59 protein-coding genes and 1 pseudogene (2 of these 60 cut by a window edge) are annotated in these 55,451 nt (G+C 70.8%); 33 read left to right on the forward strand and 27 right to left on the reverse strand.

What is annotated here, in order from left to right:
• Positions 1-756, reverse strand: the 5' portion of a protein-coding gene (locus tag KIK09_RS35945; RefSeq protein ID WP_214323904.1) for an ABC transporter substrate-binding protein. Its footprint begins 525 nt before the window's first position; 756 of the gene's 1,281 nt are visible here — the first part of the coding sequence; the start codon lies at positions 754-756; its stop codon lies off the left edge, out of view.
• Positions 757-1,053: 297 nt separating this feature from the next.
• A complete protein-coding gene (locus KIK09_RS35950) occupies positions 1,054-1,662 on the reverse strand; it encodes a TetR/AcrR family transcriptional regulator (RefSeq protein ID WP_214323905.1) in 609 nt (202 codons plus the stop codon).
• A gap of 43 nt (positions 1,663-1,705) precedes the next feature.
• Between KIK09_RS35950 and KIK09_RS35955 the strand changes: the two genes are divergently transcribed.
• From KIK09_RS35955 to KIK09_RS35970, 4 genes are all read left to right on the forward strand, one after another.
• Positions 1,706-3,667, forward strand: a complete 1,962-nt coding sequence (locus tag KIK09_RS35955) for a HelD family protein (protein ID WP_214323906.1) — start codon at positions 1,706-1,708, stop codon at positions 3,665-3,667.
• A gap of 85 nt (positions 3,668-3,752) precedes the next feature.
• A complete protein-coding gene (locus KIK09_RS35960) occupies positions 3,753-4,349 on the forward strand; it encodes an NUDIX hydrolase (protein ID WP_214323907.1) in 597 nt (198 codons plus the stop codon).
• 249 nt (positions 4,350-4,598) lie between these two features.
• Positions 4,599-5,261, forward strand: coding sequence for a lysophospholipid acyltransferase family protein (locus tag KIK09_RS35965; protein ID WP_372455729.1), 663 nt, complete (start codon positions 4,599-4,601; stop codon positions 5,259-5,261).
• 73 nt (positions 5,262-5,334) lie between these two features.
• Positions 5,335-6,909, forward strand: a complete 1,575-nt coding sequence (locus KIK09_RS35970; RefSeq protein WP_308164502.1) for a penicillin-binding transpeptidase domain-containing protein — start codon at positions 5,335-5,337, stop codon at positions 6,907-6,909.
• A 73-nt stretch (positions 6,910-6,982) separates the two neighbouring features.
• Here the strand turns inward: KIK09_RS35970 and KIK09_RS35975 are convergent, their stop codons facing one another.
• The gene (locus KIK09_RS35975) at positions 6,983-7,261 is read right to left on the reverse strand and encodes a DUF3040 domain-containing protein (RefSeq protein WP_214323910.1); all 279 of its coding nucleotides are present in this window, start codon (positions 7,259-7,261) and stop codon (positions 6,983-6,985) included.
• Between the two features lie 132 nt (positions 7,262-7,393).
• On the opposite strand from KIK09_RS35975, the gene KIK09_RS35980 reads away from it, so the two are divergent.
• Positions 7,394-8,431 (forward strand): Rv2578c family radical SAM protein, encoded by a 1,038-nt coding sequence (locus tag KIK09_RS35980; protein WP_214323911.1) that lies wholly within the window; start codon positions 7,394-7,396, stop codon positions 8,429-8,431.
• An 18-nt stretch (positions 8,432-8,449) separates the two neighbouring features.
• Here the strand turns inward: KIK09_RS35980 and KIK09_RS35985 are convergent, their stop codons facing one another.
• Entirely contained in the window at positions 8,450-8,677 is a 228-nt protein-coding gene (locus KIK09_RS35985; protein ID WP_214323912.1) for a hypothetical protein, read from the reverse strand.
• Between the two features lie 56 nt (positions 8,678-8,733).
• Here KIK09_RS35985 and KIK09_RS35990 point away from each other — a divergent pair, with 56 nt between their 5' ends.
• Together KIK09_RS35990 and KIK09_RS35995 are read left to right on the forward strand one after the other, a co-directional pair.
• Positions 8,734-9,528, forward strand: a complete 795-nt coding sequence (locus KIK09_RS35990; protein WP_214323913.1) for a patatin-like phospholipase family protein — start codon at positions 8,734-8,736, stop codon at positions 9,526-9,528.
• A gap of 137 nt (positions 9,529-9,665) precedes the next feature.
• Positions 9,666-11,468: pseudogene (locus KIK09_RS35995) on the forward strand (GTP-binding protein); the annotation flags it as partial.
• On the opposite strand, the gene KIK09_RS36000 reads toward KIK09_RS35995, so the two are convergent.
• Positions 11,468-11,893 (reverse strand): nuclear transport factor 2 family protein, encoded by a 426-nt coding sequence (locus tag KIK09_RS36000; protein WP_214323915.1) that lies wholly within the window; start codon positions 11,891-11,893, stop codon positions 11,468-11,470. The pseudogene KIK09_RS35995 and the gene KIK09_RS36000 sit on opposite strands and share 1 nt — an antisense overlap.
• 130 nt (positions 11,894-12,023) lie before the next feature.
• Here KIK09_RS36000 and KIK09_RS36005 point away from each other — a divergent pair, with 130 nt between their 5' ends.
• The 3 genes from KIK09_RS36005 to KIK09_RS36015 all read left to right on the forward strand — a co-directional run bounded on the left by KIK09_RS36005 (position 12,024) and on the right by KIK09_RS36015 (position 16,814).
• Entirely contained in the window at positions 12,024-12,179 is a 156-nt protein-coding gene (locus tag KIK09_RS36005; protein WP_214323916.1) for a hypothetical protein, read from the forward strand.
• Positions 12,180-12,274: 95 nt separating this feature from the next.
• Positions 12,275-15,364 (forward strand): S41 family peptidase, encoded by a 3,090-nt coding sequence (locus tag KIK09_RS36010; RefSeq protein WP_214323917.1) that lies wholly within the window; start codon positions 12,275-12,277, stop codon positions 15,362-15,364.
• Between the two features lie 172 nt (positions 15,365-15,536).
• A complete protein-coding gene (locus tag KIK09_RS36015; protein WP_308164503.1) occupies positions 15,537-16,814 on the forward strand; it encodes a glycosyltransferase family 4 protein in 1,278 nt (425 codons plus the stop codon).
• A gap of 5 nt (positions 16,815-16,819) precedes the next feature.
• Here KIK09_RS36015 and KIK09_RS36020 read toward each other — a convergent pair whose 3' ends face one another.
• From KIK09_RS36020 to KIK09_RS36030, 3 genes are all read right to left on the reverse strand, one after another.
• On the reverse strand, positions 16,820-17,740 hold the full coding sequence (locus tag KIK09_RS36020) for a S1C family serine protease (protein WP_214323919.1): 921 nt from the start codon (positions 17,738-17,740) through the stop codon (positions 16,820-16,822).
• A gap of 64 nt (positions 17,741-17,804) precedes the next feature.
• Positions 17,805-18,161, reverse strand: a complete 357-nt coding sequence (gene crcB, locus KIK09_RS36025) for a fluoride efflux transporter CrcB (protein WP_214323920.1) — start codon at positions 18,159-18,161, stop codon at positions 17,805-17,807.
• Positions 18,158-18,616: a fluoride efflux transporter FluC gene (locus KIK09_RS36030; protein WP_214323921.1), complete on the reverse strand. Its 459-nt coding sequence runs from the start codon at positions 18,614-18,616 to the stop codon at positions 18,158-18,160. The genes crcB and KIK09_RS36030 overlap by 4 nt, the downstream gene beginning before the upstream one ends.
• A 172-nt stretch (positions 18,617-18,788) precedes the next feature.
• Between KIK09_RS36030 and KIK09_RS36035 the strand changes: the two genes are divergently transcribed.
• Positions 18,789-19,502 (forward strand): HNH endonuclease family protein, encoded by a 714-nt coding sequence (locus tag KIK09_RS36035; RefSeq protein ID WP_214323922.1) that lies wholly within the window; start codon positions 18,789-18,791, stop codon positions 19,500-19,502.
• Here KIK09_RS36035 and KIK09_RS36040 read toward each other — a convergent pair.
• Positions 19,499-20,335: a GDSL-type esterase/lipase family protein gene (locus KIK09_RS36040; protein WP_214323923.1), complete on the reverse strand. Its 837-nt coding sequence runs from the start codon at positions 20,333-20,335 to the stop codon at positions 19,499-19,501. The two genes, KIK09_RS36035 and KIK09_RS36040, sit on opposite strands and share 4 nt — an antisense overlap.
• Before the next feature lie 157 nt (positions 20,336-20,492).
• Between KIK09_RS36040 and KIK09_RS36045 the strand changes: the two genes are divergently transcribed.
• The gene (locus KIK09_RS36045) at positions 20,493-21,722 is read left to right on the forward strand and encodes an isochorismate synthase (RefSeq protein WP_214323924.1); all 1,230 of its coding nucleotides are present in this window, start codon (positions 20,493-20,495) and stop codon (positions 21,720-21,722) included.
• A 177-nt stretch (positions 21,723-21,899) separates the two neighbouring features.
• Here KIK09_RS36045 and KIK09_RS36050 read toward each other — a convergent pair whose 3' ends face one another.
• The gene (locus KIK09_RS36050; protein ID WP_214323925.1) at positions 21,900-22,511 is read right to left on the reverse strand and encodes an IMPACT family protein; all 612 of its coding nucleotides are present in this window, start codon (positions 22,509-22,511) and stop codon (positions 21,900-21,902) included.
• Positions 22,512-22,802: 291 nt separating this feature from the next.
• On the opposite strand from KIK09_RS36050, the gene KIK09_RS36055 reads away from it, so the two are divergent.
• Both KIK09_RS36055 and KIK09_RS36060 read left to right on the forward strand, forming a co-directional pair.
• Positions 22,803-23,195, forward strand: a complete 393-nt coding sequence (locus tag KIK09_RS36055) for a hypothetical protein (protein ID WP_214323926.1) — start codon at positions 22,803-22,805, stop codon at positions 23,193-23,195.
• Positions 23,196-23,213: 18 nt separating this feature from the next.
• Positions 23,214-23,969: an SDR family NAD(P)-dependent oxidoreductase gene (locus tag KIK09_RS36060; RefSeq protein WP_308164505.1), complete on the forward strand. Its 756-nt coding sequence runs from the start codon at positions 23,214-23,216 to the stop codon at positions 23,967-23,969.
• Positions 23,970-24,462: 493 nt separating this feature from the next.
• Here the strand turns inward: KIK09_RS36060 and KIK09_RS36065 are convergent, their stop codons facing one another.
• The gene (locus KIK09_RS36065) at positions 24,463-25,053 is read right to left on the reverse strand and encodes a dihydrofolate reductase family protein (protein ID WP_214323927.1); all 591 of its coding nucleotides are present in this window, start codon (positions 25,051-25,053) and stop codon (positions 24,463-24,465) included.
• 188 nt (positions 25,054-25,241) lie between these two features.
• Positions 25,242-25,541, reverse strand: coding sequence for a hypothetical protein (locus tag KIK09_RS36070; protein WP_214323928.1), 300 nt, complete (start codon positions 25,539-25,541; stop codon positions 25,242-25,244).
• Between the two features lie 178 nt (positions 25,542-25,719).
• Here KIK09_RS36070 and KIK09_RS36075 point away from each other — a divergent pair, with 178 nt between their 5' ends.
• On the forward strand, positions 25,720-26,769 hold the full coding sequence (locus KIK09_RS36075) for a sigma-70 family RNA polymerase sigma factor (protein WP_214323929.1): 1,050 nt from the start codon (positions 25,720-25,722) through the stop codon (positions 26,767-26,769).
• 221 nt (positions 26,770-26,990) lie between these two features.
• Here KIK09_RS36075 and KIK09_RS36080 read toward each other — a convergent pair whose 3' ends face one another.
• Both KIK09_RS36080 and KIK09_RS36085 read right to left on the reverse strand, forming a co-directional pair.
• Positions 26,991-27,437: an ABC transporter ATP-binding protein gene (locus KIK09_RS36080; protein ID WP_214323930.1), complete on the reverse strand. Its 447-nt coding sequence runs from the start codon at positions 27,435-27,437 to the stop codon at positions 26,991-26,993.
• Between the two features lie 188 nt (positions 27,438-27,625).
• Positions 27,626-28,096 (reverse strand): pyridoxamine 5'-phosphate oxidase family protein, encoded by a 471-nt coding sequence (locus KIK09_RS36085; protein ID WP_214323931.1) that lies wholly within the window; start codon positions 28,094-28,096, stop codon positions 27,626-27,628.
• 84 nt (positions 28,097-28,180) lie between these two features.
• Between KIK09_RS36085 and KIK09_RS36090 the strand changes: the two genes are divergently transcribed.
• Positions 28,181-29,047 (forward strand): SCO6745 family protein, encoded by an 867-nt coding sequence (locus KIK09_RS36090; protein WP_308164506.1) that lies wholly within the window; start codon positions 28,181-28,183, stop codon positions 29,045-29,047.
• On the opposite strand, the gene KIK09_RS36095 is transcribed toward KIK09_RS36090, so the two are convergent.
• The 4 genes from KIK09_RS36095 to KIK09_RS36110 are packed head-to-tail and all read right to left on the reverse strand — an operon-like array spanning position 29,044 to position 31,610.
• Entirely contained in the window at positions 29,044-29,256 is a 213-nt protein-coding gene (locus tag KIK09_RS36095) for a hypothetical protein (protein ID WP_214323932.1), read from the reverse strand. The genes KIK09_RS36090 and KIK09_RS36095 overlap by 4 nt on opposite strands.
• Positions 29,257-29,259: 3 nt before the next feature.
• Positions 29,260-30,000, reverse strand: coding sequence for an alpha/beta fold hydrolase (locus KIK09_RS36100; protein ID WP_214323933.1), 741 nt, complete (start codon positions 29,998-30,000; stop codon positions 29,260-29,262).
• The gene (locus tag KIK09_RS36105) at positions 29,997-30,611 is read right to left on the reverse strand and encodes a LysE family translocator (protein ID WP_214323934.1); all 615 of its coding nucleotides are present in this window, start codon (positions 30,609-30,611) and stop codon (positions 29,997-29,999) included. The genes KIK09_RS36100 and KIK09_RS36105 overlap by 4 nt, the downstream gene beginning before the upstream one ends.
• A 30-nt stretch (positions 30,612-30,641) precedes the next feature.
• Positions 30,642-31,610 carry a helix-turn-helix transcriptional regulator gene (locus KIK09_RS36110; protein WP_214323935.1) on the reverse strand — a complete coding sequence of 323 codons (969 nt, stop codon included), beginning with the start codon at positions 31,608-31,610 and terminating at the stop codon, positions 30,642-30,644.
• 44 nt (positions 31,611-31,654) lie between these two features.
• On the opposite strand from KIK09_RS36110, the gene KIK09_RS36115 reads away from it, so the two are divergent.
• Both KIK09_RS36115 and KIK09_RS36120 read left to right on the forward strand, forming a co-directional pair.
• Entirely contained in the window at positions 31,655-32,404 is a 750-nt protein-coding gene (locus KIK09_RS36115) for a DeoR/GlpR family DNA-binding transcription regulator (protein WP_250574285.1), read from the forward strand.
• Positions 32,401-33,549, forward strand: a complete 1,149-nt coding sequence (locus tag KIK09_RS36120) for an MFS transporter (protein WP_214323936.1) — start codon at positions 32,401-32,403, stop codon at positions 33,547-33,549. Before KIK09_RS36115 ends, KIK09_RS36120 begins: the two co-directional genes overlap by 4 nt.
• Here KIK09_RS36120 and KIK09_RS36125 read toward each other — a convergent pair whose 3' ends face one another.
• From KIK09_RS36125 to KIK09_RS36135, 3 genes are all read right to left on the reverse strand, one after another.
• Positions 33,550-34,311 (reverse strand): TSUP family transporter, encoded by a 762-nt coding sequence (locus tag KIK09_RS36125; protein ID WP_214323937.1) that lies wholly within the window; start codon positions 34,309-34,311, stop codon positions 33,550-33,552.
• A 533-nt stretch (positions 34,312-34,844) separates the two neighbouring features.
• Positions 34,845-35,462 (reverse strand): ATP-dependent Clp protease proteolytic subunit, encoded by a 618-nt coding sequence (locus KIK09_RS36130; protein WP_214323938.1) that lies wholly within the window; start codon positions 35,460-35,462, stop codon positions 34,845-34,847.
• A gap of 1 nt (position 35,463) precedes the next feature.
• The gene (locus KIK09_RS36135; protein ID WP_214323939.1) at positions 35,464-36,027 is read right to left on the reverse strand and encodes a ClpP family protease; all 564 of its coding nucleotides are present in this window, start codon (positions 36,025-36,027) and stop codon (positions 35,464-35,466) included.
• A gap of 146 nt (positions 36,028-36,173) precedes the next feature.
• Here KIK09_RS36135 and KIK09_RS36140 point away from each other — a divergent pair, with 146 nt between their 5' ends.
• Together KIK09_RS36140 and KIK09_RS36145 are read left to right on the forward strand one after the other, a co-directional pair.
• Entirely contained in the window at positions 36,174-37,364 is a 1,191-nt protein-coding gene (locus tag KIK09_RS36140; RefSeq protein WP_308164507.1) for a sensor histidine kinase, read from the forward strand.
• The gene (locus tag KIK09_RS36145) at positions 37,361-37,999 is read left to right on the forward strand and encodes a response regulator (protein WP_214323940.1); all 639 of its coding nucleotides are present in this window, start codon (positions 37,361-37,363) and stop codon (positions 37,997-37,999) included. Before KIK09_RS36140 ends, KIK09_RS36145 begins: the two co-directional genes overlap by 4 nt.
• A 50-nt stretch (positions 38,000-38,049) precedes the next feature.
• Here the strand turns inward: KIK09_RS36145 and KIK09_RS36150 are convergent, their stop codons facing one another.
• Positions 38,050-38,880 (reverse strand): DUF2268 domain-containing putative Zn-dependent protease, encoded by an 831-nt coding sequence (locus KIK09_RS36150; RefSeq protein ID WP_250574286.1) that lies wholly within the window; start codon positions 38,878-38,880, stop codon positions 38,050-38,052.
• 73 nt (positions 38,881-38,953) lie between these two features.
• Positions 38,954-39,715 (reverse strand): hypothetical protein, encoded by a 762-nt coding sequence (locus tag KIK09_RS36155; protein ID WP_214323942.1) that lies wholly within the window; start codon positions 39,713-39,715, stop codon positions 38,954-38,956.
• Between the two features lie 68 nt (positions 39,716-39,783).
• Between KIK09_RS36155 and KIK09_RS36160 the strand changes: the two genes are divergently transcribed.
• The 7 genes from KIK09_RS36160 to KIK09_RS36190 all read left to right on the forward strand — a co-directional run bounded on the left by KIK09_RS36160 (position 39,784) and on the right by KIK09_RS36190 (position 46,326).
• Entirely contained in the window at positions 39,784-40,782 is a 999-nt protein-coding gene (locus KIK09_RS36160; RefSeq protein WP_214323943.1) for an AAA family ATPase, read from the forward strand.
• A gap of 231 nt (positions 40,783-41,013) precedes the next feature.
• Positions 41,014-41,949 carry a DUF58 domain-containing protein gene (locus KIK09_RS36165; RefSeq protein ID WP_214323944.1) on the forward strand — a complete coding sequence of 312 codons (936 nt, stop codon included), beginning with the start codon at positions 41,014-41,016 and terminating at the stop codon, positions 41,947-41,949.
• A gap of 40 nt (positions 41,950-41,989) precedes the next feature.
• Entirely contained in the window at positions 41,990-42,937 is a 948-nt protein-coding gene (locus tag KIK09_RS36170) for a VWA domain-containing protein (protein ID WP_214323945.1), read from the forward strand.
• 12 nt (positions 42,938-42,949) lie between these two features.
• Positions 42,950-43,555 (forward strand): class I SAM-dependent methyltransferase, encoded by a 606-nt coding sequence (locus tag KIK09_RS36175; protein ID WP_214323946.1) that lies wholly within the window; start codon positions 42,950-42,952, stop codon positions 43,553-43,555.
• On the forward strand, positions 43,552-44,097 hold the full coding sequence (locus tag KIK09_RS36180; RefSeq protein ID WP_214323947.1) for a TrmH family RNA methyltransferase: 546 nt from the start codon (positions 43,552-43,554) through the stop codon (positions 44,095-44,097). The genes KIK09_RS36175 and KIK09_RS36180 overlap by 4 nt, the downstream gene beginning before the upstream one ends.
• Positions 44,098-44,118: 21 nt before the next feature.
• Complete coding sequence (locus KIK09_RS36185; RefSeq protein ID WP_214323948.1) at positions 44,119-44,904, forward strand: glycerophosphodiester phosphodiesterase family protein; 786 nt, start codon at positions 44,119-44,121, stop codon at positions 44,902-44,904.
• Positions 44,905-44,913: 9 nt separating this feature from the next.
• Complete coding sequence (locus KIK09_RS36190; protein WP_214323949.1) at positions 44,914-46,326, forward strand: MFS transporter; 1,413 nt, start codon at positions 44,914-44,916, stop codon at positions 46,324-46,326.
• A gap of 146 nt (positions 46,327-46,472) precedes the next feature.
• Here KIK09_RS36190 and KIK09_RS36195 read toward each other — a convergent pair whose 3' ends face one another.
• The gene (locus tag KIK09_RS36195) at positions 46,473-46,979 is read right to left on the reverse strand and encodes a winged helix-turn-helix transcriptional regulator (RefSeq protein WP_214323950.1); all 507 of its coding nucleotides are present in this window, start codon (positions 46,977-46,979) and stop codon (positions 46,473-46,475) included.
• 34 nt (positions 46,980-47,013) lie between these two features.
• Between KIK09_RS36195 and KIK09_RS36200 the strand changes: the two genes are divergently transcribed.
• The 3 genes from KIK09_RS36200 to KIK09_RS36210 all read left to right on the forward strand — a co-directional run bounded on the left by KIK09_RS36200 (position 47,014) and on the right by KIK09_RS36210 (position 48,755).
• Entirely contained in the window at positions 47,014-47,520 is a 507-nt protein-coding gene (locus KIK09_RS36200) for a nuclear transport factor 2 family protein (RefSeq protein WP_214323951.1), read from the forward strand.
• Between the two features lie 177 nt (positions 47,521-47,697).
• Positions 47,698-48,288, forward strand: coding sequence for a hypothetical protein (locus tag KIK09_RS36205; RefSeq protein WP_214323952.1), 591 nt, complete (start codon positions 47,698-47,700; stop codon positions 48,286-48,288).
• A 122-nt stretch (positions 48,289-48,410) separates the two neighbouring features.
• Positions 48,411-48,755, forward strand: coding sequence for an RNA polymerase-binding protein RbpA (locus tag KIK09_RS36210; RefSeq protein WP_214323953.1), 345 nt, complete (start codon positions 48,411-48,413; stop codon positions 48,753-48,755).
• Between the two features lie 56 nt (positions 48,756-48,811).
• Here KIK09_RS36210 and KIK09_RS36215 read toward each other — a convergent pair whose 3' ends face one another.
• On the reverse strand, positions 48,812-50,302 hold the full coding sequence (locus tag KIK09_RS36215; RefSeq protein ID WP_214323954.1) for a flavin monoamine oxidase family protein: 1,491 nt from the start codon (positions 50,300-50,302) through the stop codon (positions 48,812-48,814).
• Between the two features lie 84 nt (positions 50,303-50,386).
• Here KIK09_RS36215 and KIK09_RS36220 point away from each other — a divergent pair, with 84 nt between their 5' ends.
• The 3 genes from KIK09_RS36220 to KIK09_RS60230 all read left to right on the forward strand — a co-directional run bounded on the left by KIK09_RS36220 (position 50,387) and on the right by KIK09_RS60230 (position 53,327).
• Positions 50,387-51,385, forward strand: coding sequence for a LacI family DNA-binding transcriptional regulator (locus tag KIK09_RS36220; protein WP_214323955.1), 999 nt, complete (start codon positions 50,387-50,389; stop codon positions 51,383-51,385).
• 108 nt (positions 51,386-51,493) lie between these two features.
• A complete protein-coding gene (locus KIK09_RS58245) occupies positions 51,494-51,775 on the forward strand; it encodes a glycosyl hydrolase-related protein (RefSeq protein ID WP_214323956.1) in 282 nt (93 codons plus the stop codon).
• A 181-nt stretch (positions 51,776-51,956) separates the two neighbouring features.
• Positions 51,957-53,327 (forward strand): sensor histidine kinase, encoded by a 1,371-nt coding sequence (locus KIK09_RS60230; RefSeq protein ID WP_214323957.1) that lies wholly within the window; start codon positions 51,957-51,959, stop codon positions 53,325-53,327.
• Positions 53,328-53,336: 9 nt separating this feature from the next.
• Here KIK09_RS60230 and KIK09_RS36235 read toward each other — a convergent pair whose 3' ends face one another.
• Positions 53,337-54,914, reverse strand: a complete 1,578-nt coding sequence (locus KIK09_RS36235; protein WP_214323958.1) for a Na+/H+ antiporter — start codon at positions 54,912-54,914, stop codon at positions 53,337-53,339.
• An 85-nt stretch (positions 54,915-54,999) separates the two neighbouring features.
• Positions 55,000-55,451 carry the end of a DUF5996 family protein gene (locus tag KIK09_RS36240; RefSeq protein ID WP_214323959.1) on the reverse strand. The gene runs 469 nt beyond the window's last position, so only the last 452 of its 921 coding nucleotides appear in the window; its start codon lies beyond the right edge, outside the window — the gene reads right to left on this strand; it ends in the stop codon at positions 55,000-55,002.

Here is a 55,451-nt window from a genome sequence, read left to right on the forward strand (position 1 = left end):
GGCGTAGCTGGTGCTGGGGGCGGCCTTGTTCTTGATCAGGTCGGCCCAGGTGGTGAGCGCCTTGACGCCGGCGGGGCTGTTGAAGGCGGTGGCGGTGCCGTCGGCGGTCAGGAACGAGCCGCCCTCGGCGTAGAGCATGGGCTCCCAGGCGAAGGAGATCCACTCGGACTCGCCGAGCGGGACGTAGAAGCCGTACTTGTTCTTGGCCGGGTCCGACAGCTTCTTGGCGTAGTCGGCCAGCTCGGTCCAGGTCTTGGGCGGGTTCTGCAGGCCGGCGTCGGCGAAGGCCTTCTTGTTGTAGAACAGCACGATGTCGCCGACGCCCGCCAGGGCGATGCCCAGCTGGTGGCCCTTGTAGAACAGCGAGTCCTTGATGCCCGGGTACAGGGCGTTGGTCTCGGCGGTGAGCTTGCCGTCCAGCGGGACGAGTTTGCCGCTCTGGGCGATCACGGGCAGGTCGGAGGGGTTCTGGGTGAGCAGGACGGTCGGCTGGGTGCCGTTCTTGACGGCGGCGATGACCTTGGGCAGGTACTGGTCGGAGCTGGCGATGTACTGGCCCTTGGCGTGCATGCCGGGGTGGGCCTTGTCGAAGGCGGCGTCGATCTCGGCGATCTGGTCGGGCTGCCAGCCGCTGGTCCAGTAGGTGAACGTGCCGCCCTGGGCGCCGCCGGTGCCGCTCGATCCGCCGCAGGCTGCGGCGGTGAGGACGAGGCCGAGCGTGGCGGCGGCTCCTGCGACCTTGTTCCTGATCATCATCCGGTTTCGTCTCCTTGCGGCGAAGCGGGCTCGGCTGGGAGCCATGATAACCAAGTTAATGAATCGGTAATGCGGGGATGATGTGGTGATCTGCTGCACACCAGGTAAGTGATCTTTCCCGTTCAAGTCAACAGCTGAAGAGATGTACGGCGAGGCCGCCGCCCCCGGCCGCCCGCCGCACTCCGGCTGAGGACCCGCGACCGGCGCTCGCGGCGAGTTGGTGACGGTCGCCCGCCGCCACGGCGCCTCGACCCGCGGGCACCGCGGTCCCGCCAGGCCTGCCGTACCGGAGGCAGGTCAGGGAAGGCGCAGCAGGGCGAAGGCGCGGTCGGCCTCCGCGCTCGCCTCGGCGGTGACCTGGGCCAGGGGGCGCCCGGCGGCCAGGGCCTGATGGTTGCGCCGGGCCAGGACCCGCAGGGTGGCCTGGACGTGGGCGGCGAGCAGTTCGGCGGCGAGCCGGTCGGGCGCGGCGGGCATCACCCCGGCCAGCGCGTCGGCCAGGGCACGCTCGGCCTCGGCCATGTAGTGGTGCAACCGGGCGGCCAGGCTCGGGGTGTCGAACACCATCCGGTGGAAGGCCATCACCTCGGGGGTGTCGTTCAGCCCGGTGACCGGGTCGTTGCGCCGCAGCCCCTGCTGGAAGTGGGCGTGCAGCGCCTGGATCGGGTCGCCCCCTGCGGCGGCCACGACGCGGGCCGACTCGTCCTGGTGGTCGGCGATGCGGTGCAGGACCAGGTCCTCCTTGGTGGGGAAGTACTTGAACAGCGTCGGCTTGGACACCCCGGCGGCCGCGGCGATCTCGGTGACGGGCACCTGGTCGAAGCCTCGCTCCAGGAAGAGCGCGATGGCCGCGGCGGAGATGGCGTCATGCTGTCGGCGGCGCTGCTGCTCGCGTAGTCCGGTCATGCCCACAATGTTAACCTGGTCAAAGTCTTAACCGAGTTAACACATGGGGGACTGGATGCTGGAGGAGGAGCGCGCCTACGTCGAGGTGTGCCGGGCGGGCCTGCGCCGGATGCTGCGGGGCGCCCGCGACAACGTGATCATCGGCGAGACCGTGGCAGGCGACCGCTACAGCGCCGAACGGCTCGGCCGCCACCTCAAGAGCCTGGCCAAGCAGCTCGGCGAGGAGCCCGACGGGCCGCCCTTCTTCGGCCGGCTGGACTTCACGCCCGCCTCCGAGCACCACGGCCGCGCCTACCACATCGGGCGGCGCCACATCCCCGGCGAGCACGGCGGCCCGCCCGTGGTCATCGACTGGCGGGCGCCGGTGTCGCGGGCCTTCTACCGGGCCAGCGCGCGCGAGCCGATGGGCGTGGCGGTGCGCCGCCGCTTCGGCTGGTCGCACCTGTCGCTGACCGGGTTCGAGGACGAGCGGCTCGGGCAGGGCGAGCAGCGCGACAGCGAGATCCTGGCCGCCGAGATCGAACGGCCGCGGGTGGGCCCGATGCGCGACATCGTGGCCACCATCCAGCCCGAGCAGGACGAGCTGGTGCGCGCCGGGCTGGAGGCGACGATCTGCGTGCAGGGCGCGCCGGGCACCGGCAAGACCGCGGTGGGCCTGCACCGGGCCGCCTACCTGCTGTATGCGCACCGGCAGCGGCTGGAGCGGCGCGGCGTGCTCATCCTGGGGCCCAACCCGACGTTCCTGCGCTACATCGAGCAGGTGCTGCCGGCCCTGGGCGAGGTCGACGTCGAGCAGACCACCCTGGAGCGGCTGCTGGGCGCCACGGAAGTCGGGGCCGCCGACACGGCCGAGGCCGCGGCGGTCAAGCACGACGCCCGCATGGCCGAGGTGCTGCGCCGGGCGCTGTTCGGCCGCATCGGCAAGCCGGTCGAGCCGCTGGCGGTGCCCGACGGCTCCTACCGGTGGCGGGTGGAGGAGGACGAGCTGCGCCGCATCGTCGACGACACCCGGCGCGAGGGCCTGCCGTACGGGGTGGGGCGCGAGCGCGTGCGGGCCCGGGTCGTGGAGCGGGTGCGCAGGCAGGCCGAGCTGCGCGGGCAGAGCACGGGCGCCACCTGGGTCAAGCGGATCGGCAGGGGCGTGACCCCGTTCCTGGATGCCGTCTGGCCCGCGGCCCGGCCGGAGCAGGTGCTGGCCGAGGTGCTGTCGGGCCCGGCCGACGACGGGATCCTGGACGCGGCCGAGCGGCAGGCCATCACCTGGGCCAGGCCGCCGCGCACGGCCGCCGGCGCCCGATGGTCGGCCGCGGACCTGGTACTGCTCGACGAGCTGGCCGGGCTCATCGACCGGCCGCGCGGCTACGGCCACGTCATCGTCGACGAGGCGCAGGACCTGTCGCCGATGCAGTGCCGGGCCATCGCCCGCCGCAGCGAGCACGCCTCGCTGACGGTGCTGGGCGACCTGGCGCAGGCCACCACGCCGTGGGCGGCGCGCGACTGGCGCGAGCAGCTGGCCGCGCTCGGCAAACCCGGCGGGCGGGTGGTGGCGCTGACCACCGGGTTCCGGGTGCCCGGCGCGGTGGTGGACCTGGCCAACCGGCTGCTGGCCAGGCTGGAGGTCGACGTGCCGCCGACCCGCTCGTACCGCTCCGACGGGCTGCTGCGCCTGACCCCCGCCGCCGACCTGGACGCCGCGGTGGTCGCCGCGGCGTCGCAGGCGCTGGCCTTCGAGGGGTCGATCGGGGTGATCGCCGCCGACGACAGGGTGGAGCCGCTGACGGAGGCGCTCTGGGACGCGGGGCTCGAGCTGGGCGAACGCCTGGCCGTGGTCGGCGCGTCCGCGGTCAAGGGGCTGGAGTACGACCACGTGATCGTGGCCGAGCCCGCCGCGATCACCGGCGCCGGGCCGCGCGGCCTCAACCGGCTGTATGTGGCGCTGACGCGGGCGGTGTCGCGGCTGGAGGTCGTGCACGCCCTGCCGCTGCCGGCCGAACTGACCAGGTGAGGCCGCCCCAGGTCCTTGATCGTTGATACCGTGGCCTCGGCCGCCCGGCCAGGGTCCGCCTTCCCCCTCATGAGATCCTGGCCGGGTGCTTCCCCCACCCGAGCGGCTGCGCGAGGTCGTCACCGCCAACCTGGCCGCCTTCCCCGTGCGGCGGGCACCGGTATCCGACGGGCTGCGCCGTGCCGCGGTCACCGTGTGCGTGCTGGAGGATCCGCACGGCCTGCCGTACACGATCCTCATCAAGCGCGCCCCGCGCGGCCGCAACGCCGGGCAGTGGGCGCTGCCGGGCGGGCGGCTGGACGACGGCGAGGAGCCGGTGCAGGCGGCGCTGCGCGAGCTGGCCGAGGAGACCTCGGTGCGCGACGTGCGGGTGGCGGGGCTGCTGGACGACTTCGTGACCGACTCGGGGTTCGTCATCACCCCGGTGGTGGCCTTCGGCGGGGCGCAGCGGCCGGTGGCCGATCCGCGCGAGGTGGCCTCGGTGCACGCGGTGACCCTGGAGCGCTTCCTGGCGCCGGGGGTGCCGCGCTGGCGCGGCGGGCTGCTGCAGATGCCGCTGGGCCCCGGCATCGTGGTGCACGCGCCGACCGGCGCGATTTTGTGGCAGTTCGCCGAAGTGGCGCTGCGAGGCCGTGAGCTGCGCGTTCTCGACGTGGAGCAGCCCCGGTGGACCAGAACGTGACGCAATCTTGGGCCGGGATGGAATACGTGCCGGTGGATGTCCGTTAGAGTCAAGTGGCCGATGTGGTTTGTGTCCCCCGGGCCGCAAATTACCGCCTTCACGGAATACCGTTCGGCTGGAGCCGTGTTGTGCCTCTCGCCGAGGAGGCGACCGCCACATCGGCCTTAAAGGCTTCTCAGGCGCCCCGCCGTCAGGCGGGGCGCCTGCTCTATGGTGGGGTGCGCCCGTCCGAGGAACGTCCAGGAGAGCCTGTTGCTATACCAAGTGGTCAAGTCCGTCGCCACGCCGCTGGCCCACGCGATGTGCCGCCCGCACATCTCCGGCGCGGCGCACGTGCCCAGGCGGGGCGGGGCGATCCTGGCCGCCAACCACCTGTCGGTGATCGACTCCTTCCTGCTGCCGGCGCTGCTGCCGCGCCACGTCACCTTCACCGCCAAGAACGAGTACTTCTCCGGCAACCCGCTCTCCCAGTTCTTCATGCGCCTGGGCGGCAGCCTGCCCATCGACCGCGACAGCGCCCACGCCGCGCAGGCCATGCTGGACGCCGCCGCCGACCTGCTGGAGCGCGGCGAGCTGTTCGGCATCCACCCCGAGGGCACCCGCTCGCCCGACGGCCGCCTGTACCGCGGCAAGATCGGCGTGGCGTGGCTTGCGCTCAAGACCGGCGCACCGGTGCTGCCGGTGGCCCTCAGCGGCACCGAGAAAGTCCTGCCGCTCGGGGCGAAGGTTCCGCGACCCGCCCGGGTGGGCATCACCATCGGCAAGCCGATGACCTTCGACGGCGACCACGCCAGCGCCCGCGACCGGCGCCGCGTCACCGACGAGATCATGGCCGCCATCCAGGAGCTGTCCGGTCAGGAGTACGTGCCCGCCTACGCCGCGAGCGTCAAAGCGTCGGGCGGTATGACCTGATCTGTCGCTAAGCTCGGGGATCCGTCAACGTTCAGGGGGCTGACCAGTGGCGCGAGGCCGCACCATCGCGATCGTGTCCGGCGCCGTCGTGCTGGTGGTGGGGGCCGCCGCCGGCGGCGCCTACTACGTGCTGCACACCCGCGGCACGCCCGCCGAGACCGCCGCCCGCTTCGCCGCGGCCTGGCAGGCGGGCAACGACACCGCCATGACCGCCGAACTGACCCGCCCCCAGCCGCTTGCCGCCTACGACCAGATGCGCACCGCGCTGGCCGTGCAGACCACCACGGTCGCCCTCGGCAAGGTCACCGAGGGCGACGGTACGGCCAGCGTCCCGTACACCGCCACGCTGCGCCTGCGCAACCTCGGCGAGTGGAGCTACCAGGGCGCCATCGACCTGAAGGTGGCCGACCGCACCTGGAAGGTCGACTGGAGCCCCAAGACCCTCTACCCCGGCATGACGGCCGGGCAGAGCTTCACGCTGAAGACCCGCTGGCCGGCGCGTGCCGGCATCACCGACGCCGGCGGCACCCGCATCGACGACGGCACCGCGGGCGGCTCGGTCCAGCAGCTGGTCGGCTTCCTGGACAAGGCCACCAAGAAGGACGTGGCCAAGCTCGGCCCCTCCTACAAGGTGGGCCAGGCCGTCGGCCGCGGCGGGCTGCAGGAGACCTTCCAGCAGCGCCTGGCCGGCACCCCCACCACCGACATCCAGCTGGCCGGCAAGACGCTGCACACCATCGAGGGCCACGACGGCAAGGACGTGCGCACCACCCTCGACCCGCGCGCCCAGGCCGCCGCCGTGGCCGCGGTCAAGGACATGAAGAAGCCCACCTCGATGGTGGCCATCAAGCCCGAAACCGGCGAGATCCTGGCCGTGGTCAACAACCAGGGCGGCTTCAACCGCGCGCTGGACGGCCGCTACCCGCCCGGCTCGACCTTCAAGGCCGTCACCGCGCTCGGCCTGCTCGGCGCCGGCCTGTCCCCCACCGACAAGGTCACCTGCCCCCAGTACGCCACCGTCGGCGGGCTGAAGATCCAGAACTCCGAGAAGGAGGAGTTCGGGTCGCTGACCTTCTCCGACTCCTTCGCCTACTCCTGCAACACCACCTTCGCCCCGCTGGCCGAGCAGAAGCTGGGCGCCGCCAAGCTGCTGGCCGCCGCCGAGCAGGTGGGCTTCAACCAGCCGCTCAACATCGGCGTGCCGGCCACCAAGCCCAGCTTCCCCAAGGCCACCTCCGACTCCGAACTGGCCGCCGAGGCCTTCGGGCAGGGCCGCATCACCGCCAGCCCGCTGACCATGGCCTCGGTCGCGGCCGCGATCGCCTCCGGCACCTGGCGCCCGCCCACGCTGGTGCCCGACCTGAAGCAGAAGGCCGAGCCGCGCGAGCTGCCCGCCGAGGCCGTCGGCGAGCTGCACTCGATGATGTCGGCGGTGGTCACCAAGGGCACCGCCAAGTCGGCCGGGCTGCCGTCGGGCACGCGCGGCAAGACGGGCACCGCCGAGTTCGGCACCGGCGACAAGCTCGACACGCACGCCTGGTTCATGGGGTTCAAGGGGGACGTGGCCTTCGCCGTGGTGGTCGAGGCCGGGGGTACCGGGGGTAAGGTGGCGGCTCCGGTGGCGGCCGCGTTCCTTCGGGGCTTGTAGGCGGGACACGCCGATTTTGGGCGGCATGCCGTACTTGACCCTTTTATTTCGGACAGTTTTGTACGGCGGGCTTTTACAGGGAAGCGGCCAGGGCCAGGGCCGCGGCCTCGTGACGCAACACCATGATCAGGAGTGTGGCGACCAGCGTGGCGATCAGCAGCCAGCTGATCAGGATGATGATCGTCGAACGGCGCGGCCGGCGATGCTTGCGCGGCTCGCCCTGGGCCTTCGCCTCGCTGCGCCGGGCACGGTCGTTGAACGACTCGAGCCGCGCGACCAGGCGAGGGTCCTCGTCGACGAGGTGCTGCTCGATCTGCGCGAGCATCCGCTCCTCGTCCTGCGACCAGGCCATAGTGCACCTCCGGAACGCAAGCTCTGTGCGGACTTTCTGCCCAACCCTGAAGATCATTAGCCCCCACCTGGGCAGGTAATTGCAAGCTCTTTCCTGTTGCGATCAACCTCGAAAACTTGTTCTAATCATGGGATGCGCTGGGACAACCTGCGGCTGACCGATTCCGTCGAGGCCGAACCCCTCGCGCCGCTGTTCGCCCGCGGCGCGATCACCCGCACCTTCGACACGCCGGAGTTCCGCGGGATGACCTTCTACGAGATCCAGGCCCGCTCCATCATCAACCGCGTCCCACCCGCCAGCCGAGTCCCCTTCACCCACACCATCAACCCCTACAGAGGCTGCGGGCACCGCTGTACCTATTGTTTTGCCCGGAAAACGCACGAATATCTGGATCTGGATGCCGGGGCGGACTTCGATTCGAAGATCGTGGTGAAGGTGAACGCGGGTGAGCTGGCGCGGCGGGAGCTGGGGGCGGCGCGGTGGCGGGGGCAGGCCATCGCGATGGGGACGAACGTCGACTGCTACCAGCGGGCCGAGGGGCGGTACCGGCTGATGCGGGGCATTCTGGAGGCGCTGCGGGATGCGGCCAACCCGTTCTCCATCCTGACCAAGGGGACGCTGATCCTGCGGGACCTGGATCTGCTGACCGAGGCGGCGCAGGTCACCACGGTGGGGGCGAACCTGTCGGTGGGGTTCGTGGACGCGGACGTGTGGCGGTCCGTCGAGGCCGGCACGCCGCATCCGCTGCGGCGGCTGGAGACGTGCGCCACGCTCAACGACCACGGGATCGGGTGCGGCGTGCTGATGGCGCCGATCCTGCCGTACCTGACCGACTCGCCCGCCCAGTTGGAGCGCACCGTCAAGGAGATCGCCGCGGCCGGGGCCACCCACCTGGCGCCCATCGTGCTGCACCTGCGGCCCGGCGCGCGCGAGTGGTATCTGGGCTGGCTGTCGCGCGAGCACCCGCGCCTGGTGCCGCGCTATCTCGAGCTGTACGGCAGAGGCGCCTACGCACCCCAGGCCTACCGCCGGCGCATCACCGCCCAGGTCAAAGCCCTGGCCACCCGCCACGGCATCGGCCGCGCCACCCCCTCCCGAGCCCGCCGCCTGCCCACCCGCCCAACAGCCCCCGCGCCCGAGCAGCTGCCGCTCGACCTGGGCCTCGGTTGAGCCGCCCGCCGTACCCGGCTAGAACGGCGGCGCGAATCGGCGGTCGGTGAAGTGGTCGTAGATCGCGCGTAACCAGGGCCGCCGGACCTCCGGTAGCCGGTCGGGGTCGACGGCGTAGGTTCCGGGTTCCATGAGCACGCCGAGGAGATCATGGCCGTAGCGCCCGTGGGCATGGACGGGAAGCACGACCCGCGACAGCGGCACGGTCAGCACGGCCCCACACCCGGCACACGCGAACACGGTCATGCGCCCTCATTATCCGGTTGATCTCAACCGTGGTTGAGGTAGCAGACTGACGTGTCATGAATGCACTGGTTCTTGGGCCTGGCGGGGTCGTCGGGACGGCCTGGCTGGCCGGGCTCGCGGTCGGACTGCGGCGGCACGGGGTCGATCTGGGCGGCGCCGATCTGATCGTCGGTACCTCGGCGGGGGCCATCGTGGGGGCGTTGCTGGCCACGGGAAGTGATCTCGAGCGCCTGGGCGTCTCTCGCCGCCCGGACACTTCGGCCACCGAGGGAGCCGGGGAAAATGACCCGGCGGCGATGGGGCGGGTGTTCGCGCTGCTCGGCGAGGAGGGGGTGGAGCCTGCCGAACGGCTGCGGCGGGTGGGGCGGCTGGCGGTCGAGGCGGCGGCCGCGCCCGAGGAGGTCCATCTGGGCAGGATGTCCGCGCTGGTGCCCGCCGCGGAGTGGCCGGATCGCCTGGTCATCACCGCGGTGGACGTCGAGTCCGGGCAGCCAGTGGCCTGGGACGCCGGCAGCGGCGTCCCCCTGCAGGCGGCGGTGGCCGCCAGCACCGCCATGCCCGGCGCCTTCCCGCCGATCACGATCGGCGGGCGACGCTACATGGACGGCGCTCTGGGCGGCGGCAGCAACGCGCACCTCGCCGGGGATGCCGGCCCGCTGTTGCTGATCGAGCCTCTGGCCCACCTGTTCCGGCAGCCGCCGCCCGCCGGTGCCGTCACCGTGGCCCCGGACGAGCAGACGATCGCCGTCTTCGGCGCCGATCTCCACAACCGTGCCGCCTGGCTGCCGTCCTACCAGGCGGGCCTGCGTCAGGCCGCGCCCGCCATCGTGCGCGGCTGGCCGGGAAATTAGGTCGACCGGGGCCGGGGCGGGATGGCAGGATGAGCGGGTTCAGGTGGTCGATCTTGTGAAGGAGCTCGCGATGCGGCGGGGCCTCGAGGTATCCCAGCGCCCCATTGGCACGCGAGTCCCCGAAGGCCCGACCACGCATGCAAGCTTCACTGAACATCGGCATCCTGGCGCACGTAGACGCGGGTAAGACCAGCCTGACCGAGCGGCTGCTGTTCCAGACCGGCGCGATCGACCGGCTCGGCAGCGTCGACCGCGGCGACACCCAGACCGACACCGGCGACATCGAGCGGCGGCGCGGCATCACCATCCGTACGGCGGTGGCCGCGTTCACCGTCGGCGACCTGCACGTCAACCTGATCGACACGCCAGGTCACTCCGACTTCATCGCCGAGGTGGAGCGGGCGCTGGGCGTGCTGGACGGCGCGATCCTGGTCGTGTCGGCGGTGGAGGGCGTCCAGCCGCAGACGCGGATCCTGATGAAGACGCTGCGCCGCCTGGCGCTCCCGACGTTGATCTTCGTCAACAAGCTCGACCGGGCCGGCGCCCGGCCGCGGGAGGTGCTCGGGCAGATCCGGCGGCGCCTGTCGCCCTCCGCCGTCGCCCTCGGCGATGACAACGTGCCGGAGATCCTGGCCGAGCACGACGACGGCATCCTCAAGCGCCTGGTCGACGGCGACACGCCGAGCCGGGAGGAGATCCGGGAGGCGATCGCCAGGCAGTGCGCCGAGGGCGTGCTGCACCCGGTGTTCCTCGGTTCGGCGGTGACCGGCCAGGGCGTCGCCGACCTGCTGGACGGGCTGCGCCTGCTGCCCACGAGCGCGGCGGGCACGGGCCTCAGTGGCACGGTGTTCGCCGTCGAACGCACCCCCACCGGCGAGAAGGTCGCCTACGTCCGCCTGCGCGCGGGCACGCTGCACGCCCGACGCCGCAGCACCTGGTACCGCAGGCGACCGGGCGGCGGCGTGCAGGAGTACGAGGCCAGGCCCACGGCGCTGCGCGTCATCGGGGGCCGGCGGGACGAGCCGCGCGCCGGCGACATCGCCAAGGTGTGGGGCGTGCCGCAGGTGCGGGTGGGCGACCGCGTCGGCAGCCCGCCGGAGCCGGGCGAGCTCACCCACCACTTCGCGCTGCCCAGCCTGGAGACGGTGGTACGGCCGCGCCGTACCGAGGAGCGGGGGCGCGTGCACCAGGCGCTGGCGGCGCTGGCCGAGCAGGACCCGCTGATCAGCATCAGGACGCTGGCCGGCGGCCAGACGTCGGTGCTGCTGTACGGGGAGGTGCAGAAGGAGGTCATCGCCGAGACGCTGGCCCGCGACTTCGGCGTCGAGGCCGACTTCGAGCCGAGCAGCCCCGTCTACCTGGAGCGCCCGGCCGGGGCCGGGGAGACGGCCGAGGAGATCACCCGGCACGGCCGCAACGACTTCTGGGCCACGGTGGGTCTGCGGGTGGAGCCGGGGCCGCGCGGCTCCGGCCTGACCTACCGGCTGGGGGTGGAGCTGGGGTCGCTGCCGCCGGCCTTCCAGCGGGCGATCGAGGACACGGTCGCGGCCACGCTGCGGCGGGGACCGCACGGCTGGCCGGTGACCGACGTGGTCGTGACGCTGACCCGTTCCGGGTACGCCTCGCCGATCTCGACCGCGGGCGACTTCCGCGGCCGCACGGCCGAGGTGCTGATGGACGCGCTGCGCAGGGCGGGCACCCGGGTGTACGAGCCGTGCCACCGTTTCGAGCTGGAGATCCCGGCGCAGGCCTTCAGCCAGGTGACCGCGCGCCTGGCCGGGCTGGGCGCCGAACTGTCGGACACCCTGCAGCAGGGCGACACCTGGCTGATCAAGGGTGAGCTGCCGGCCCGGCGGGTGCACGAGTTCGAGCAGCAACTGCCGGGCCTGTCGCACGGCGAGGGCGTGTGGCTGTCGGCGCCGTCGGGGGACCGCCCGCTCTAGGGGGCGAACACGCCGAGGTTGCCCTGGCTCCACATGCCCGTCAGCTCCCGGGAGGCGATCTTCCAGCCTTCCGGGGTGCGGCGCAGCACGTCGCTGTAGCGTCCCGCGACCGTGTAGGTGTCGCCGCGCCGCACGTGCTGGGCCTGGAAGTAGCAGGTGTGCTCGGCCCGGTCGCCGTCCAGGCGGATGTGGTGGTTGCCGAGCAGGTGCTGGGTGGCCTCCAGCCCGCCCAGCGCCGCGCCGAGGGCGGCGGCGATCGGCTCGGGCCCGCGCACCTGCTCGATCATCCCCGGGTAGGCCCAGGTGGCGTCGGGCGTGAACTGCTCGGCCAGCAGCCTCCAGTCGCGGGTGTCGAGCGCGGTGGCGTAGGCGACGGCGACGTCCATGATCGCGGCGCGGTCGGCGAGCTCGGCCAGGTCCATGCGGTCACACTCCAGGAGTACGGCGGGGCGTCTCGACCACCATCGACGTGTCAGGTTTGCGGGGCAAGTGGGTATTAAGCGCTTTGGTGCGCCAAACAGCGCATCTCATCTCATTCGGGGGGAAACAAAGATGGCTGAGACGAGCAAGAAACCAGTCGCCAAGTCCGGCAAGGCCAAGAAGGCCGCCATGAAGGAATCCCGGCAGGCCAAGGCCGCCAAGCGCCAGGCCACGACGCAGCCCACCCAGGCAGGCATGCAGAACGCCTGGGAGCGCTCGGAGGACTGAGCCGCCGGACGGCGCGGGTGTGAGTCCCGGCCGTCCTGGACATCGATCAGGCAACCGGGGGCACCGGCCCCCGGTTGTCTCGTCTTGGAGGCCGCATGTCCGCCTACCTGCGCTTCCCCGCCGTCTTCCAGGACGTGGTCGTCTTCGCCGCCGAGGACGACCTGTGGATGGTGGCCGCCGCCGGAGGCCGCGCCTTCCGCCTGACCGCCGGCCAGGCCGAGGCCCGCTCGCCGCGCATCTCCCCGCGCGGCGAGCAGCTCGCCTTCGTCGGCCGCGAGGAGGGGCCCGAGGAGGTGTACGTGATGCCGGCCGAGGGCGGCGCCGCCCACCGCCTGACCTTCCACGGCGCCCGCTGCACCGTCACCGGCTGGGACCCCGAGGGCCGCATCCTGTACGCCAGCGACGCCAGCCAGCCCTTCGACGGCCGCGCCTGGCTGCACCGCGTCGAGCCCGGCGGGGTCCCGGAACGCCTGCCGTACGGGCCGGCCGCCTCCATCGCCCACGGGCCAGGCGGCATGATCGTGCTGGGCCGCAACACCGCCGACCCCGCCCGCTGGAAGCGCTACCGCGGCGGCACCACCGGCGACCTGTGGATCGACCCCGGCGACGGGCAGTTCCGCAGGCTGATCCGCCTGCCCGGCAACCTGGCCTCGCCCTGCTGGAGCGGCGAGCGGGTGTTCTTCCTGTCCGACCACGAAGGCGTCGGCAACGTCTACTCCTGCACCCCTGACGGCGACGACCTGCGCAAACACACCCACCACCGCGACTTCTACGCCCGCAACCTGACCGGCGACGGCCGCCGCCTGGTCTACCACGCCGGCGCCGACCTGTACCTGCTCGACCCGGGCCAGGAGGCGCGCAGGCTGGAGGTACGGCTGGCCTCCTCCCGCACCCAGCGCAACCGCCGCTTCGTCGAGGCCGCCGACTACCTCGACGGCGCCACCCTCGCCCCCGACGGCAGCGCCCTGGCGGTCACCGCCCGCGGCAAGGCCTACACCATGGCCTGCTGGGAGGGACCCGTCCGCCAGCACGGCGAACAGGACGGGGTGCGCTACCGGCTGGTGACCTGGCTCGGCGACGGCCGCCTGATCGCCGCGGCCAGCGACGACGGCGACGAGGAGTACCTGCTGGTGCTCGGCGGGCCCGTCCTCGCGCGGCTCGGCAGGATCGTCGAGCTGGCCTGCGACCCGGTCCACGACCGCGTCGCGGTCACCAACCACCGCCACGAGCTGCACCTGCTCGACCTGGCCGGCGGGCCCGCCGTCCTGGTGGAGGCCAACCCCTACGGCGCGCCGGAAGACCTGGCCTGGTCGCCCGACGGGCAGTGGCTGGCCTGGGCCGGCCCCCTCACCCCGCAGACCACCGCGATCAAGCTGTACCACCCGGAGTCCGGCCGGACCGCGCACGCCAGCGAGCCGGTGCTGAAGGACGGCCGGCCCGCCTTCGACCCGCGCGGCGACTACCTGTACTTCATCGGCCAGCGCGTCTTCTCCCCCGTCTACGACCAGCTGCGGTTCGACCTCGGCTTCCCGCTGGGCACCCGCCCCTACGCGGTCGCCCTGCGCGCCGACGCGCCCGACCCGTTCGTGCCGCTGCCACGCCCGCTGGAGGTCAAGGAACCCGCCGAGGACGACGACGAGCCGCCGCAGGTGCGCGTGGATCTGGACGGGCTGGCCCGCCGCGTCACCGCCTTCCCCCTGCCCGAGGGCCGCTACGAGCGGGTCGCCGGGCTGAAGGGCAAGGCGCTGCTGCTGACCACCGCCCTGGACGGCGAGGGCACCCTGCACCTGTACGACTTCGCCAAACTCGAGCAGGAGACCTTCGCCGAGGACGTCACCGACTTCCAGCTCGGCCGCGACCACAAGAGCCTGCTCTACCGCAGCGGCGACCGGCTGCGCGTGGTCAAGGCCGACCAGGTCCCCGAAGGCGACGACGACGAGCCCGGCCGGGCCGGCGGCTGGATCGACCTGTCGCGCGTCAAGGTGTCGGTCCGGCCCGAGGCCGAATGGCGGCAGATGTTCCGCGAGGCCTGGCGGCTGCAGCGCGAGCACTTCTGGAGCCAGGACATGGCCGGCGTCGACTGGCAGGCCGTCTACCAGCGCTACCTGCCGCTGGTCGAGCGCGTGTCCACCCGCGGGGAGTTCTCCGACCTGCTGTGGGAGCTGCACGGCGAGCTGGGCACCAGCCACGCCTACGAATCAGGCGGCGAATACCGGCCCGGGCCCGACTACCGGCAGGGCAAGCTCGGCGTCGACTGGGACTACCGCGACGGCATCTACCACATCGGCCACATCGTGGCCGGCGACCCCTGGGACCCGGCCGCCACCTCGCCGCTGAACCGGCTGGGAGCCGACGTACGGCGCGGCGACGCCGTACTGGCGATCAACGGCACGCCCATCGGCGCCGCGGGCACCCCCGACGAGCGGCTGGTCAACCAGGCGGGCCAGGAGGTCGAGCTGACGCTGCGCCGCGACGGGCGCGAGTTCACCGTCACCGTCAAGGCGCTGGCCGACGAGCAGCCCGCCCGCTACCGCGACTGGGTCGACGGCAACCGCCACCACTGCCACCGCAAAACCGGAAACAAAGTCGGATATCTGCATATACCGGATATGGGGCCGGAGGGTTTCGGGGAATTCCATCGCGGCTTCCTCGCCGAATACGACCACCCCGCCCTCATCGTCGACGTCCGCTACAACCGCGGCGGCCACGTCTCCTCCCTCCTGCTGGAAAAGCTCGCCCGCCACCGCCTCGGCTACGACTACCCCCGCTGGGGGCAACCCCAGCCCTACCCGCCCCAATCACCGCGCGGCCCCCTGGTGGCCATCGCCAACGAATACGCCGGATCCGACGGCGACATCTTCAGCCACACCTTCAAACTGCTGCGCCTGGGCCCCCTCGTCGGCAAACGCACCTGGGGCGGCGTCATCGGCATCTGGCCCCGCCACCGCCTGGCCGACGGCACCCTCACCACGCAACCGGAATTCTCCTTCGCCTTCGACGACGTCGGCTGGCAGGTCGAGAACTACGGCACCGACCCGGACATCGAGGTCGACATCACGCCGCAGGACTGGGCAGCCGGAATCGACCGGCAACTCGAAACCGCCATCAACGCGGCCCTCGACCTGCTGAAACAACACCCGCCGCACACCCCGGACCCAAACCGCCGACCACGCATGCAACCTTGAGAGCACTTATGACGTCTAAAGACGGTAGATGGGGACAGCACCACGGGGACTGACCGGTGCACTCCACAGAAGCGAGACAATAAGCCGGTGGCGGGAGCAACTCCCACCACCGGCCACGTGTGTTAAAGACACTCTCTTTCCGCTACAAAGGGGGATCCCGCAGGTGCGCGCAGTGGCACGCAAGGCGAAGGCGATGGCAGGCAGGCTCTACAGGGCCTACAACCGGCGCAAACTGCGCAACGCGCCGCCTCCCTCCACCGACAAGATCCGGATCCTCCTGCTGCACGCCTACGGCATGGGCGGCACCATCAGGACCGTGTTCAACCTCGCCAACTACCTGTGCGAGAACCACGACGTCGAGATCGTGTCCATCCTCAAAGAGGCCGAAGAACCCTTCTTCCCCCTCGACCCCCGCGTCAAGGTCCGCTTCCTCGACAACAGGCTCAAGCCCCACCACGGCATCCCCGCGTGGCTGTCGAAGATGCACAGCCGCCTCATCCCCGAAGAGGAAACCGCCTACCACCGCTTCAACGTCTGGACCGACCTCAAGATCGCCCGCTACATCCGCGCCCTGGACGGCGGCGTGCTCATGTCCACCCGCCCCGGCCTCAACCTGGCCATGGCCCAGCTCGCCCCGCCCGGCGTCATCACCATCGGCCAGGAACACGTCGCCCTGCGCACCCAGCCCGAATCGGTCCAGGAACTCATCCGGTGGCGCTACCGCCGCTTCGACGCCCTGGTCACCCTCACCAAGGCCGACCTGCGCGACTACCGCAACGCCCTGACCCGCAAGCCCAAGCGCCTGGCCCGCATCCCCAACGCCGTGCCGTCCATGACCGGCGGCCAGGCCAAACTCGAGTCCAAGGTCGTCGTCGCCGTCGGCCGCATGACCCGCATCAAGGGCTTCCACCGCCTCATCACCGCCTGGGAACAGGTCGCCAAGGCCCACCCCGACTGGACGCTGCGCATCTACGGCGCCGGCCCCCAGGAGGAGAACCTCGCCAACCAGGTCGTCGAAGCCGGCCTGCAGGGCAAGGTCGAACTGCCCGGCGCCACCAGCGACGTCGGCGCCGTCCTGGAGCAGGCCTCCATCTTCGTGCTCAGCTCCCGCCACGAAGGCTTCCCCATGACCATCCTGGAAGCCATGGGCAAGGGACTGGCCATCGTCAGCTTCAACAGCCCGCACGGCCCCAAGGAAATGATCACCGACGAGGTCGACGGCCTGCTGGTCAAACCCCGCACCAACGACAACCTCGCCGCCGCCATCATCCGCGTCATCGAAGACGAGCAGCTGCGCCGCCACCTGGCCGCCAACGCCCTCGAAACCGCCCACACCTACGGCGTCGACGTCATCGGCGCGCAGTGGGAGGCCCTCATGGACGAACTCGTCGCCCGCCGCAACGGCACCTACGTCAAACCCGAGCCGCCCCCCGCCACCACCGCGGTGTAGAAGGGTCAGGCCTGGGCGCCGGTGAGCTCGACGGGTTCGGCGATCACGTCCACCAGCGCGCCGTTGCGGAAGACCGTGATGGGCAGCGGCCTGCCGATCGCCTCGGCGAACATCAGCCGCTGCAGGCTCTGCGCATCCACCACCGGCGCCCGCCCCGCGCTCAGCACCAGATCCCCCGTCCGCAGCCCCGCCCGGTCGGCCGGTGAACCCGGCACCACCTCCACCACCCGCAACGCGCCGTCCTGCCCGGTGCGCCGCCGCAACGCCTCGGGCAGCGGCGCAGGCGAGGTCACCAGGCCCAGGTAGGCCCGCCGTACGCGGCCGTCGCGGATCAGCGCGGCGATGATCGAGCGGGTCGTGGCGTTCATCGGCACCGCCAGCCCCACCCCGATCCCCGCCACGGCCGTGTTGATCCCGACCACCCGCGACCGCGAGTCCGCCAAAGCCCCGCCCGAATTGCCGGGGTTCAGCGCGGCATCGGTCTGGATCACATCCTCGATCAGCCGTACGGCGGCGCCGCTGCGAGCCGGCAGCGACCGCCCCAGCCCCGACACCACCCCCGCCGTCACCGACCCGGTCAGCCCCAGCGGATTGCCCACCGCCACCACCAGCTGCCCCACCACCAGCTCGTCACTGTCGCCCAGCACCGCGGGCGCGGGCGTGGGAACCTGCGCCCTGATCACCGCCAGATCCGACAGCGGGTCACGCCCCACCACCAGGAAATCGCCCGCCGAACCGTCGGCGAAGCCGACCGTGCCCGACCTGGACGAGCCCACCACGTGGGCATTGGTCAGCAAGAACCCGTCAGCGGTGAACACCACCGCAGACCCACTGCCCCGCCCCGCCCGCACGCTGGCCACCTTCGGCAGCAGCTCGGCCGCCACGGACGAGACCACATGAGAGTAGGCGTCGAGGGGATCCGCCATCGCGCACTCCTTTGCTTACAGGATTACACGGTAACTCCCCACCCCGCCGGCGCCCACCCCGACCTCACAAAGCCTGAGCGACAGCCACCCCGAGATAAGCCGCGCCCAGCCCCGCCACGATGCTGGCCACCGCGTTGGCGACCGCGTGGAACCGGGCCCCCACCTCCACCAGCCGCACCGTCTCGTACCCGAACGTCGAATACGTCGTCAGCGCCCCGCACAACCCCGTGCCCAGCAACGACATGGCCCCGCCCGACGCGGGCAACGCGGCCAGGAACCCCAGCAACGCCGACCCCACCACGTTGACCGTCAACGTCCCCCACGGAAAGACCGTCGCATGCCGGGCCTGCACCGCCCGATCCGCCAGATACCGCAACGGCGCCCCCACCGCCGCCCCCAGCACCACGAGCAGCACCGTCACGACGCCACCAGAACCCGGGCCAGCGAACGCGTCACCCGCACCCCCAGCACCACCGCCACCAGAGCCGCCACCAGCGTCCCCGCCAGATACGCCAACCCCACCACCGGCGCCCCCTGAGCCACCGCCCGCTGAATGTCCACCACATAAGCCGAAAACGTGGTGAACCCGCCCAGCACCCCGACCCCCAGGAACGGCCGCACCAGCCGATGCGCCGACACCACCTCAGTGATCAACACCATGAGCACCCCGATCAACAGGCAACCCACCACGTTGATCCAGAACGTCACCCACGGAAACCCGCCGAACGGCACAGGAAAGGCCGCCTGCAACCCGAACCGGGCCAACGCCCCCAGCACACCACCCGCCGAAATCACCGAGAGCACCGGCCAATGCAGCTCAGAACGCTGCGCGGCTATATGCAGATCCACATCCGGATCTATCGGTCGCTCCTCCACGACAAACCCCCATCACACAAAGAGCGGACAGGGACCGTTGGCGACCAAGCGCGAATTCAGGCGGCGAGCCCCACCACCGCAGATCCCTTAGCGTACCCACCCGTGTCAAACCGCCCCACAAAGGGAATGCAACCCAACGACGACCATGCGGGGATGGTTCACGGAGGCGCGCTTGAGCACCAAAGACGCGGTCGCCATCCTGGCCGGCGCCGTACTCGTCGTCTCCTTACTCGGCAACACCAAAACCCAACAGGCCACCGCCGCCAGCCCCCTCGGCAACACCGCCGGAACCCGGCCCGGCCTCGCCCCCATCACCAACGCAGCCGACAAAGCCGACGCCCGCGCCCTCATCACCAGACTCACCACCAAAGGCCGCGGCCCAGGCACCGGCTACGAACGCACCAAATACGGCGCCAACTGGGCCGACACCGCCGCCGGCGTCCCCTACGCCCACAACGGCTGCCGCACCCGCGACGACCTGCTCGCCCGCGACGGCACCGACCTCACCTACCGGCCCGGCTCCCACTGCGAGCTCATCGCCCTACGCCTCACCGACCCCTACACCGGCCGCACCATCAACTGGCACAAGGACAAAGCCGACGAAATCCAGGTCGACCACATCGTCCCCCTCGCCTACGCCTGGCACATGGGCGCCAACCACTGGCCCATGACCAAACGCATCGACTTCGCCAACGACCCCCTCGAACTCCTACCCGTCGACGGCGCCGCCAACGAACAGAAAGACGCCTCAGGACCCGCCTCCTGGCTACCCCCGCAACACACCATCCGCTGCGCCTACGTCACCCGCTTCGCCCAGGTCGCCCTCAAATACGACCTGCCCGTCACCAAAGCCGACAAGGCCACCATGCTCGCCCAGTGCCGCTAACGCACATCCGCCCAGTCGAACCCGTGCTTGAACGTCTGCTCCGCCAGCAACCGCTGCCCATCGGCATTCGGATGGAAGTAATCCCACCGGCTGATGTGATCAATCGAGTACGGATACGAGAACACCGCCCCCTCATCCGTACGACACTCCGGACCGAACGCCGCACACGCCCGCGCCGACTCCCGGTTGAACGCCACCAACCGAGCCCGCACCCGCGCCCGCCGATCCACATCCCGCCGCTTCGTCGACGTCGGATTCGCCAGCATCGTCGGACAGATCCGCCCCACCGCCCAGAACATCCGCGCGATCGGATTACTCTTACCCGCCAGCCACAACCGCCGCAGATCCGGAATGCTCGACACGAACACCCGCACCCCCGGCAACCCCCCACGCAACGCTGCCAGCGCCGCATCCAACCGCTGCCGATACACCGGGACCGGTGTCATCTCCCGCTCCGACGGCGTACACACATCCGTCGCCCCTATGAGAATCGTCACATAGCCGGCCTTCGCCTCGATCGCCTGACGAACCTGCCCCATCAGATCCGCACTCGTCGCCCCCGGCACCGCGAAATTCCGGTTATGCCCCTTGATCGCCGAACTCACCTGCAACAACCGCAGATAGTGGCTGTCCACCTGCGCGTTGTCCCCAGCCGACCACGACCGCGACGTACACGACACATACCAGCCACACGCATTGAAACCCGCCGAAATCGAGTCCCCCAGCGCCGCCATCACCCCCGGCACCGGCTCCACCGACGCGGCACGCGCCGTACCCGAAACAAACACCAACACGACAGCGGCCAGGACAGGCACGAGGCGGCGACCGATCATGGTCCACACGCTAAGGACCCAACCGCCCCCCGGCCCTCACATTGGCCGACACACAACCCACTTAATATCACCGCTTGACAGACCACCCACCGCCAGGATGCCCCTATTCGGCGGGGTCCGAGTCGAACGTGTTCAGTTGCCGCATAGCATGTGTTGAGTGAGTGTCGCGCTCGGGACCACCCGCCCACTACCGGTTCGCAGCACCCCTATCGGTGACCCCGGTGACCTGCTGGCAGCCCTACCCAAGACCGCACCCTTCGCCTGGGTCAAGCACGGCGAAGGGCTCGTCGGCTGGGGAGAAGCCGCCCGCGTCGACGTACCCCCAGGACCCGACCGCTTCACCTGGGCCCGCACCTGGCTCACCACCGTATTCGAAGACGCCCACGTCAACGACCACGTCCGCACCCCCGGCAGCGGACCCGTCGCCTTCGGCACCTTCACCTTCGACGAAGACGCCACCGGCAGCGTCCTCGTCGTCCCCCAAACCATCCTCGCCCGCCGCAACGGCCAAGCCTGGCTCACCACCATCGGCGACGCCCCACTCCAACCCATCACCCCCCTCCAAGACCCCGGACGCATCAGCTACGGCGACGGCAGCCTCACCGCACCCGAATGGGAACACCTCGTCGCCCGCGCCATCCGCCGCATCCGCAACGGCGAACTCGAAAAAGTCGTCCTCGCCCGCGACCTCCTCGCCACCGCCGAACACCCCATCGACATCCGCCTCCTCCTCGCCCGCCTCGCCCACCGCTACCCCGACTGCTACACCTTCTCCGTAGCAGGCCTCGTCGGCGCCACCCCCGAACTCCTCATCCGCCGCACAGGACAAGAAATCGAATCCCTCGTCCTGGCAGGCACCACACCACGCGGCACCGACCCCGCCGACGACCTCACCCGCGGCGCCGCCCTCTTCGCCTCAGAAAAAGACCGCTACGAACACGAATGCGCCATCGCCTCCGTCCGCGACACCCTGGCGCCCCTCTGCTCCTCCCTCACCACCCCCGACGAACCCGAACTCCTCGTCCTCCCCAACGTCCAACACCTGGCCAGCCACGTCACCGGCCGCCTCGCCGACGGAGCCTCCGTCCTCGACGTCGTCGCCGCCATGCACCCCACCGCCGCCGTCGGCGGCACCCCCACCGACACCGCCATCAAAGTCATCCGCGAACTCGAAGGCATGAACCGCGCCGGCTACGCAGGCCCCGTCGGCTGGATCGACGCCCACGGCGACGGCGAATGGGGCATCGCCCTCCGCAGCGGCATCATCAACGGCCGCCGCGCCCGCCTGTTCGCCGGCGGCGGCATCATGGCCAACTCCAACCCCGCCATGGAGCTCGCCGAAGCCCAGGCCAAATTCCGCGTCATGCAATACGCCCTCGAAGGATGACCTTCTCCCCCGCTTGTACGGCAGGCCGCCCGCCACACTCCGGCTGAGGACCCGTGCCCGGCGCTTCCGGCGAGTCGATGCCACTCACCCACCGCCACGGCGACACGTGTCCCGGGTTGTCCGCCATACACCTTCTCGCCGACGCGGCGCCTGGAAGAACCGCGCGCGGGAATGCCGTCAGGCCGGGACGTGGATGTCTGAGATCACCTCGACGGCGCCCCTGCCCGCCGTCAGGGTCGCGATCCAGTCGGTGAAACGGGGCACGTCCTCCACCGCCACCGAGAAGCGGACCTGCTGGGCATAGACCACATCCTGCACCGGATAGGCGGAAGCACGCAGATCGTTCTCCACCCGGCCCGCCTGATCGTGCGCCACGAAAACGTGGACGAGCTTGGCGGGCACCATCCTGATCGGGTCCACGCGATCCAGCGTCTCCGTCACCGCCGAGCCGTACGCCCTGACCAGACCGCCCGCCCCCAGCAGGATGCCGCCGAAATAGCGCGTCACCACCGCGACGACATCGCTGTAACCGCGGCCCACCAGGGCCTGCACCATCGGCGTACCGGCCGTGCCGCCGGGCTCGCCGTCGTCGTCACCCTTCTGCAGGCGCTCGCCGATCACGTACGCGGTGCAGTTGTGCGACGCCCCGGCGTGCAGGCGGCGGCGCTCGGCGATGAACTCCGCCGCCTCCTCCACGCTCGACGCGGGCGCGATCGCACACACGAACCTCGACCGTCGGACCTCGCTCTCGTGCTCGACGATGGTTTTGAGAGTGAGATAGGAGGCCACGCCTTCCAGGCTAGCGCCTTTACAAAGTAGATCAAACAGCCCAGGACGACGCGACACCCCCGGTCAGCGCCACGCCCACCCCGACGGCCGCCGCTCCGTGCGCCGTGCCCCCCTGCGCTGGGTGGCGCGGTTCTCCCACACCACCCCGTCCCCCAGCCCCCGCGTTCTCCATTCCCAGCTCCACGTTCTCCATCGAGGAGGCGCGCGAAAGCCACTCGCCCAGGCACTCCTGACCGCGGAACTTTCGCGGGTCCGGCCGCGTCAATCCATGCAGGACCTCAGGAGGTGCCCGTGGACATCGCGAGCGACGTCATGCCGTACGTCACCTCGGCCATCAGCGCGTACGGCGCCGCCGTACTGACCAAGACCACTGAGCTGGCAGCGGACACCACCGTCGGGCGCGGCACCCGCATCCTGCAGCGGATCTTCGGCCGCGGCGACGCCGACAGCAGCAAGGCCATCGAGCGCGTGGCCAAGGCGCCCGACGACGAGCTCAACCGCTCGGCGCTGCAGCTTGCCATCCGCGAGGCCCTCGAGGAGGACCCGACGCTCGCCGACGAGATCGCCCAGATGCTGCCCGCGGGTCGGGTCGTGGCCTCCGGCGAACGTTCGGTGGCCGTCGGCGGCGACAACAGCGGCCTGATCATCACCGGCGACAGCGCCAAGGTGGAATACCCGCGCTGAGTGGTAGTTTGGCCACTCGTGTACCTGCATGACCTCTTCTCCCTGGACGGCTGGCGCGCGCTCGTGACCGGCGGCAGCTCCGGCATCGGCTACGTCATGGCCGAGGCCATCGGCCGCGCCGGCGCCGAGGTCGTCCTGGTCGCCCGCCGCGAACCCGAGCTCGAGACCGCCACGCAGCGACTCGCCGGGCACGGCGTCAAAGCCTCCTGGATCAGCGCCGACATGGGCTCCCGCGACGACGTCGCGCGCGTCTGCGCCGCCGCCGGCGAGATCGACATCCTCGTCAACGACGCGGCCAACAACATCCGCAAGCCCATGGCCGAGCTCGACCTCGACGACTACGACCAGACGATCGCGGTCAACCTCACTGCGCCCTACCTGCTCGGGCAGCACCACGGGCCGCGCATGGCCGCCCGCGGCTGGGGCCGCATCATCAACCTCGGCTCACAGCAGACCATCAGCGCCTTCGGCAACAGCGGCGTGTACGGCGCGGCCAAGGCGGCCATCGCCGGGCTCACCCGCTCCCAGGCGGAGGCGTGGTCGAAACACGGCGTCTGCGTCAACACCATCGTGCCCGGCTTCGTCCTGACCCCCCTCACCGAACCCGCCCAGGCGATCCCCGGCCGCATCGAGGAACTCGCGGCCCGCCACATGTCCGGCCGCAACGGCCTACCGGAAGACTTCGCCGGTGCCGCCGTCTTCCTCGCCTCCAACGCCAGCGCCTTCATCACAGGCCAAATCCTCTACGTCGACGGCGGCTTCTCCGTCCACTGACCACTCCCCCGCCCAGAGCCGCCCCATCCCCCGCCCCCGGGCTTGCCCGCCGTACAGGGGCGCCGACGACCGCCGCACCACGTCCCGCCGACCCGGCACCCAAGGGGCGCGTCCGGGAGCATGGCGACGTGCGGTGCTCGCCGCCAGCCCCCGGGGCTTCCTGTTGCCCACCAACCCCAGACCCCGACTCGCCCGCAGTCCCCCGGTGTTGCTGCCCGCCTCTCTCCGGGCGTCGACTTGCCCACCGTCCCCAGCGTCAAGGTCTCCGTCGGCGTCGTCCACAAGACCCTCACCGCCGCCCAGCAGAATCAGCGACCGTAGCCGCACCGCTACGCTCAAGATCTACTCAATGCGGGTAACAGGCGTACTTGGTTTCTGGACCCGGGGTTGAGTGGATGCCCCCGCCCTCCACCAAGCTTCTCCCCGAATTCCGTCAGAACGAGGGACGTTACTTCAACACCGATGAACGCGACTCCGTCGCCGTCTACAGCAGTTAGCCTTGCCCGAATTCGTAGGTGCAGAACACCAGGCCGTCACCCATCTTTCGGGTGCTGACCAGGTGCAGCGGCTTCTTGTCGCTGGTCTCGTCGAAGATACGCAGGCCGGTTCCCAGCACGACCGGGAAAACTACCAGCCGCAGTTCATCGGCCAGGTTCTCCTCCATCAGTATGCGCACGAGCTGATAGCTGCCGTAGACCAGGATTTCCCCGTCCACTTTCCGCTTCAGCTCCGAAATCTCCTTTACCGCATCGCCGTTGAGGACCGTGGTGTTGCTCCACTGAGGATCTTCGAGAGTCGACGACACGACGTACTTGGGGATGCTGTTCATTCTGTCCGCCCACTTGCGGCTTACGCGGACACCGAACGATGGCATCCGGGACGCGAACCACTCACTGCTCCGCCTGCCCAGCAGTAGCGCCTCGGCACCCAGCGCTTCCTCCGTCTCATTGGCGGCCCAGCCTTCGAGGTCCTTGCCCCCCACGACCTGGTGGAACCAGCCCCCCAGCTCGAAGCCTTCCTGGCCGTCCGGGTCTTGGACCACTCCATCGAGTGTGACATTTGAGCTGATGACGATCTTTCCCATTTCCGTGCTCCTTTGACAATGTTGTCGGCTATCACTGGTCTAGATGCGTACGGATGGTCGGCAGCGCGACGTTCACGATGGAGCCGTACGTCCAGGAACGTCACCGCGCACAGCAGCGTCGGCGTGACCATGCCGCGCCCGGTCGCCAGGAACGACCCCTGCGGCGGCGCGATGCGGTCAGGCGTCGCTCACGACCCGGCGGCCTCCATCACGGGGCCGACCTCGACCCCGCCGCCGACCCGCATCACCGGGCAGTCCTTGGCCAGCGCCAGCGCGGAGTCGATGTCCTCGGCGGACACCACCGAGTAGGCGATCATCCGGGAGTGGCTGCCGCCGACCTCGCCGAGCGAGGCGTACTCGGTGACCGCGTTGCCGATGTCCACCAGGGCCGAGCCCAGCCCGCCGAACCAGGCCTGCCACTCGGCCGTCGTCTCGGCGCCGGGCGCGTAGTCGGAGGGCACGCGGAAGGAGAAAACGTACTTGGCCATAATCCCGGTCCTGTTCTGTATCCGGGGCGCGCCCCGGACTGGGGCCGCCTCCAACCGGGTAGACGCCATCGCCCGCCCCGATTGGGCGGCGCAACGCCGCCCAATTCGCCAAGCCGACGGCGTCTTTATTGTTGAGCGAGCCGAACGGGCCCTGCGGAAAGAAGAAGAGCGAGGATGCATGCCGATGGAGATGGACACGACGGACCTGATCGCTCGGGCTCGGGCCGGCGACCACAACGCGTTCCGCGACCTGGTCCAGGGCCACTCCCGCGAGTTACAGGTGCACTGCTACCGCATCCTGGGATCCCTGCAGGACGCCGAGGACGCACTCCAGGAGACCCTCGTGTCCGCCTGGCGTAACCTCGGCGAGTTCGGCCAGCGGTCCTCGCTCCGGACCTGGCTGTATCAGATCGCGACCAATCGGTGCCTGAGCATGTTGCGCGCCGACAGCCGGCGCCCCCGCATCGCCTCCCCGCTGCCCGAGGCCACCCTGCCCGAACCCACCGGCGCCGGCGACGCCCCACCCTGGTTGGAACCCTACCCCGACGTCCTGCTCGACCACTTCGTCGACCAGTGCCCCGGACCGGAGGCCCGCTACGAGACCACCGAGGCCATCTCCCTGGCCTTCATCACCGCCCTGCAACTGCTGCCCCCACGCCAACGCGCCGCGCTCGTCCTCCGCGACGTCCTGGGCTACCGCGCCGGCGAGGTAGCCCAGATGCTCGATGCCACCCAGGAATCGGTTCAAAGCGCCCTCAAACGCGCCCGCGCCACCGTCGACAACCACCTCGCCGACTCCAGCAGCGGCACCGGCAGCCGTAAGCCCGCACGCCAACCCGACACCGCCGCCGAACACCGGCTCATCGCCCGGCTCACCGACGCCCTGGAACGCGCCGACCTGGACGCCCTGATCGGACTGCTCGTCACCGACGTGAGACTCTCCATGCCCCCGGCCATGCTGGAATTCCGCGGCATCGAATCAGCCCAGCGCGTCTTCGCCGCCGTCGTCTTCAGCCCCGGCCGCACCTACCGCGCGGTACCCACCCGCGCCAACGGCCAGCCCGCCCTCGGCCTGTACCTGGCAGACCCCCACGCCAGTGTCTACCGCGCCTACAGCCTCCTGGTCATCACCACCGCCGGCGACCACATCACCACCATCACCGGCTTCAACAACACCAACGTCATGACACGCTTCGGACTACCCCGAACCCTCCCCGAAACAGATTGACAGACTCCTGCCGCCACCCGTTGTCCCGCGCCTGAAGGCAGAGCCCGGATGATTGCCTCAGGCTTCTTCAACGAAGTTCCGGCGCGGGACGCCGTGGCGTGGCTGTCACACCGGCGAACCGCGAACAAGTGCGGGGTGGCCATCCTCCCATTCGATTCGAGAACAGCTCTTGGGTGGAAGAAGACGATCGTCGGCAGCGAGGCCATGGCCAGGCCAGGCGATCAACACGTTCTGCAGCCAGGACTGTGCCAGCAGGAGACGGGGTCTGAGGAACATCGGAACCGGATCGTGCGCCAATGCCCAGTCCGCGCCTCCTCCACGCCGGGCCGGCGCCCCGCCAGGCGGAGCGGGAGGGCGACGTTCTGCTCCGCGGTCAGGGCGGAGACCAGGTTGAAGGACTGGAAGACGAACCCGACCCGCTCGCGGCGTAGCAGCGTCAGCTCGTTCTCCGCCAGCGTGCCGAGGTCAGTGCCGTCGATGACGACATTTCCGCCGCTGGGCCGGTCCAGCCCGGCGGCGCAGTGCAGCAACGTGGACTTGCCCGAGCCGGACGGGCCCATCACCGCGGTGAACGTGCCCGGCGCGAAACCGGTGGTCACGGCGTCCAGCGCTGCCACCGCTTGGTCTCCGGAGCCGTACACCATGCTCACCGACCGCAACTGGACCATATCTGTCGATGTCGTGCTTCGATCCAACCGGCGCGGGGATCTTGGCACATGGGCGCTGAGGCGAAAAGTGCCGGTGTACCCAGCACTACCCCTCCAGGACGCTACCGGTGACCGGGCCCGCGGGACGCCACCCGACGACCACCCGCATCGGAACGGCCACTGGCCGTTCCGATGCTGCTCAACCCCCGTTACTTGCGGCGGAGTTGGCGTGGGGGGTTGCCCGGGTGCCGGGTGTCGATGATGAGGTCGTCCTGGTCGACGTGGGTCCAGGTGACCTCTGTGAGGTCGATGCGGAACAGGTGGGAGTGGGGTGAGGGCATGTTGAAGGACTCGCGGATCTGCTGGTCGTGGATCTCGGTGGCGCGGCCCGACAGCTTGACGTCGCCCTCCCAGGCTGACGCGTTGGACGCGTCCGTGTCGGGTGAGGTGGTGTGGATCGCCATGCGGGGGTCGCGGCGCAGGTCGTGGGCCTTGCGGGCGTTGGGCATCGAGCCCATCCAGAGCTCGCCGTCGCGGAACTGCGACTCCGTCCCGCTGACCCGGGGCGAGCCGTCCTTGCGCAGCGTCGCGAGCACCTTGTGCTTGTGGCGCTCCATGAGGGCCCGCGCCACCTTGGCGAGCTCGGGTGCTTGCGTTTCGAAGTTCTGCCAAGATGCCACAGCGCACGCCCTTTACAAAGTAGATTCACAAGGTGCGACGTCGACGGTAGCAACCGGGTCCGACACTTCTGTAAGGTCCGACGCGTGAATTTCGCGCGCAGCATGTGGCACCAACTGGAGCCCGTGCACTCCGTCCTGTACTTCTCCCCGCAGGCCTTCGAGGAGGCCGCCGCGCTCGGCTACGACATCGAGTCCCGCTGGCCCAGCTACTTCGCCTACCGCACCGCCCCGCTGGGTCCCGTGGGCGCCAACGCGGCCGTGGCCGCCTACTACAGCTTCAGCCCCCGCGCCATCGGCGAGCACGTGCCCGCCATCTGGCAGGTCGCCTCCCCCGAGCAGGTGCTGCGGACCCGGCTGCGCGCCGTCGAACGGACCTACCGGGCGCTGCTCGGCGACCGGGTCGACGGGCCCGGGGTGGCCGAGGCCGCCGAGCTGGCCAGGCGGGCGGCCGAGAGCGTGAGCGTGCCCGCCCGGCTGTTCACCGCGGCCAACCTGGACCTGCCTTGGCCGGAGGAGCCGCTGCTAGCCCTGTGGCATGCGACCACGATCCTGCGCGAGCACCGCGGCGACGGGCATCTGGCCGCGCTGCTGGCCGCCGGGCTCGACGGGTGCGAGGCGCTGGTGTCGTTCGCCGCGATCGGGGCCGCCCCGGTGCAGGCGTTCGCCGGGCGCGGCTGGTCCGGGCAGGAGTGGGCCGAGGCTCAGGAACGGCTGGCCGTACGGGGACTCGTCGACGGGGACGGGCAGGCGACCGAGCGGGGGCGTGAGCTGCGCGAGGAGGTGGAGCGGACGACCGACCGGCTGGCGGCGCCGCCGTGGCAGGCGCTGGGCGAGGAGCGGGCGCAGCGCCTGTCGCAGCTGATCGGGCCGCTGCTGGGGGCGGTGTTCGAGTCGGGCATGCTGCCGATGACCAGCACGCTCGGCATCGCCACGGTCAAGGCTCCCGACTAGCCCCTGCCGTACTTCTTGTGCACGGCCTGCTTGCTGACCCCGATCGCGTTGGCGATCTGGGCCCAGGCCAGGCCCGCGACCCGGGCGCGGCGCACCTGCACCGCCTCCATGCGTTCCAGCTCGTGGCGCAGGGCGGTGGTGGCGCGCAGCGCCTGGAGCGGGTCCTCGTCCTGCGCCTGCCGCATCAGGGTCGCCAGGTCGTTCGTCATCCCCTAAAGGTAGTCCAGGAGCAGGGCCGTGATCTCCTCCGGCCGCTCCAGGCTGGGCAGGTGCCCGGCCCACTCCAGCTCCATCAGCTCGGCCCGCGGCAGCTCGGCGGCCAGGTGCTCGGCGCCGCGCCGGAAGTACTCCAGATCGCGACCGCCGAACACCACCAGCGCAGGGAGGTCGAGCTCGGCCGGCCGTACCTCTCGCGCGACCTGGGTCGGCTCGGGGTCGGCGGCCAGCTGCAGCTCGTAGGCGTTGCGCTGCATCTCGACGAGGTGGCGGCGGGTGGCGGAAGCGGCGCTGGGGCCCAGCAGGGCGCGCGCCACCAGCTCGGACGCGCCGTCCAGGTCGCCGCTCGTGACGAGCTCCTCCTCCTCGATGAACAGCTGCTTGGCGTCGGGCGTGAGCGGCGCCTCGATGGCCGGGTTCAGCAGCACCAGCCGGGTCGCCTCGACCGCGTCGCCGGAGGCCAGCTCCAGCGCCACGCGGCAGCCGTAGGAGGAGCCCACCAGCGCCGCGCGCCGTACGCCCAGCTCTGCCAGCACGGCCTCGACGTCCTCGGCGTCGCTGTAGCGCACGCCAGGAACGAGGGGCGAGCGACCGTAGCCGCGGGAGTCGGCGCGGATCACCCTGAAGCGGTCGGACAGCGCCTCGACCTGCGGGTCCCACATCTCGGAGTCGGCGGCGCTCGAGTGCAGCAGGACGACCGCCTCACCCGAACCGTACGAGTCGTGCCAGATCGTCATCGTGCCTCCGTCATCAGCCGCACGCCGAGCCCGATCAGCACCACGCCGGAGATCTGCTCCAGGCGGCGCTTGACGGCCGGGCGGCCGAGGATCGCCTTGGCGCGCGCGACCATCCAGATGACCAGCGAGAACCACGCGATGTCCACGACCACCCAGATGACCGCGAGCAGGGCCAGCGTCAGCGGCACGTTCTGCCCCTGCGGCACGAACTGCGGCAGGAACGACATCGCGAACACCGCCGCCTTCGGGTTGGCCATGCACGTCCCGAGCCCGGTCAGGTAGGCCTTGCGCCGGCCGTCGACCGCTTCCGGCTCGCTCGTCTCCACCTTGGTACGGCGGGCCTGCCACAGCGACTGGGCGCCCATCACCACCAGCACGACCGCGCCCACCACGCGCATCGCGTCGTAGGCCAGCTGCGAGGCCAGCACCAGCGCCGACAACCCGAAGGCGGCCGCCAGCCCCCACAGCAGGATGCCCGTCTCGTTGCCGAGCGTGGCGGCCAGGCCCGAGCCGCGGCCCGCTCTCAGGGTTTGGCGCAGGATGACGGCGGTGCTGACGCCGGGGGCCATGGCCACCAGGATGCACGCGCCCACGAACGCTATGAGATACATGGCGGCCATCTTGTCAGGATTAATCCCGACCTAGCCGTACATTTTTCCGAGCTCGGCGACGGCCTCGGCCATCAGGTGCCGCAGCTCCGGCGGCCCCAGGACCTCCACCGACGGGCCCATGCGCAACAGCAGCCAGCGCGCGTGCGTGATCGACTCGATCGGCACGGTCAGCGTCCGCCAGCCCTCCGGGTCGCCCTCGGCCCGGGCGAGGGCCGCGGTCACCACGTCCTGGCCCATGGTGTAGGCCAGCAGGTTCTCCGCCCCGGGCGCCAGCTTGATCACCGCCTCGGCGGTGTACATGTTCTCCCTGAACTCCTTGGCGTACTGGTGCCAGAAGCCGGACAGGTCGAAGCCCGGCGGCCGCTCGAACGTGCCCGGCAGCGTCTCCAGGGTCAGGATGCGCGCCACCCGGTAGGTGCGCGGGCTGCCGCCGGGCGGCGCGGCCACCAGGTACCAGGACCCGCCCTTGAGCACCAGGCCGAACGGGTGGATGTCGCGCTCGACCTCCCGCTGCCCCCAGCGCCGGTAGGTCATCCGCAGCGGCCGCTGCTCCCACACGGCGTCGGCCACCGAGCTCAGGAACGGCACGTCATCGCCGCTGCGGTACCAGCTCGGCACGTCGAGCAGGAAACGCTCGCGCATCCGGGAGGCGTGCGAACGCGGCTCGGGCGGCAGCGCCGACAGCAGCTTCAGCTCGGCGTTGGCCACCACCTCGGCCAGCCCCAGCTCGGCGGCCGGGCCCGGCAGCCCGGCCAGGAACAGCGAGGACGCCTCCTCGGCCGTCAGCCCGTTCAGCCGGGTGCGGAAGCCGTCGAGCAGCTGGTATCCCCCGGCCGGCCCGCGGTCGGCGTAGACCGGCACGCCGGCGGCCGACAGCGCCTCGACGTCGCGGTAGACGGTCCTGACCGACACCTCGAGCTCCTCGGCCAGCGCGGGAGCCGTCATCCGGCCCCGCGTCTGGAGCAGGAGCAGCAGGGAGAGCAGGCGGCTTGCGCGCATGCCCGCCATTGTATTGCGCACATAGGGCATGTTTGTATGAACACATGGAGCGTTTGCGAGACATCATGGAATCCCTCCGGACGCACGACAGCGTCTCGGTGTCCGACCTGGCGCAGCGGCACGGCGTATCGGAGATGACGATCCGCCGCGACCTGGACGAACTGGCCCAGCAGGGCGTGGTGCGCCGGGTGCGGGGCGGCGCGCTGTCGCTGCTGCTGCGCGGCGAGGAGCCGCCGTTCGGCGTGCGCGAGCGGGAGGCGGCCGAGGCCAAGCACCGCATCGCCGCCGACGTGGCCGATCTGATCGCCGACGGGGAGGCGGTCCTGCTCGACGGCGGCACCACGGCGCTGGAGGTGGCCCGCGCGCTGGTCTCGCGGCGGGTCACCGTACTGCCCCTCTCGCTGCAGGCCGCGACCGTGCTGGCGGGCGGGCCGCGCGTGCGGCTGGTGCTTCCCGGCGGGGAGGTACGGCAGGGCGAGTTGAACTTCACCGGGCCGCTCACCGAGGCGTCGATCGCGTCCCTGCGCTTCGACACGGCCGTGATCGGGTGCTGCGGGCTGTCGTCCGAGCACGGGATGACCGCGCACGACCTGCTCGACGTGGCGGTCAAGCGGGCGGCCATGGCGGCCGCGCGGCGATCGGTCGTGGTGTGCGATTCGGGGAAGTTCGGACGGACCGCGTTCGGTTCGGTGTGCCCGATCGACCGGATCGACGTGGTCGTCACCGACGACGGGATCCCGCGGGAGCAGCACGACGCGCTCACCGCGGCCGGCGTGACGGTCAGGCTCGCGTGAGGCGGGCCCGTGTCGCCGTCTACCTGCTGTTCCTGCTGGCCGGGATGGCCATCGGGACGTGGACGGCACGCATCCCGGCGATCAAGCAGGGCCTCGGGCTGAGCGACGGCACGCTGAGCCTGGCGCTGCTGGCGATCGCCCTGGGCGCGATCGTCGGCATGCAGGTCGTGGGGCGGCTGGTGGACCGGTACGGCAGCCACCGGGTGATGCTGCCCGCGGCCCTGCTGCAGGGAGTGGTGCTGGTGGCGCCCGCCTGCGCGGTGAACCTGGGCACGCTGGCGGTCGCGCTGTTCTGCTTCGGGCTGGTGCACGGGGTGCTCGACGTGTCCATGAACGCCAACGCCGTGGAGGTGGAGACCGCCTCGGGGCGGCCGATCATGTCGTCGTTCCACGCGGTCTTCAGCCTCGGCGGTTTCGCCGGGGCAGGGGTGGGCGGGCTCTTCGCCAGCGCCGATTTTTCACCATTTATCACCTTCTTGTCGGTCGGAGCGGTGATCGTGGCGCTGGCGGCGTGGGCCGGTCGGTGGGCGCACCGTTCCGCGGGCGGGCATGCCTCCTCCCCTGCCGGCGGCGGGTCCCGGCTGCGGCTCGGCGTGCTCTTCCTGGGGGTGCTGGCGTTCTGCTGCCTGGTGGGCGAGGGGGCGGCGGCCGACTGGAGCTCCGTCTACGTGCGGGACTCGCTCGGGGCGTCACCCGGGTTCGCCGCCGTCGCCTACGCGGCCTTCTCGATCATGATGACGGTGGGACGGCTGGCGGGCGACCGCCTCGCGGCCCGCTTCGGGCCGGTGCTCCTGGTGCGGGGGTGCGGGCTGCTGGCGGCCGCCGGGCTGGGCCTCGGGCTCCTCATCGGGCAGCCCTGGGCGGGCGTGGTCGGCTTCGCCTGCTTCGGCGCGGGCCTGTCGTGCATCATCCCGCAGATCTTCTCCGCCGCCGGGCATCGGGATCCCGCCTACGCGGGTCGTGCGCTGGCCCGGGTCGCGGGGATCGGATACCTCGGCTTCCTGTCGGGCCCCGTCCTCATCGGCGCCGCGGCCGAACTCACCGGCCTGCCCCGCGCCCTGGCCGTCCCGGTTCTCCTGGCCACCTTCGTGGCCCTGGCCGCGCCCGCCCTCCGTCCCGCGCGTACCCCCGCTCCGGCTCCTTGACTACGCGAACTGTTGCCAGGCCAGGCGGGCCACCATGGCCACCACCACGCACAGCAGGACGATCCGGACGAACGCCGAGCCTTTCCGTAGCGCCATCCTGGCTCCGACCTGGGCTCCGGCGATGTTGCACACCGCCATGCCGAGGCCGAGCGCCCACAGCACGTGGCCCTGCCAGGCGAACACGAGCAGCGCCCCCAGGTTCGTCCCGGAGTTGATGATCTTCGCCGTGGCCGAGGCGTTGACGAAGTCGAGTCCCAGGATCGTGGTGAACGCGATGATCAGGAAGGTGCCCGTGCCCGGGCCCATCACCCCGTCGTAGAAGGCGATCCCCACGCCCGCGACCACCACGGCCGCCACGACCCGGCCACGGGTCCTCAGGTGCGGATGCGGCACGGCTCCCAGGGCGGGGCGGAACGTCACGAACGCCGCCACCGCCAGCAGGGCCACCATCACCGCCGGGCGTAACACCCCCGCCGGGACCGCCCCCGCGGCCAGCGCGCCGACTCCCGCTCCGGCGACGGCCAGCAGACCGGCGGGGACGGCCAGCTCCCGATCCACCTTGGTCGAGCGCGCGAAGGTTATGGCCGCCGACGACGTGCCCGCGATGGAGGCCACCTTCGCCGTGCCCAGCGCCTCGACCGGCGTCACACCTGCCACGAGCAGCGCGGGCAACTGCAGCAGCCCGCCCCCGCCCACGACGGCATCCACCCAGCCCGCCCCGGCGGCAGCCACCAGCAGCACGACGACATCCCCGACCCCCACCGCGCCACTCCCCCATTCCACCCACTAGCCCCCAAGAGGCTATATGTCACCCCTTTTCCCACTCACCCCACCCTGTACGTCTGGCTTTCTGCCGTACGGCAGGCCGCCGCTACCGGCCGCCCGCCGCACTTCGGCCAAGGACCCGCGCCCGGCACTCCCGGCGAGTCGATGACACTTACCCACCGCAACGCCCCTACGTGACCCCGCTCCCCCGGCCCCTCCCTCGCCGCACAAGGCGCCGACCTTCGCCGCACACCTCCCCGCCGACCCGGCGCCCAGGAGTACCGCCTCGGAGCTCCGGGAAGTGCCGCCCTGGGGCGCCAGGGAGTGCCGCCCGGGCCTACGGGGTCGTGAGGGCGGGCACGTCGGCGAGCCGTGCTGCCCGCCGTACACGGCGCCGACCTACGCCGCACACCTCCCCGCCGACCCGGCGCCCGGGAGTGCCGCCCCAGGCCTCCAGGAAGTACCCGCCTGGGGTGCCGGGGACGTGAGGGTGGGCGCGGCGGGTGGTTGGTCGGGCTCGCCGTATGGGGTTAGCGGGTGGGGGTGAGGGTGCGTTTGCGGGTGGCGAAGATGTCGTCGATCAGGCCGTAGGTGCGGGCCTGTTCGGCGGTGAAGATGCGGTCGCGTTCGATGTCGCGCCGGATGTCCAGGATGCCGCGGCCCGTGTGGCGGGAGAGGATCTCCTCCTGCTGGTCGCGCATGCGGAGGATCTCCCTGGCCTGGATCTCCAGGTCGCTGGACTGGCCGCGGACGCCGTCGGTGGCGGGCTGGTGGAGCAGGACCCGCGCGTGCGGCAGGGCCGCGCGCTTGCCGGGCGCGCCGGCCGCGAGCAGGACGGCGGCGGCCGAGGCGGCCTGGCCGATGCAGACCGTCTGGACCTCCGGCCTGACGAACTGCATCGTGTCGTAGATGGCCGCCATGGCGGTGACCTCCCCGCCCGGCGAGTTGATGTACAGGTTGATGTCGGCGTCGGGATCGATCGACTCCAGCGTGAGCAACTGCGCCATGATGTCGTTGGCGCAGGCCTCGTCGATCGGCGTGCCGAGGAAGATGATCCTGTCCTCGAACAGCTTGGCGTACGGGTTGGTCTCCTTGACCCCGTACGACGTCCGCTCGGTGAAGGACGGCAGCACGTAGCGGCCCGCCATGTCAGAGCTCCCTGTTCGCGATGTGGTCCACGAATCCGTACTCAAGTGCCTCCTGCGCGGTGAACCACCGGTCGCGGTCGGAGTCCTCCTTGATGCGCTCAAGCGGCTGGCCCGTGTGGTGGGCGATCAGCTCGGCCATCCGGCGCTTGGTGTAGATCAGGTTGTCGGCCTGGATCTGGATGTCGCTGGCCGTGCCGCCGATGCCGCCGAGCGGCTGGTGCATGACGATGCGCGCGTTGGGCAGCGCGTAACGCTTGCCCGGCGCGCCTGCGCACAGCAGCATCTGCCCCATCGAGGCGGCGAAGCCCATCGCGACCGTCGCCACGTCGCACGGGATGAACTGCATCATGTCGTAGAGCGCCATCCCGGCAGAGATGGAACCGCCCGGCGAATTGATGTAAAGCGTTATGTCGCGCTTGGGATCCTCGGCTGCCAGCAAAAGCAACTCGCCACACAGCCGGTTGCATATTTCGTCGTCGACCTCCTGGCCGAGAACGAGGATGCGCTCCTTGAGCAGACGCTGCCCGAGCTGCTCAGGCCATTTGGTGTGCGCTGTCTCGGTCATGGGCCGCCTTTCTTCCCGATCTGTCGAACTTATTTCCCGACGCTAGACCCGGCGAAAGCAGAAGGGCGCGCCATTTCGCTGGAGGCCGATTTCTCTAAAGGCGCATTCCACCGAGAGCGAATTTTCGTCGACATATAATCGCCGATGTGAGAAGGGACCTCTTCCGGCGCTGGGCCTGCCTGATCCTGGGCGGCGCGCTCCTGATGCCGTACATGATGGCCGGCGTCCTGCTGTCGAGCTCGGTGAGCGGCGGCCGCATCGACGACGTGCTGATGCCCATCCAGCTGGGCGTCTACGTCGCGGTCCTGCCGGTGGTGGCGGTGACGGGCCTGTTCCTGCCGGTGCGGGCGCTGGAGGTCAACGCCGCGCAGGGCCTGCTCGGCGCGACCGTGGAGACCCCGCCGCGGCAGGCGCGCCGCTCGTGGCAGGAGCGGCGGCGCACGGCCGCCTGGTTCACCGTCCACCTGGCCGTCGGCGGCCTGCTCAGCGGCGCGACGCTGGCGATCGTGCCGTTCACGCTGTTCACGCTGGCGCTGCCGTTCTCGGCGGCCGGCCGCCAGATGTTCGGCTTCCACGTGCAGCCGGGCTGGCAGGCGGTGCTGTGGGCGCTGGTCGGGCTCGCCACGCTGGCCGCCCTGGTCGCCGCGGTGGCGGGCGCCGGCGCGCTGCTGGCGCGGCTGGCGCCGGTGCTGCTCGGCCCCACCCCTGCCGAACGGCTGGCCGCGGCGGAAGAGCAGGCACGCGTGCTTGCCGAACGCAACCGCCTGGCCCGCGACCTGCACGACTCGGTGGGCCACGCGCTCAGCGTGGTCACCCTCCAGGCGGCGGCCGCCGGCCGCGTCATCGACCGCGACCCAGGCACGGCCAAGTCCGCCCTGGCGGCCATCGAGCAGGCCGCCCGCACCGCGCTCGAGGACCTCGACCACGTGCTCGGCGTCCTGCGCGAGGCGGGACCGAGCACCAGGAAACCCGCCGCGACCCTGGCCGACCTGCAGGACCTGGTGCGTGGCTCGGGCGCCGAGGTGGAGCAGGAGGTGGGCGACCTGTCCGGGGTGCCCGCCGCCGTGTCCAGGGAGGGCTACCGCATCGTCCAGGAGGCGCTCACGAACGCCATCAAACACGGCCAGGGCACGGTACGGCTGGCGGCAGCCGTACTGGACGGCGAGCTGGCCCTGGAGGTCACCAACCGGACGGCCACCACTCCGGGATACTCCGGGGGGCGGGGCGTGGCGGGCATGCGCGAGCGCGTCCGGCTGCTGCGCGGCGAGCTGGAGGCAGGCCCGGTGGAGGGCGGGTGGCGGGTGGCGGCGCGATTGCCGCTACGGTCGGGGACATGACAGTCAGGGTCGTGATCGCCGACGACGAGGATCTCATCCGGGCGGGCCTGCGCATCATCATCGACACCGAGCCGGGCCTCAGCGTGGTGGGCGAGGCGGGCGACGGCGCCGAGGTGCTGCCCGTGGTGCGCCGCGAGCGGCCCGACGTGGTGCTGATGGACGTGCGGATGCCGGACGTGGACGGCATCCAGGCCACCCGCCGCCTCCTCGAGCTGGACCGGCCGCCGAAGGTGCTGGTGGTGACCACGTTCGAGAACGACGACTACGTCTACGACGCGCTGCGCGCCGGCGCCGACGGCTTCCTGCTCAAGCGCACCAAGCCGGACGAGCTGGTGCGCGCGATCAAGCTGGTGGCCGCCGGGGAGACGCTGCTGTTCCCCGCCTCGATCAGGGCCCTGGCCGGCGGCAGGCCCCGCACGCCCGTGCCCGGCATCGACCGCCTGACCGAGCGCGAGGGCGACGTCCTGCGCCTGATGGCCAAGGGTCTGTCCAACGGGGAGATCGCCGGCGAGCTGGTGGTCAGCCAGGAGACCGTCAAGACGCACGTCGGCAACGTGCTGACCAAGCTCGCCGTCCGCGACCGCACCCAGGCCGTCATCGCCGCCTACGAGTCGGGCTTCGTCTCACCGCAATGAGCCCGGGGCGGCATCGCCGACGCGCTCGTTCAAGCGAATCAGGCTTCGTCTCACCGCGATGACAGCGCGCGGCTGAGGATCTCCGCGGCCGGGAGCCCGGAAGCCTTCACCGCCGTAAGCCCAGATTTCTCGAAAAATCGGTCGACCAGGTGCAATCCCACGGCATATCCGGCCATGTCCGGGATACCGCGGGGCTCCTGGCCGAACCGGCTCATCGCGGTGTCGCCGAGCACGTAGGCCGGGGTGTTCTGCATCCCGGCCAGCTCGATGTCCCGCACGATGCGCTCGTAGGCCAGGTCGAACGCCTCGCCGGTGACCATCGACGACCACGGCCCCATCGCCTCGGCCCCCGACAGCTCCCGCACGAACGCCTCCGCCAGCCCCTCGGCCACCACGTGCTCGCCGACCGTGACCGTCACCGGGTTCCACTCGACGTTGGTGTAGCGCACGCCGTGGTGGAACTCGTGCACCGCGCACTGCGCGATCCGCCCGATGTTCTCCTCGGTCGGCCAGGCCATCAGATACAACCACCCCGGCATGCCCCCCATGCCGTAGTAGCCGCCGGCCACCCGCATCAGATAGTCGTCGTCGGGGTTGCCCAGCACGAACATCACCTGCAGCGTGTCCACCTGCTTCAGCCCGGACAGCGCCCGGCTCGCCCTCTCCAGTTCCCTGGACACCTGGCCGAACAGGTCGGCCTCGGCCAGGCGCGCCAGGGCCGGCAGGTAGCGCGGATCGTCGGCGTCGAGCCGGAACCCGGCGCCCTGCTGATGCATGTCGACCAGGTCACCCGGAAACGGAAGGGCCGCGCGCATCGGCTCCAGCATCTCCCGCAGCGCGTCCGGCCGCCGCTCCACCGGCAACCGAAGCAGATCCGCCATCGCGGACAACGTGTCATGAACGATGAACTCCATGTCCGCCGACGCTAGAACCTCACGTAGCGTGAGGCTCAAGCTAAATAGGCGACCCCTCGCCCGAGTCGTCGCCGGGCGTCTGTCCCGGCGTGGGCCTGCCGCTCTTGCTCGGCGTCGGCGTGGGTTTCCGCGGCTCGGGAGTGACCGGCGTGGGCGGCGGCGTCGGCTCGAACACCGTCGGCGGCAACGGCCGCGGCAGCGGCTCGGTGTCCTGCCTGCCGCGCAGCAAGAGCACCGCGATCACGGTCCCGACCAGCAGCAGTACGGCAAGCACCGCCGCCGCCATGAGCACCCGCCGCCGCGTCTCGGTCAGCGGCCGCCGCGCCTTCGGCGGCCCGGGCACCGCCGGCGCGCTGTCGGTCAGCCAGTACGGCACGAAATCGGGCCCGTGCACCTGCCCGATCAGCGTCCCGCCCACCATCACCGGCTCGAGGAACCACTCGGCCCCCGTCCGCCCCGGCGTGTACGGCACCGCCACCCATGGCGCGGGCCCGGTATCGGCGGCCAGCACCGCCGGCGCCTCGTCCAGCACGGCCGCCCGCTGCCGGGACCCGCGCGCGAACCAGCCGCGCACCCCCGACCGCTCCGGCGCCGCCTCCTTGATCGCCGTGACGAACCTGTCAAGCGCGGCCCCGTCGTGCGCCGCACCCCGCGTCAGCACGGCAAGCGACACGGCCCGCCCGTCGGCCGCCTGCGCCAGGTAGACGAAACCAGCCGGAGCCGACTGCAGGCGCGCCTGCACCACGAACGGCCCCAACCGGGGCGGATCGCCGTACTGAAGCGGACTTGCCACGCTTGCCATGAAAGCACAGACGTGGCGGAAGTCACCGCTACGTGCACGTTGGCGGGACGTTTGGTGGAATGGCAGACATGAGCGTCGCCGAAGAGCTGCCAGGAACCGACGCGGCAGTGCTGCGTCAGAGTCTCGACGAGGTCCGGCGTGTCATCGTCGGCCAGGAGCACATGGTCGAGCGATTGATCGTGGCGCTGCTCGCGCGCGGCCACTGCCTGCTGGAAGGCGTTCCCGGCGTGGCCAAGACACTCGCCGCCTCGACCCTGGCCACCGTCGTGGGCGGCACGTTCGCCCGCATCCAGTTCACCCCCGACCTGGTCCCCAGCGACATCGTGGGCACCCGCGTCTTCCACCCCTCCAACGAGAAGTTCGACGTCGAACTCGGCCCGGTGTTCGTCAACTTCCTGCTCGCCGACGAGATCAACCGCGCGCCCGCCAAGGTGCAGTCCGCCCTGCTCGAGGTCATGGCCGAACGCCAGGTCACGCTCGCGGGCGTCACCCACCCGCTGCCCAGGCCGTTCATCGTGCTCGCCACCCAGAACCCGATCGAGTCGGAGGGCGTCTACCCGCTGCCCGAGGTGCAGCGCGACCGGTTCCTGTTCCGGGTGCGGGTCCCGCATCCCAGCGCCCACGAGGAGCTGGAGATCCTGCACCGGATGAGCGTCACCCCGCCCACGCCCGAGCGTGTGCTCGAGCCCACCCGTCTGCTCGAACTGCAGCAGGCCGCCGAGCAGATCTCGGTGCACCAGCTCGTCGCCGACTACGTGGTGCGCCTGGTCATGGCCACCCGCCTCCCCGCCGAGTACGGCCTGCCCGACCTGAGCGAGACCATCGAGATCGGCGTCAGCCCGCGCGCCACGCTCGGCCTGGTCGCGGCCGGGCGCGCCCTGGCCCTGCTGCGCGGCCGCGACTACCTGCTGCCCGACGACGTGCGCGACGTCGCCGTGGACGTCATGTCGCACCGGCTCATGCTCACCTTCGACGCCCTGGCCGACGGCGTGGACCCCGAACAGGTGGTCAAGCAGATCCTGCACGCGGTCCCACCGCCTCTGGTGGTCTGGAACCAGAACCGTTGACCTCCTCCCCGGACCGAAGCCCAGGGATTCCAACCCTCGCAGGCTGGACCTTCCTGCTTCACCGGCGACAGCCCCCGAACGTCCGAGGACGCGCGACCGGTCTTACATGGCCTCCACAGGCTTCACATCCCGCCGGCCCGGCGGTAGACCTGCAGGGTTTCACCTCCAGGCGGATCGACCGTACATGAACGAACACGTGTGCGACACTGGCTTCCAGGAAATGAGTGAGTTGTGAGCACGGCGGAGCAGGCGCTCAGGCGGCTGGAGCTGACGATCACCAGGCGCCTCGACGGGCTGCTGCACGGCGCGCACCAGGGGCTGCTGCCCGGGCACGGCAGCGAGTCCGGCGACAGCCGCCTGTACGTGCCCGGCGAGGACGACGTGCGGCGCATGGACTGGGCCGTGACCGCGCGCACGACCGTGCCGCACGTGCGCGACCTGATCGCCGACCGCGAGCTGGAGACCTGGGCGCTGGCGGACCTGTCGGCCAGCATGGACTTCGGCACCGCCGACACCGACAAACGCGACCTGGTCGTGGCCGCGATGGGGGCGATCGGGTTCCTGTCGAGCAGGATGGGCGACAGGTTCGGCGCGCTCGTGCTGCACGACGAGTACATTCACCGCATGCCCGCACGGACCGGACGCCCCGCCCTCTACGGGCTGCTGCACTCGCTCATGGACGCCCCGCGCGGGCGGCCCGTCGACGACGCGCCCGACCTGGCCGAGGGCATCGACGTGCTGGCCGCCACCCGGCGCAGGCGCGGCATGCGGCTGGTCGTGTCCGACTTCCTCGACGCCCAGCCCGACCTGGACCCCGACGCCGAACGCCCGTGGGAGCGGCCGATGCGCCGGCTGGCCGCCCGCCACCAGGTGCTGGCCGTCGAGGTCATCGACCCGCGCGAGCTCGAACTGCCCGACGTGGGCCGCGTCGCGTTCGCCGACCCCGAGAGCGGGCATGTACGCGAAGTGCACCTTTCGCCCAAAATTCGCGAGGCCTACGCGGAGGCGGCGGCCCTCCAGCGTGAGGGCACCCGGCTGGCGCTGCGCCGCGCCGGCGTGGCGCACCTGGTCCTGCGCACCGACCGCGACTGGGTGTTCGACATCGCACAGTTCGTCCTGCGCCAGCGCCGCATGGCCCACGTCCCCCACCGGGTGGTGACGCCGTGAGCGAGCCAACATTCGTCACAAGATCGGCGAAGGAGGCCTTGTGACGTTTCTCGCACCCGGGTGGTTGTGGCTGTTCGCGCTGCTTGCGCTGCTGCTCGCCGGGTACGTGGCCGCACAGTTCGCCCGCCGCCGCTACACGATCCGCTTCACCAACCTGGCGCTGCTGAACCTGGTCGCGCCCGCGGGCCCCGGCTGGCGGCGGCACGTGCCGCCCGTACTGTTCCTGGCCATGATGGCGCTGCTGATCATCGGCGCCGCCAAGCCCGCCGACCAGGTCAGGGTGCCGCGCGACCGGGCCACCATCATGATCGCGCTTGACGTGTCGCTGTCGATGGACGCCGACGACGTCGCACCCAGCCGCATCAGCGCCGCCCGCAGCGCCGCGCAGACCTTCGTCAGGGAACTGCCCGACCGCTTCAACGTGGGCGTGGTCTCCTTCGCCCGCTCCGCGAACGTGGTGATCTCCCCCACCACCGACCACCAGGCCGTCATCACCGCCCTCGGCAACCTGTCCACCAGGCCCGGCACCGCCATCGGCGAGGCGGTCTTCAACTCGCTCGACTCGATCCGCTCCTTCGACCAGCAGGCCGCCACCGACCCGCCGCCGGCCGCGATCGTGCTGCTGTCCGACGGCGACAACACCTCGGGCCGCTCGGTCAACGAGGCCATCGACGCCGCCCAGCAGGCCCGCGTCCCGGTCTCGACGATCGCGTACGGCACGCAGGACGGGACCGTGTCGATCGACGGCCGCCCGGTCAACGTGCCGGTCAACAAGCAGACCCTGCAGTCGCTGTCGGAGGGCACCTCGGGCCGCGCCTACTCCGCCGAGTCGGGCAGCGAGCTGCGCGACGTCTACGAGCAGATCGGCACCTCGCTCGGCTTCAAGCTGGTCGACCAGGAGATCACCCAGCTGTTCATCGTGGCGGCGATCGCGGTCGGGCTGCTGGTGGCGGGCGCCGCGGTCCTGTTCGGTTCCCGCATCCCGTAACGTTTTCCCACGATGATGTCGAACCACGGGGCCCACTACTTCTCCGAGCAGCCCGAGGCCTCGAGCAGGCCGGGCGCCGTCCAGTTGGTGCTGCCCGACCTGCACCTGAAGCTGGAGACCGACCGGGGCGTCTTCTCCCCCGAGCGGATCGACCTGGGCACCAAGATCCTGCTCGAGACCGTGCCGCCGCCGCCCCAGGAGGGCGACCTGCTCGACCTGGGCTGCGGCTACGGGCCGATCGCGCTGACCATGGCCTCCCGCGCGCCGTCGGCGACGGTGTGGGCCGTCGATGTGAATCGGCGGAGCCTGGAGCTCACCGAGCGCAACGCCGCGGCCGCCCGCCTTTACAAAGTAAGGCCGGTTCATGTAGATGACGTCCCAGATGACGTGAAATTTCGAGCCATCTGGTCGAATCCGGCGATCAGGATCGGCAAGGCGGCGCTGCATGAGATGCTCACCCGCTGGCTGACCCGCCTGACCCCCGACGGCGTCGCCTACCTGGTGGTCCAGAAACACCTCGGCTCCGACTCCCTGCAACGCTGGCTCGCCGAGCAGGGCTGGCAGGCCTCGCGCTTCGCCTCGAGGGCCGCCTACCGCATCCTGAAAGTGGAACGATGAGAAAGCAGCTGCGCCCGACCGACGTCAAGCGGCTCAACCGCACCTGGCGCCGCAACACGGAAAACCGGCTCGGCCTGATCCTGGAATCGGTGACCGGCCCGTTCAACGTGGGCTCGATCTTCCGCAGCGCCGCCGCGTTCGGCGTCGACCAGATCTGGCTGGCGGGCAACGCCACCCCGCCCACCAACCCCAAGGCGGGCAAGACCGCGCTCGGCACCGAGCGCCTGGTCACCTGGCACGAGCCGGTCCTGGCCACCGAGGCGGTCAAGGCGGCCAAGCAGGACGGCTACACGGTGCTGGCCATCGAGCTGACGGCGGAAGCCGTACCCCTGCATCTGGCCGACCTCGACAGGGACGTGTGCCTGGTGGTGGGCAGCGAGGACCACGGCTGCTCCCCCGCGCTGCTCGATGCCGTGGACGGCGTCTGCTACATCCCGCAGGTAGGACGGGTCGGCTCGTTCAACGTGGCCGTCGCGGCCGCGATCGCGCTGGCCGAGGCGCGCCGCCAGGAATGGCAGTCTCCGGGTGATCCATCCGACTGAAAAAGAAGGCATACTCGGGTCGTGCTCAGCCGACGCTTCACCTTTCTCGACCATCCGGGGCCGCTGGCCTTCGCCCATCGCGGCGGGGCCCTCGAGGGCGCGGAGAACACCGCCGCCGCCTTCGAGCGGGCCGTGGAGCTCGGCTATGAGTACCTGGAGACCGACGCGCACGCCACCGCCGACGGCGTGCTGCTCGCCTTCCACGACCACACCCTCGACCGCGTCACCGACCGCACGGGCCGCATCTCCGACCTCCCCTACAGCGAGGTACGGCGGGCCCGCATCGGCGGCGTGCACGAGATCCCGCTGCTGGCCGACCTGCTGGGCAGCTGGCCGCGGCTGCGTTTCAACATCGACGTCAAGCAGACGGCCGCGATCGAACCGCTGGCCGAGGCGGTCAAGCACACCAACGCCTACGACCGCATCTGCCTGACCTCCTTCTCCGACCAGCGCCTGCTCATGGCCAGGGCGGCGCTCGGGCGCGAGGTCTGCTCGGCGCTGGGCCCGCGCGGCGTGGCGGCCCTGCGCGCGGCCGCGTCCACCTCGGGCTACGGGCGGCTGCTGACCGGCCTGGCCCGCTCGGGCGTGCCGTGCGCGCAGGTCCCGATGGGCTTCCGTGGGCTGCCCGTCACCACCCGTTCCTTCATCCGTACGGCTCACGCGGTAGGGATGCAGGTGCACGTGTGGACCATCAACGACCAGGCCCGCATGGAGCGGCTGCTCGACCTGGGCGTCGACGGCATCATGACCGACAACATCAGCGGCCTGCGCGACGTGCTGGAGCGCCGCGGGCAGTGGCATCCCTAGGAGCCGTCCTTGACCCTCACCGCACCCCCCGCGGCCCGTCGGCGTGAGCAGCGCGGCTGGTACTTCTACGACTGGGCCAACTCGGTCTTCTACACCACGATCATCTCGGTGTTCCTGGGGCCGTACCTGATCCCCGTCGCCAAGACCGCGGCCTGCGCCAAGGACTTCCCGACGGTGCCGTCCGACCAGTGCGTGTCCGGCTTCGACAAGCTCGTCGAGACCCACCCGGGGCTGGGATACGTCGACGTGCTCGGCGCCGACATCCGGCCGGCCGCCTACTTCGGGCTCATCACCACGGTGGCGGTGCTGCTGCAGATCGTCTTCCTGCCGGTGGTGGGGGCGCTGGCCGACCACACCGGGCGCAAGCGGGAGATGCTCGGCGGTTTCGCCTACATCGGCGCCCTGGCCACCATGTGCCTGTACTTCGTGGCCGGCGACCGCTACCTGCTCGGCGGCGTGCTGTTCGTCGTGGCCAACCTCGCCTACGGCTCCTCGGTGGTCGTCTACGACTCCTTCCTGCCGCAGATCTCCACGCCCGACGAGCGCGACGGCGTCTCCTCGCGCGGCTGGGCGATCGGCTACCTGGGCGGCGGGCTGCTGCTCGCGCTGAACCTGGTGCTCTACCTCAACCACGAGGGGCTCGGGCTGACCGAGGGCATGTCGGTGCGCATCAGCATGATGTCGGCCGGGCTCTGGTGGGCGATCTTCACGATCATCCCGCTGCTCGCGCTGCGCAACCGGCCCGTGGCCGCGCACGAGACCACCGCGGTGCGCTCGGTCGGCGGCAGCTTCAACCAGCTGTGGCGCACGCTGAAGGACCTGCGCCGCTACCCGCTGACGCTGCTGTTCCTGGTGGCCTACCTGATCTACAACGACGGCGTGCAGACCGTCATCGGCAACAGCGCCGCCTTCGCCTCCGAGGCGCTCAAGCTGAGCAAGACCGTGCAGATCAGCGCCATCCTCATGGTGCAGTTCGTGGCCTTCTTCGGCGCGCTGCTGATGGGGTGGCTGGCGCGGCGCTTCGGCGGCAAGCGCACCGTGCTGGGCAGCCTCGTCGTCTGGACGGCCATCGTGGCCGTCGCCTACTTCCTGCGCGAGGGGGCGGCGGTGCAGTTCTACCTGCTGGCCTTCGCCATCGCGCTGGTGCTCGGCGGCACGCAGGCCCTGTCGCGGTCGCTGTACTCGCAGGTGATCCCGCGCGGCAAGGAGGCCGAGTACTTCAGCCTCCAGCAGATCAGCGACAAGGGGTCGGCCTTCATCGGCTCGCTGACGGTCTTCACGGCGTTGCAGCTGACCAACAGCTACCGCATCGCCATCATCTCGATGGTCGTCTTCTTCATCATCGGGTTCGCCCTGCTGGCGGCCGTCAACTTCCCCAAGGCCATCCGCGCCGCCGGCAACGAGGTCCCCAGCCGCGTCTGACTTTTCCGGTACGGCAAGCCGCGGCCACCGGCCGCCCGCCGTACTTCGGCTGAGGTCCTGAGCCTGGCGCTCGCGGCGAGTCGATGACAGTGACCCGCCGTCACGGCGCCCAGGACCGTGGCGACGCCGACCTTCGGGAGGCATCGTCACGGCACCCAAGGCCCCAGCGACGCCGCCCCCGGGGAGGCGAGGAGCATCGTGCCCGGGCCTGGGGCCGCGCCGGGGCCGCCGGTCACGCGGACCGTGTCCGCCGTCACCTCGCCGCCGCAGTGCGGGCACGTGACGACCGGCGTGAACTGCTCGCCGCAGGAGTGAACCAGGAGCGCGGGCGGCCCGCCCGGGGGGGTGGACCAGCGGTCGCCCCACGCCATCAGCGTCATCAGCGCGGGCACGATGTCCTTGCCCGCCTCGGTCAGCACGTACTCGTGCCGCACGGGCCGCTCCTGGTACGGCCTGCGCTCCAGCACGCCCGCGGCCACCAGGTGATCGAGCCGCCGCGTCAGCAGGTTGCGGGAGATTCCCAGGTCCTCGGCCAGATCGTCGAACCTGCGCAGGCCGAGGAACACATCGCGCAGGATCAGCGGCGTCCACGGCTCGCCGATCACGCCCACGGCATGGGCGATCGAGCAGTGCATCTCTCCGAACCTGTTCATGGACCCAGGATAGTGGGTTGATAAAGTGAACCTTATGTCGGTTCACATTCAGGACTCACTGGCCCGCGCCTACCGCGCAGCGGGCGAGGCGCACGACCTCGACGCCCTCCTGGCCACCCTCTCCCCCGGCGTGGTGTTCCACTCGCCGCTCAGCGACCGGGCCCGCTTCGCGGGCCACGACCAGGTCGGCGACCTGTTCACCGCCGTCTTCTCCGTGCTGTCGGGCATCCGCTACCACACCGACGTCGGCGACGACACGACCCGCATGCTCGGCGCCACGGCCCGCCTCGGCAGGCAGTCCCTGGAGGAGGCGGCGCTGCTCCGCTTCGACGACGACGGCCTCGTCGCCGAGATCACCATGTGGATCCGGCCGCTGCCGGCCCTGACCGCCCTGATGGCCGCCCTCGGCCCCGTCATGGCCCGCTCCACCGGCAGGCCCGGCCTCCCGCTCCTCGTCTCGGCCGCCGTGAAACCCCTGGCCACCCTCACCCGCATGGGCGACCGCACCCTGGTCCCCCTCCTCACCCGCCCCCGCCCCTGACCTTCACCCACGACATGCCGGCGCGGGCCGTACACCGGCTCCACACGACCCGCGCCGGTCGTCCGTGCGGGCCATTGAAGCGCCGCACAGAAAAGAGAGCGGTGCTCTTGACGCATGCGCTCTGTTGCGAGAGCATTGCTCTCGCAACAGAGCAACGATCCTCGTCAGGAGACACCTGTGAAGCGCTCCCCCCTCACCGCGCTGGCGTTCGGCCTCGCGGGCATCGCGTTCTTCGTCTACCCGGCCATCCGCCCGTCAGGGGACGACTCCGTGGCGATGGCCTCGGCGAACTGGGTCAACGGGCACCTGTCGGCCATGCTGGGATTCGTTCTGCTCGGGCTGGCCGTACTCGGGCTGCACGAGCGGCTCGGCGACCGGCTGTCGCTGCGGGCGGCCGTGGTCACCTGGATCGGCGCGGGGCTCACGCTGCCGTACTACGGCGCCGAGGACTTCGGGCTGCACGTCATCGCCCGCCACTACCCCGACACGACCGCCACCCTGGCGCAGGAGTTCCGTTTCGGCACCATTCCTGTCACCATGTTCGCCGTCGGCCTGGCGCTGCTCGGCGTCGGCGCGATCATGGCCGCGGTGGCCGTCTGGCGGACCGGGGTGCTGCCCAAGTGGAGCGCCGTGCCGCTCGCCGCCGGATTTGCCCTGTTCATCCCGCAGTTCTTCGGTCCCTACTCCCTGCGGATCGCCCACGGGGCGCTCATCGCGGTGGGCGGACTGTGGCTGGCGTGGGAGATGTGGCGCTCGCGTACGGCCTAACTACTGCCGAAGAGCGCGGTTGGATCACCCTGCAGGTGGGAATCCCATCACGGTACCAAGCGTTACACACCGTGGGAGACAGACCCCCCTTCTTCAGGGGGCCCTGTAGGAGGCATTTAGACATGGGCGAGCGCGCGCTTCGTGGCACCCGGCTCGGGGCAACCAGCTACGAGAACGACCGTAACACGGACCTGGCCCCACGCCAGGAGGTGTCCTACACCTGTCCCAAGGGCCACGTCTTCGAGGTTCCGCTTGCCGCAGAGGCCGAGATTCCCGCGACCTGGGAGTGCCGGATGTGCGGCGCGACAGCGGCTCGGCTGGACGGCGAGCAGCCGGAGTCCAAGAAGACCAAGCCCCCACGGACCCACTGGGACATGCTCCTGGAGCGCAGGTCGATCGAAGACCTGGAAGAGGTGCTCAACGAGAGGCTGGCGGTCCTGAGGGCCCAGCGTCGCAAGAGCGCCTGACGATTCTCACGGTGAAAGACCCCGGGCATCAGCCCGGGGTCTTTTGTTCTGCGGCTTCAGATCTGGCTGAGGATCTCGCAGGCGGTGCGCTCGCCGGACACCACCGCGGCGTTCATCGTGGCGTTTTCCACGTCGGTGTGCTCACCCGCGAAATGGATCCGCCCCTCCTGGACCGCCTCGTACCCGGCGATCGAGGTGTACTGCCCGATCCTGTAGTAGTGGTAGGCGCCGAGCTGCCAGGGAGCGCGCGACCAGTGGTCCTCGTAGGCCTTGCCGGTGTAGGCGGCCGTGGTGCCGGGATACATGTGCTCGATCTGGGACAGGAACCAGTTCACGTCCGCGGTCGGCGCCGGGCCGTGGGGCGCGCCGGTGAGGGTGTCGCGGGCGACGTTCCCGCCGGGAAAGACGACCTGGAGGGCAGGTGTGCCGGTGGGACCCGACACGGCCGAGCCGTCCCACGCGGTCTGGTACCCCTGCGGGCCGGTGTTGGTGATGCCGTTGTAGCCGAGGGAGGGCCAGGTCTTCCTGGAGAGCTGGACGGTGATCTTGCCGCTCTGCCCCATCCCCTGCTGCCGGATCGCGGTCAGCTTGAGTGACGACAGGCTCGCCCCGGAAAGGTCCACGTTGCGGAGCGTGCTGAACGGCAGTGCCAGCACCACGTGGTCGGCGGTCACGGTGACCGTACTGCCGCCGTGGTCGAACGTGCAGGTGTAGCTGTCGTCGCTGTTGCGGCGCAGCGCGAGAAGCTGGTGGCCCTGCTGGACGGTCCCGGCCGGTAGACGGTCTACCATGCCACTCACGATCTGGTCGTTCCCGCCGACGATGTGGTACTTCTCGTCGAAACCGGGCCCCCCGTCGAACGTTCTCGACTTGCCGAGGAAATTGATCATGCCGAGGGCGGAGCTCTCGGCGGGTTCACCCCCGGACTGCAGCTGGAGCGACTGGATCACCTGGCCGAGCCGCGACTCCGGAGCGAGCCCGATCTCGGTGAGGTAGTCCAGACAGGACATGTTGTCCAGCCGGTACGCCTCGGCGTTGTAGCTGTTGTACCGGGCGGTCCCCGCCGCGAGGTAGGAGGAATGGAAGGCCCCATAGGCCTGGGCGACCCAGTCCTCCTGCTGCTGGACCCCGGTGTAGAGGGCGCCGTCGATCCAGGCGGCGTAGTCGCCGGTGAGCGCCCCGCCACCCGCGTTCTCGCGCTGCAGGCCCAGGCCGTTGGCCAGCCGTAAGATCTCGGTGTCGGTCGAGCTGATGAACGACCCGCCGCGCTCGGCGACCAGGCCGTTGTCGAAGAAGCCGCGCAGCGACCAGCAGCGGCCGCCGATGTGGGTCGTGTCCGCGTCGTACACCGTCGCGCGGACCGGACGGGTGCCGGTCCAGAGCGAGTGCGCGCAGCGGAGGCCGGCGAGCCCTGCGCCGACGATGACCACGCGCGGATCGGTGGCTGCCGACGCCGGTGCTGCCGTCGGCAGTACGGCGGCCGCAGCGGCCGCGGCGATGAATCCGCGTCTGGTCAAGGTGCGTTCGGAGGCGGTGACATCGCGCATGGGTCCGTGCTCCCTCTGTCGTCGAGTTGGAGTGGAGCCTGAGTGAAAGAACGTTCTTTCACAAGACCTGGCACGATCTGGGCCATGAACCACTTACCACGTGTGCGGCTCGTGGACGTCGCCGTCGCCGCCGAGGTGTCCACCAGCACCGTTTCCGCCGCGCTGAACGGGACCGGCCGCCTGTCCGACACGACGCGGGAGCGGGTGCGCGAGGCGGCCCGACGCCTGGGCTACCGGCCCGACCCCACCGCCCGGCTGCTGCGCGCCGGTCACACGCGGCTGATCGGCCTGGCGGCCCGCGAGTACGTCGAGAGCCCGTGGGTCTACGTCGAGCACGCCTACTTCACGCAACTCGTCACCGGCGCGGCGCGAGCAGCGCACCGCAGGGGCTATGCCATCGTGCTCCTGCCGACCCTGTCCAGGGACGACTACTGGCTCGACATCCCCCTGGACGGCATCTACATCGCGGATCCGGTCGCCGACGATCCGGTGGTCGGCAACTGCGTCGCCGCTGGCATCCCGGTGATCGCCAACGTTCCGCACGCCGAGGGCCTGCTGCCCTGGGTCGGCTGCGACCACGACGCCGCCGTCCGGCACGCCCTCACCCACCTGTACGAGGCCGGAGCCAGGAACATCGCGGTGATCGCCGGCGAGTCCACCGCGCTGTTCCACCGGACGTCGGTCCGCGCCTGCGAGAGCTGGTCCGCCGAGCGCGACCTGCCCGCCTGGATCGTCCGCACCCGGGAGCCGGGCAACCGTGACGTGCTCGCGGCCGTCGAGCAGGTGCTCTGCGCGCCGCGGCCGCCCGATGCGATTCTCACGCTGGTGGAGGCGAGCACTCCGCTCGTCGTCGAGACGATCAGGCGGCTGGGCAGGTCGATCCCCGACGACGTGCTCCTGGTGTGCACGACGGAGGATCCCGCCTCGGCGCGCACCGATCCCGCCGTCAGCACGCTCAGCTTCCGCCCCGCGCAGACGGCCGAGGCCGCGATCGCTCTGCTCATCGACGGCCGCAGAGGAGAACCGGTAACCGCGGAACTGCACATCCGGGCGTCATCCACCCGTCCTGGACCGCAGCGGTGATCAGCGCCTCCGCCCTCTCCTTGATGCCGCTCTGCAGTATTTGGGCGGAGAATCACCCGATTCCGTTCGCGACCTGCCGAGCCGGCTCGTCGGCTAGCGTTACCGTCCGTGACCAGCCAGGAATCTCCTTTCTCCGTCCTCGACGCTCCGAACGTGGTCCTCGACGCCGTCGAGAAGAGCGAGGACTCCGGCGAATTCGTGCTCCGGCTCCTCGAGGGCGACGGCGAACAGGCGAACGCGAGGATCAGGGGCGCGCACCGCATCGTTCAAGCCAGGCGGGGCAACACCGTCGAGGACGCCCTCGAAGAACTCCCCATCGCCGCCGACGGCTGCGTCGCCGTGAGCTTCCGGCCGTTCGAGGTCGTGATCCTGATCCTCACCCTCGGCTGAGCCCTCCGGGCGGCACGGGCGGATCAGCGGACTTGGCGAGGTCTGGGGATCCCCAATGCCATCACCCGAACTCCTCGTAAACATCCCGCAACGGTCCGCGTGCTCGACTGGGTGAGGGGCATGCGGTATGGAGACTCAGCGACGTTGGACGATTACCACCCGTATTACGCTTTTCACCGGGGTGGTAGCGGCCCTGCTGTGCGCGCTGCTCGCCATCACGGTGATGATCGCGATTCATCGTTCCGCGACCGAGGATCTCATCGACGAGATCACCGCGGACGCCGGCCGGGTGGCCCATCAGGTCGAGCATGACCGGGTGAGCATGCCGCTGGTCGAGCACGCGGACCGCGACGTGCAGATCGTCGGTCCGAACGGTACGGTCACCACGTCCACGCCGCAGTTGCGAGGCAAGCCGGCCATGGCCGGTTTCACCCCTGACCACAGGAAGATCGCCACCCACGTCGTGTGCGGCGGGGTCTTCCCTCCCGGCGACTGCCGCATCGTGGTCGCGCAGTCGGCCTACCGGGCGGGACAGGACTGGATCGTCTACACCTCCACGCCCACGGTCCCCGCGTACGTCAAACCGTGGCTGGCCGCCACGGTGATCGGCGCCGCGGTGGTCATGGCCATGGCCATCACCGCCCTCGGTCACCGGATCGTCACCAAGTGCCTCAGCCCGGTGACCGCGATCCGGGAGGAGCTCGACAAGATCACCGATACCTGCGCCGACCAGCGGGTTCCCCTGCCGTCGGCCCGGGACGAGATCCACGACCTGGCCGACAGCGTCAACGGGACGCTGGCCCGCCTGGCGGCCGCGATGCGGCAGCAGCGCCATTTCACCTCCGACGCCTCGCACGAGCTGCGTACCCCGATCGCCGCGATCCGCGCCGAGGTCGAGGACGCCATGCACGCGCCCGAGGACACCAGCGTGACCGCGCTGGCCGCCGCCGTGCTGCGCAGCGCGAACCGGCTCGAGGCGATCGTGGGCGACCTGCTGACCATCGAACGGCTGGAGGCGGGACAGCCGATCGACCGCGAGCCGATCAACCTGGCCGAACTCGTGACCGCGGTGTGCGAGCGCCGCCCCCAGCCGCACAAGGACTTCGAGTACTCCCTCGAGCCCGGCGTGATGGTGATCGGCGACAGGCTCCGGCTGGCGCGCCTGCTCACCAACCTGATCGACAACGCCGAACGGCACGCGGCCACGACGATCACCTTCCGGGTACGGCAGGAGCCGAGCCCGAAGCCCGATGCTCATCGCTTCCCGAACGGGGTCGCGGTGCTCGAGGTGGCCGACGACGGGCCCGGCATCGATCCGGACAGGCGTGAAGCGGTCTTCCAGCGCTTCGCCCGGCTGGACACCGCCCGGGACAGGTACGCCGGGGGCACCGGGCTGGGCCTGGCGATCGCCCGGCAGATCGCCGAGGCGCACGGCGGCACCCTGCGGATCGAGAACAGCGCGCAGGGCGCGCGGTTCGTCCTGCGCCTCCCCCTCAGCTCCACCCTCCAGGAGGAGAGCCAGGCGCGGGACAAGAGGCAGACGGCCCGCTAGGCCGGTTCCTCAGTCCGGGTGCCGTCGCGACAGCCGTATCTCCTCCATGTCGAGTGCGGCCTGCAGCTGGCGCAGCACGGTGTCGTCGATGCGATGTTCGTCGCGCAGCCTGAGTATGACGGCGCGTTTGCGGGCCAGCAGCGCCAGGCGCAGCGCCGTGTAGTCCCTGTCGCGCTGTACCGCGGGCTCGACCTCGGTGCCGTCGGCGCGCACGATGAGCAGGTGCGTCTCGTACTCGTGGCGCAGCCGCTCGGCCGCGGCCGGGTCGGTGTCGAGCTCGGCGGCGAGCTCGGGCAGCGCGTCGAGCGCCTCTTCCGTGGCCAGCGTCTCGGCCAGCCGCCGTTCGTCCCGCACCTCGGTGTCGTGCGGCAGGCGCGCCCAGCGCACCACGATCGGGAACATGATCCCCTTCAGCACGAGGGTCATCACGACGACGCCGGCGGTCACGAAGATGATGGTGTCGCGGTACGGGAAGGGGGCGCCGGAGGCGATCGTGTTGGGAACCGCGATCGCGGCGGCCAGTGACACCGCGCCCCGGAAGCCGGCCACCGCGCTGACCGCCCGCGCTCGGTAGCTCTCGCGCAGCGGCCGCCGCTGTGAGCGGCGATCGAGCAGCCGGGCCGCGGACGCGGAGGCGAACAGGAAGGCGAAGCGCACGCCGACCAGCACCGCGAAGACCACGCCGACGTCGATCAAGGCCCGGGTGAGAGCGAGGCTGGTCAGGCCGCGCAAGGCCGGGTGCAGCTCCAGCCCTATCAGGACGAACAGGGAGCCGTTGAGCAGGAAGGTGGTGACGGTGTAGAACGCCTGCGTCTGCAGTCTCCCTTCGGCGCGGCTCACGCGCGGCCCGGACTGGCTCATGATCAGCCCGCACACCACGACGGCCACCACCCCGGAGGCGTGGATGGCCTCGGCGAGCAGGAACGCGACGAACGGGATCAGCAGCATGGCGACCGTGGCCAGCACCGGATCGGTCAGGCGTCCGCGCACCCACAGTCCGAGCCAGGCCACCACCGCGCCCGCGGCGGCGCCGCCGGCGTAGGCGAGCAGGAACAGCCAGCCGACGCGCCCCAGGCTGAATTGCTCCTCGCCGACGGTGACGCCGACCGCCAGGCCGTAGATGACCAGGGCGGTGCCGTCGTTGATGAGGCTTTCGGCGCGCAGCAGGGTGAGGTCGCGGCGCGGCAGGATCCGGGCGAGCGCGCCCACCGCGGTGGCGTCGGTCGGCGCGACGACGGCGCCGAGCACCCACGCGGGCCCCCACGGCATGCCCAGGGCACGGGCGGCCGCGGCCGCGGCCGCCGCGGTGACGATGACGAGCACGGTGCCCGTCAAGATCACCCCACGCAGGTTGGTACGGATCTCCCGCAGGCTGGTCGTCAGGCTTCCCCAGTACAGCAACGGCGGCAGGAACAGCAGCAGCACCACCTCCGGCGGCAACTGCACCCCGTACAGCGCGGGCACGAACCCCAGCAGCACACCGGTCAGCAGCAGCAACACCGGCGGGGCGACCCGCAGCCGCCGCGCCAGGACGTTGCCGGCCAGCACCGCCGCACCCAAGATCACCACGAGTTCGAGGCCGAGCACGATGTCTCCCCCTCCGCGCAGAGCTGACCTGCGGGAACCCTCCCCCTGCCCTTGGGCATGCCCTGAGCGGGCGGGCGAGGCGGGCTTACGTGACTGGCGGGGGGTTCCCCTGCGCGCTGGCGGGCAGCGCCGGATCCCATCCGCACACCGTGCACGCGTGCTGAAAGGCCGAGTGCGCGAATTCGAGCGCCGTCCGGTACGGATCGCGGCTCGCCACGACGTCACCCCAGTCGAGCACGTACTCGCCCAGCTCCTTGTGCCAGCGCCCGGCCACCGGCGAGAGTGCGGCATCGGCGAACCCTTCGGCCGCCGGATAGGCGTAGGCGTAGAACGCCGCCTTGCCGTACTTCGGATCTCCGGGCCACCAGCCCACCGCGACCTCCTGGGCGTCCATCGCGTTGCGCATGATGAAGTCCTGTGACGGCGGATCGGCGGGCACGCCGGAGAACAGGCTCACCGCCAGGTCGAACGCACCCCACCAGGCGTTGACCGGGGTCGAGCGCCCCCGGTACGGCGCGCGGTAGGCGGCCAGGACCA

This window comes from Nonomuraea sediminis, assembly GCF_018531495.1.
GTDB lineage: Bacteria > Actinomycetota > Actinomycetes > Streptosporangiales > Streptosporangiaceae > Nonomuraea > Nonomuraea sediminis.

Excerpts from the sequence above, each read along its gene's own strand:
- KIK09_RS36010 (WP_214323917.1), top strand. The coding sequence starts at position 12,275 with ATGTCCGCCTACCTGCGCTTCCCCGCCGTCTTCCAGGACGTGGTCGTC.
- KIK09_RS36110 (WP_214323935.1), bottom strand. The coding sequence starts at position 31,610 with ATGCGCGCAAGCCGCCTGCTCTCCCTGCTGCTCCTGCTCCAGACGCGG.
- KIK09_RS35975 (WP_214323910.1), bottom strand. The coding sequence starts at position 7,261 with ATGGCCTGGTCGCAGGACGAGGAGCGGATGCTCGCGCAGATCGAGCAG.
- KIK09_RS35980 (WP_214323911.1), top strand. The coding sequence starts at position 7,394 with ATGCGCTGGGACAACCTGCGGCTGACCGATTCCGTCGAGGCCGAACCC.
- KIK09_RS36070 (WP_214323928.1), bottom strand. The coding sequence starts at position 25,541 with ATGGCCAAGTACGTTTTCTCCTTCCGCGTGCCCTCCGACTACGCGCCC.
- KIK09_RS36145 (WP_214323940.1), top strand. The coding sequence starts at position 37,361 with ATGACAGTCAGGGTCGTGATCGCCGACGACGAGGATCTCATCCGGGCG.
- KIK09_RS36115 (WP_250574285.1), top strand. The coding sequence starts at position 31,655 with ATGGAGCGTTTGCGAGACATCATGGAATCCCTCCGGACGCACGACAGC.
- KIK09_RS36175 (WP_214323946.1), top strand. The coding sequence starts at position 42,950 with ATGATGTCGAACCACGGGGCCCACTACTTCTCCGAGCAGCCCGAGGCC.
- KIK09_RS36130 (WP_214323938.1), bottom strand. The coding sequence starts at position 35,462 with ATGGCGGGCCGCTACGTGCTGCCGTCCTTCACCGAGCGGACGTCGTAC.
- KIK09_RS36020 (WP_214323919.1), bottom strand. The coding sequence starts at position 17,740 with ATGGCGGATCCCCTCGACGCCTACTCTCATGTGGTCTCGTCCGTGGCG.
- KIK09_RS36160 (WP_214323943.1), top strand. The coding sequence starts at position 39,784 with ATGAGCGTCGCCGAAGAGCTGCCAGGAACCGACGCGGCAGTGCTGCGT.
- KIK09_RS35950 (WP_214323905.1), bottom strand. The coding sequence starts at position 1,662 with ATGACCGGACTACGCGAGCAGCAGCGCCGCCGACAGCATGACGCCATC.
- KIK09_RS36180 (WP_214323947.1), top strand. The coding sequence starts at position 43,552 with ATGAGAAAGCAGCTGCGCCCGACCGACGTCAAGCGGCTCAACCGCACC.
- KIK09_RS36210 (WP_214323953.1), top strand. The coding sequence starts at position 48,411 with ATGGGCGAGCGCGCGCTTCGTGGCACCCGGCTCGGGGCAACCAGCTAC.
- KIK09_RS36220 (WP_214323955.1), top strand. The coding sequence starts at position 50,387 with ATGAACCACTTACCACGTGTGCGGCTCGTGGACGTCGCCGTCGCCGCC.
- KIK09_RS36065 (WP_214323927.1), bottom strand. The coding sequence starts at position 25,053 with ATGGGAAAGATCGTCATCAGCTCAAATGTCACACTCGATGGAGTGGTC.
- KIK09_RS35955 (WP_214323906.1), top strand. The coding sequence starts at position 1,706 with ATGGGGGACTGGATGCTGGAGGAGGAGCGCGCCTACGTCGAGGTGTGC.
- KIK09_RS36040 (WP_214323923.1), bottom strand. The coding sequence starts at position 20,335 with ATGATCGGTCGCCGCCTCGTGCCTGTCCTGGCCGCTGTCGTGTTGGTG.
- KIK09_RS35990 (WP_214323913.1), top strand. The coding sequence starts at position 8,734 with ATGAATGCACTGGTTCTTGGGCCTGGCGGGGTCGTCGGGACGGCCTGG.
- KIK09_RS36195 (WP_214323950.1), bottom strand. The coding sequence starts at position 46,979 with ATGAACAGGTTCGGAGAGATGCACTGCTCGATCGCCCATGCCGTGGGC.
- KIK09_RS36105 (WP_214323934.1), bottom strand. The coding sequence starts at position 30,611 with ATGTATCTCATAGCGTTCGTGGGCGCGTGCATCCTGGTGGCCATGGCC.
- KIK09_RS36100 (WP_214323933.1), bottom strand. The coding sequence starts at position 30,000 with ATGACGATCTGGCACGACTCGTACGGTTCGGGTGAGGCGGTCGTCCTG.
- KIK09_RS36200 (WP_214323951.1), top strand. The coding sequence starts at position 47,014 with ATGTCGGTTCACATTCAGGACTCACTGGCCCGCGCCTACCGCGCAGCG.
- KIK09_RS36095 (WP_214323932.1), bottom strand. The coding sequence starts at position 29,256 with ATGACGAACGACCTGGCGACCCTGATGCGGCAGGCGCAGGACGAGGAC.
- KIK09_RS36000 (WP_214323915.1), bottom strand. The coding sequence starts at position 11,893 with ATGGACCTGGCCGAGCTCGCCGACCGCGCCGCGATCATGGACGTCGCC.
- KIK09_RS36155 (WP_214323942.1), bottom strand. The coding sequence starts at position 39,715 with ATGGCAAGCGTGGCAAGTCCGCTTCAGTACGGCGATCCGCCCCGGTTG.
- KIK09_RS36135 (WP_214323939.1), bottom strand. The coding sequence starts at position 36,027 with ATGACCGAGACAGCGCACACCAAATGGCCTGAGCAGCTCGGGCAGCGT.
- KIK09_RS36150 (WP_250574286.1), bottom strand. The coding sequence starts at position 38,880 with ATGGCGGATCTGCTTCGGTTGCCGGTGGAGCGGCGGCCGGACGCGCTG.
- KIK09_RS36080 (WP_214323930.1), bottom strand. The coding sequence starts at position 27,437 with ATGGTCCAGTTGCGGTCGGTGAGCATGGTGTACGGCTCCGGAGACCAA.
- KIK09_RS36075 (WP_214323929.1), top strand. The coding sequence starts at position 25,720 with ATGCCGATGGAGATGGACACGACGGACCTGATCGCTCGGGCTCGGGCC.
- KIK09_RS36005 (WP_214323916.1), top strand. The coding sequence starts at position 12,024 with ATGGCTGAGACGAGCAAGAAACCAGTCGCCAAGTCCGGCAAGGCCAAG.
- KIK09_RS36215 (WP_214323954.1), bottom strand. The coding sequence starts at position 50,302 with ATGCGCGATGTCACCGCCTCCGAACGCACCTTGACCAGACGCGGATTC.
- KIK09_RS35985 (WP_214323912.1), bottom strand. The coding sequence starts at position 8,677 with ATGACCGTGTTCGCGTGTGCCGGGTGTGGGGCCGTGCTGACCGTGCCG.